At 44.8% G+C, this 42,843-nt stretch carries 41 protein-coding genes, 1 tRNA gene and 2 pseudogenes; 17 read left to right on the forward strand and 27 right to left on the reverse strand.

Annotation, left to right across the window (positions count from 1 at the left end):
• From E2K52_RS03125 to trpA, 4 genes and pseudogenes are all read right to left on the reverse strand, one after another.
• Nucleotides 1-284, reverse strand: a pseudogene (locus E2K52_RS03125) (SPOR domain-containing protein); the annotation flags it as partial.
• Nucleotides 275-1,558: a bifunctional tetrahydrofolate synthase/dihydrofolate synthase gene (gene folC / locus E2K52_RS03130; RefSeq protein WP_151203613.1), complete on the reverse strand. Its 1,284-nt coding sequence runs from the start codon at nt 1,556-1,558 to the stop codon at nt 275-277. The pseudogene E2K52_RS03125 and the gene folC, both read right to left, overlap by 10 nt.
• A complete protein-coding gene (accD, locus tag E2K52_RS03135) occupies nt 1,555-2,451 on the reverse strand; it encodes an acetyl-CoA carboxylase, carboxyltransferase subunit beta (protein ID WP_151203615.1) in 897 nt (298 codons plus the stop codon). The genes folC and accD overlap by 4 nt, the downstream gene beginning before the upstream one ends.
• Entirely contained in the window at nt 2,448-3,251 is an 804-nt protein-coding gene (trpA, locus tag E2K52_RS03140) for a tryptophan synthase subunit alpha (protein WP_151203617.1), read from the reverse strand. The genes accD and trpA overlap by 4 nt, the downstream gene beginning before the upstream one ends.
• 364 nt (nt 3,252-3,615) lie before the next feature.
• Here trpA and E2K52_RS03145 point away from each other — a divergent pair, with 364 nt between their 5' ends.
• Nucleotides 3,616-4,947 carry a Na+/H+ antiporter NhaC family protein gene (locus tag E2K52_RS03145; protein ID WP_151203619.1) on the forward strand — a complete coding sequence of 444 codons (1,332 nt, stop codon included), beginning with the start codon at nt 3,616-3,618 and terminating at the stop codon, nt 4,945-4,947.
• Between the two features lie 39 nt (nt 4,948-4,986).
• Here the strand turns inward: E2K52_RS03145 and E2K52_RS03150 are convergent, their stop codons facing one another.
• Nucleotides 4,987-6,024 (reverse strand): helix-turn-helix transcriptional regulator, encoded by a 1,038-nt coding sequence (locus E2K52_RS03150; protein ID WP_151203621.1) that lies wholly within the window; start codon nt 6,022-6,024, stop codon nt 4,987-4,989.
• Between the two features lie 143 nt (nt 6,025-6,167).
• Here E2K52_RS03150 and E2K52_RS03155 point away from each other — a divergent pair, with 143 nt between their 5' ends.
• A complete protein-coding gene (locus E2K52_RS03155) occupies nt 6,168-7,046 on the forward strand; it encodes a metal-dependent hydrolase (protein WP_151203623.1) in 879 nt (292 codons plus the stop codon).
• A gap of 198 nt (nt 7,047-7,244) precedes the next feature.
• On the opposite strand, the gene E2K52_RS03160 is transcribed toward E2K52_RS03155, so the two are convergent.
• From E2K52_RS03160 to ppx, 7 genes are all read right to left on the reverse strand, one after another.
• Nucleotides 7,245-8,237, reverse strand: a complete 993-nt coding sequence (locus E2K52_RS03160; protein WP_151203625.1) for a DUF2804 domain-containing protein — start codon at nt 8,235-8,237, stop codon at nt 7,245-7,247.
• Between the two features lie 132 nt (nt 8,238-8,369).
• Nucleotides 8,370-8,879 (reverse strand): DUF1543 domain-containing protein, encoded by a 510-nt coding sequence (locus E2K52_RS03165; RefSeq protein ID WP_151203627.1) that lies wholly within the window; start codon nt 8,877-8,879, stop codon nt 8,370-8,372.
• Nucleotides 8,880-9,103: 224 nt separating this feature from the next.
• Nucleotides 9,104-9,673: a YggT family protein gene (locus tag E2K52_RS03170; RefSeq protein ID WP_151203629.1), complete on the reverse strand. Its 570-nt coding sequence runs from the start codon at nt 9,671-9,673 to the stop codon at nt 9,104-9,106.
• A 19-nt stretch (nt 9,674-9,692) separates the two neighbouring features.
• Nucleotides 9,693-10,532, reverse strand: a complete 840-nt coding sequence (gene proC / locus E2K52_RS03175; protein ID WP_151203631.1) for a pyrroline-5-carboxylate reductase — start codon at nt 10,530-10,532, stop codon at nt 9,693-9,695.
• 2 nt (nt 10,533-10,534) lie between these two features.
• Nucleotides 10,535-11,908 carry a tRNA lysidine(34) synthetase TilS gene (gene tilS, locus E2K52_RS03180; RefSeq protein WP_151203633.1) on the reverse strand — a complete coding sequence of 458 codons (1,374 nt, stop codon included), beginning with the start codon at nt 11,906-11,908 and terminating at the stop codon, nt 10,535-10,537.
• Nucleotides 11,845-12,669: an acetyl-CoA carboxylase carboxyltransferase subunit alpha gene (locus tag E2K52_RS03185; protein WP_151203635.1), complete on the reverse strand. Its 825-nt coding sequence runs from the start codon at nt 12,667-12,669 to the stop codon at nt 11,845-11,847. The genes tilS and E2K52_RS03185 overlap by 64 nt, the downstream gene beginning before the upstream one ends.
• A gap of 31 nt (nt 12,670-12,700) precedes the next feature.
• Nucleotides 12,701-14,221 carry an exopolyphosphatase gene (gene ppx / locus E2K52_RS03190; RefSeq protein ID WP_151203637.1) on the reverse strand — a complete coding sequence of 507 codons (1,521 nt, stop codon included), beginning with the start codon at nt 14,219-14,221 and terminating at the stop codon, nt 12,701-12,703.
• A 259-nt stretch (nt 14,222-14,480) separates the two neighbouring features.
• Between ppx and trxA the strand changes: the two genes are divergently transcribed.
• From trxA to E2K52_RS03205, 3 genes are all read left to right on the forward strand, one after another.
• The gene (gene trxA / locus E2K52_RS03195) at nt 14,481-14,807 is read left to right on the forward strand and encodes a thioredoxin (protein WP_151203639.1); all 327 of its coding nucleotides are present in this window, start codon (nt 14,481-14,483) and stop codon (nt 14,805-14,807) included.
• Nucleotides 14,808-15,129: 322 nt separating this feature from the next.
• A complete protein-coding gene (gene rho / locus E2K52_RS03200) occupies nt 15,130-16,398 on the forward strand; it encodes a transcription termination factor Rho (RefSeq protein ID WP_151203641.1) in 1,269 nt (422 codons plus the stop codon).
• Between the two features lie 406 nt (nt 16,399-16,804).
• Nucleotides 16,805-17,092: a hypothetical protein gene (locus E2K52_RS03205; protein ID WP_151203643.1), complete on the forward strand. Its 288-nt coding sequence runs from the start codon at nt 16,805-16,807 to the stop codon at nt 17,090-17,092.
• Nucleotides 17,093-17,196: 104 nt separating this feature from the next.
• Here E2K52_RS03205 and E2K52_RS03210 read toward each other — a convergent pair whose 3' ends face one another.
• The 3 genes from E2K52_RS03210 to pheS all read right to left on the reverse strand — a co-directional run bounded on the left by E2K52_RS03210 (nt 17,197) and on the right by pheS (nt 20,983).
• Nucleotides 17,197-17,493, reverse strand: coding sequence for an integration host factor subunit alpha (locus tag E2K52_RS03210; protein WP_004783565.1), 297 nt, complete (start codon nt 17,491-17,493; stop codon nt 17,197-17,199).
• Nucleotides 17,490-19,871, reverse strand: a complete 2,382-nt coding sequence (gene pheT / locus E2K52_RS03215) for a phenylalanine--tRNA ligase subunit beta (protein WP_151203645.1) — start codon at nt 19,869-19,871, stop codon at nt 17,490-17,492. The genes E2K52_RS03210 and pheT overlap by 4 nt, the downstream gene beginning before the upstream one ends.
• Nucleotides 19,872-20,002: 131 nt before the next feature.
• Complete coding sequence (gene pheS / locus E2K52_RS03220; protein ID WP_151203647.1) at nt 20,003-20,983, reverse strand: phenylalanine--tRNA ligase subunit alpha; 981 nt, start codon at nt 20,981-20,983, stop codon at nt 20,003-20,005.
• Nucleotides 20,984-21,144: 161 nt separating this feature from the next.
• Here pheS and E2K52_RS03225 point away from each other — a divergent pair, with 161 nt between their 5' ends.
• Entirely contained in the window at nt 21,145-22,167 is a 1,023-nt protein-coding gene (locus E2K52_RS03225; protein WP_151203649.1) for a hypothetical protein, read from the forward strand.
• 315 nt (nt 22,168-22,482) lie between these two features.
• On the opposite strand, the gene E2K52_RS15345 is transcribed toward E2K52_RS03225, so the two are convergent.
• The 4 genes from E2K52_RS15345 to rpmI all read right to left on the reverse strand — a co-directional run bounded on the left by E2K52_RS15345 (nt 22,483) and on the right by rpmI (nt 23,907).
• On the reverse strand, nt 22,483-22,719 hold the full coding sequence (locus tag E2K52_RS15345; protein ID WP_227548207.1) for a hypothetical protein: 237 nt from the start codon (nt 22,717-22,719) through the stop codon (nt 22,483-22,485).
• 117 nt (nt 22,720-22,836) lie between these two features.
• Nucleotides 22,837-23,217: a hypothetical protein gene (locus tag E2K52_RS03235; RefSeq protein WP_151203651.1), complete on the reverse strand. Its 381-nt coding sequence runs from the start codon at nt 23,215-23,217 to the stop codon at nt 22,837-22,839.
• Nucleotides 23,218-23,341: 124 nt separating this feature from the next.
• Complete coding sequence (rplT, locus tag E2K52_RS03240; RefSeq protein ID WP_004647525.1) at nt 23,342-23,701, reverse strand: 50S ribosomal protein L20; 360 nt, start codon at nt 23,699-23,701, stop codon at nt 23,342-23,344.
• An 11-nt stretch (nt 23,702-23,712) separates the two neighbouring features.
• Nucleotides 23,713-23,907 (reverse strand): 50S ribosomal protein L35, encoded by a 195-nt coding sequence (gene rpmI, locus E2K52_RS03245; RefSeq protein WP_001096359.1) that lies wholly within the window; start codon nt 23,905-23,907, stop codon nt 23,713-23,715.
• 360 nt (nt 23,908-24,267) lie between these two features.
• On the opposite strand from rpmI, the gene E2K52_RS03250 reads away from it, so the two are divergent.
• The gene (locus tag E2K52_RS03250; RefSeq protein WP_151203653.1) at nt 24,268-25,005 is read left to right on the forward strand and encodes a TonB family protein; all 738 of its coding nucleotides are present in this window, start codon (nt 24,268-24,270) and stop codon (nt 25,003-25,005) included.
• A 23-nt stretch (nt 25,006-25,028) separates the two neighbouring features.
• On the opposite strand, the gene E2K52_RS03255 is transcribed toward E2K52_RS03250, so the two are convergent.
• The 3 genes from E2K52_RS03255 to E2K52_RS03265 form a co-directional block, all read right to left on the reverse strand.
• The gene (locus E2K52_RS03255; RefSeq protein WP_151203655.1) at nt 25,029-25,451 is read right to left on the reverse strand and encodes a YqaA family protein; all 423 of its coding nucleotides are present in this window, start codon (nt 25,449-25,451) and stop codon (nt 25,029-25,031) included.
• Nucleotides 25,452-25,458: 7 nt separating this feature from the next.
• Complete coding sequence (locus E2K52_RS03260; protein WP_151203657.1) at nt 25,459-25,749, reverse strand: hypothetical protein; 291 nt, start codon at nt 25,747-25,749, stop codon at nt 25,459-25,461.
• An 87-nt stretch (nt 25,750-25,836) separates the two neighbouring features.
• Nucleotides 25,837-26,454: a glutathione S-transferase N-terminal domain-containing protein gene (locus E2K52_RS03265; RefSeq protein ID WP_151203659.1), complete on the reverse strand. Its 618-nt coding sequence runs from the start codon at nt 26,452-26,454 to the stop codon at nt 25,837-25,839.
• A gap of 281 nt (nt 26,455-26,735) precedes the next feature.
• On the opposite strand from E2K52_RS03265, the gene E2K52_RS03270 reads away from it, so the two are divergent.
• The gene (locus E2K52_RS03270) at nt 26,736-27,209 is read left to right on the forward strand and encodes an Hsp20 family protein (protein WP_151203661.1); all 474 of its coding nucleotides are present in this window, start codon (nt 26,736-26,738) and stop codon (nt 27,207-27,209) included.
• Nucleotides 27,210-27,628: 419 nt separating this feature from the next.
• Here the strand turns inward: E2K52_RS03270 and infC are convergent, their stop codons facing one another.
• The 4 genes from infC to E2K52_RS03290 form a co-directional block, all read right to left on the reverse strand.
• Nucleotides 27,629-28,126 (reverse strand): translation initiation factor IF-3, encoded by a 498-nt coding sequence (gene infC / locus E2K52_RS03275; protein WP_218955312.1) that lies wholly within the window; start codon nt 28,124-28,126, stop codon nt 27,629-27,631.
• 59 nt (nt 28,127-28,185) lie between these two features.
• Nucleotides 28,186-30,108, reverse strand: coding sequence for a threonine--tRNA ligase (gene thrS / locus E2K52_RS03280; RefSeq protein WP_151203665.1), 1,923 nt, complete (start codon nt 30,106-30,108; stop codon nt 28,186-28,188).
• Nucleotides 30,109-30,336: 228 nt separating this feature from the next.
• A complete protein-coding gene (locus E2K52_RS03285; protein ID WP_151203667.1) occupies nt 30,337-31,509 on the reverse strand; it encodes an alanine racemase in 1,173 nt (390 codons plus the stop codon).
• Between the two features lie 10 nt (nt 31,510-31,519).
• The gene (locus tag E2K52_RS03290; protein ID WP_151203669.1) at nt 31,520-32,803 is read right to left on the reverse strand and encodes a D-arabinono-1,4-lactone oxidase; all 1,284 of its coding nucleotides are present in this window, start codon (nt 32,801-32,803) and stop codon (nt 31,520-31,522) included.
• 225 nt (nt 32,804-33,028) lie between these two features.
• Here E2K52_RS03290 and E2K52_RS03295 point away from each other — a divergent pair, with 225 nt between their 5' ends.
• Nucleotides 33,029-34,672 carry an acyl-CoA synthetase gene (locus E2K52_RS03295; RefSeq protein ID WP_151203671.1) on the forward strand — a complete coding sequence of 548 codons (1,644 nt, stop codon included), beginning with the start codon at nt 33,029-33,031 and terminating at the stop codon, nt 34,670-34,672.
• A 231-nt stretch (nt 34,673-34,903) separates the two neighbouring features.
• Nucleotides 34,904-35,530, forward strand: a complete 627-nt coding sequence (locus E2K52_RS03300) for an SOS response-associated peptidase (protein ID WP_151203673.1) — start codon at nt 34,904-34,906, stop codon at nt 35,528-35,530.
• A gap of 197 nt (nt 35,531-35,727) precedes the next feature.
• Here E2K52_RS03300 and E2K52_RS03305 read toward each other — a convergent pair.
• Nucleotides 35,728-35,814, reverse strand: a tRNA-Leu gene (locus E2K52_RS03305).
• Nucleotides 35,815-35,982: 168 nt separating this feature from the next.
• Here E2K52_RS03305 and queA point away from each other — a divergent pair.
• The 7 genes and pseudogenes from queA to E2K52_RS03340 all read left to right on the forward strand — a co-directional run.
• Nucleotides 35,983-37,017 carry a tRNA preQ1(34) S-adenosylmethionine ribosyltransferase-isomerase QueA gene (gene queA / locus E2K52_RS03310; protein ID WP_151203675.1) on the forward strand — a complete coding sequence of 345 codons (1,035 nt, stop codon included), beginning with the start codon at nt 35,983-35,985 and terminating at the stop codon, nt 37,015-37,017.
• 16 nt (nt 37,018-37,033) lie between these two features.
• Nucleotides 37,034-38,062, forward strand: coding sequence for a hypothetical protein (locus E2K52_RS03315; RefSeq protein ID WP_151203677.1), 1,029 nt, complete (start codon nt 37,034-37,036; stop codon nt 38,060-38,062).
• A 28-nt stretch (nt 38,063-38,090) separates the two neighbouring features.
• Entirely contained in the window at nt 38,091-38,660 is a 570-nt protein-coding gene (locus E2K52_RS03320; protein WP_151203679.1) for a LemA family protein, read from the forward strand.
• A gap of 228 nt (nt 38,661-38,888) precedes the next feature.
• Entirely contained in the window at nt 38,889-40,019 is a 1,131-nt protein-coding gene (gene tgt / locus E2K52_RS03325) for a tRNA guanosine(34) transglycosylase Tgt (protein WP_151203681.1), read from the forward strand.
• Nucleotides 40,020-40,119: 100 nt separating this feature from the next.
• On the forward strand, nt 40,120-40,449 hold the full coding sequence (gene yajC, locus E2K52_RS03330; protein WP_151203683.1) for a preprotein translocase subunit YajC: 330 nt from the start codon (nt 40,120-40,122) through the stop codon (nt 40,447-40,449).
• A 54-nt stretch (nt 40,450-40,503) separates the two neighbouring features.
• A complete protein-coding gene (gene secD, locus E2K52_RS03335) occupies nt 40,504-42,402 on the forward strand; it encodes a protein translocase subunit SecD (RefSeq protein WP_151203685.1) in 1,899 nt (632 codons plus the stop codon).
• 11 nt (nt 42,403-42,413) lie between these two features.
• A pseudogene (locus tag E2K52_RS03340) lies at nt 42,414-42,843 on the forward strand (protein translocase subunit SecF); the annotation flags it as partial.

Raw genomic sequence — 42,843 nt, forward strand, 5'->3', positions numbered from 1 at the left:
ATTGCCAGGAACTCAGCTGCACGCGCCTCTTGCTCAGCAACGGCTTTTTCACGGTCACGGCGCTGCTGCTCCAGTAAACGCTTTTCAGTTTCTACATCCACAGTTAAAGAGCCTAATGAATTATTCACAGCCTCTTTATTTTCTGCTTCCATCGTCTGCACCGGACCTTGTTGACGCTCCTGCTGAATTTCATTCTGACCTTTCAGAAGTAATGCTGCCAATAAAACACCACCACCGAGTAAAACAACACCGCCCATCCAGCGCTGTTTATTATTCATTGACATTCTTCCAAATACTCCCATACCGCTTCTAAGGTATGAAATGATCCACATACCAAGATCAGCTGATGATTATCTGCCTGATCCAGCGCTGACTTAAAAGCGAATTGCACCTTATTAAATTGCTCTACTGCTTCCCCGCTCAAAGCTTCCGTCAAAGCTGTGACCTCTGCCGCACGCGGAACCGCTAATGGTGCAATTTTCCACAATCGGATATGTTCTTTCAATAACTTAACGACAGAATTTATATCTTTATCAGCCAACATGGAAAAAACACAAATCACTTCTTTGTATTTATTATTATATTTTAAATAATTACGCAATTGCTTTAATAAAAACTCGACGCCGTGCGGATTATGCCCTACATCAAAAATCACGGCTTTACCTTGAATTTCACGAATTTCAAACCGTCCAGGCAACTTGGCCAATTGTATGCCTTCGGCAATTGCTTCCTGACGAAGCTTTAATCCACTCAGCAGAAGAGCTGCAATTGCTGTCGAGATATTCTCTAAGGCCAGTGAGCCTGTCGGTAATTTTAAGGTCGTGCCTGAAGACGCAAATGCCCAGGTTTTACCCTCTTCAAAGGCTTCATAAAAATAGTCACGGTTGATCGCATACAAGGGTGCGTTAGACTTAGCCGCCTGATCTAAAATCGCCTGTGGAATCTGTTGCTGTCCGCCAAAAATTACCGGAATATTTGGACGAATAATACCAGCCTTTTCAAAGGCAATTTTCTCGATAGTATCCCCTAACCAGTCGGTATGATCCAGACCAATATTGGTAATGACTGCAACATCTGGATTGACTACATTGACCACATCCAGACGCCCGCCCAGGCCGACTTCCAGCACCCAGACATCACAATCTTGATCTTTAAAAATAACGAAAGCAGCCAGCGTAGTGGCTTCAAAAAAAGACAGGCTTAAATCACATTCACGGCGTGCCTGATCGACCTGTACAAACGCATCGATCAGTAACTGATCTTCGACTTCAATGCCGCGTAATTTGACCCGTTCATTGAAACGATATACATGCGGAGACTGATATAGCCCCACTTTAAAGCCGTGCGCATTTAAAATGGCAGCCAGCGTAGTGGTGGTTGAACCCTTCCCATTAGTTCCAGCCACGGTCAGCACTTTGGCAGCCGGGTCGGTCACGCCTAGCTTTTCAGCTACCGGAATGACCCGCTCCAGCCCTAAATCAATACCTGTAACGTGAACATGGCTCCAATAATCGAGCCATGTATCCAAAGAATCTGTTGCTAATGGTGCTGTATTCAAGGCAAGTTCATCAGTTTAGTCACAATGCGATAAACTGTATCACGTAATGCATGACGGTGAACAATCTGATCGATTACACCATGATCAAGCAAATATTCAGCACGCTGGAATGGTTCATCCAGTTTTTCACGCACGGTTTGTTCAATTACCCGTTTACCTGCAAAGCCGATCATGGCTTTAGGTTCGGCAATATGTACATCCCCCAGCATTGCCAGAGAAGCCGTCACCCCCCCATAAACCGGATGGGTGAGAACCACTACATAAGGCAGGCCAGCTTCTTTTAAACGCTGGATAGCCGCTGAAGTACGCGCCATTTGCATCAGAGAGAGCATGCCTTCCTGCATACGCGCACCACCAGATGCTGCAAAGCAGATTAAAGGCTGACGCGCTTTAATTGCACGCTCTGCTGCCTGCACAAAACGGTCACCCACAACCGTACCCATTGAACCGCCCATAAAGTCGAACTCAAAGGCACATGCAATCATCGGCACGTTTTTCAGCAACCCTTGCATCACAATCAGGGCTTCAGTCTCACCAGTTTTCTTTTGCGCTTCTGACATCCGCTCCGGATAAGCTTTACTGTCGACAAATTTTAGTGGATCTTTCGCAGTGAATTCCTGGCCCATTTCCGCTTCCACCTGATCGAAGAACCAGTTGAGACGGTCACGTGCTTTCATTTTCAGATGTTCATCACATTGCGGACAAACATAGGCATTAAATGACATCGCCGTACGTGTCACCAAAGCATGACATTCTGGGCATTCAATAGTAGGTTCTGTAAATGTGGCTTTGAGGGTGGTTTGCTCATCAGGAACATGAATACCCGGAACAATACGCTCCGTCCATGGGGTCGATGGGCTCAGAATTTTGCCTGATTTCACTTGTTGACTCATACTAACTCATCGAGCGCTGCTCGAAGCTCCTTGACTTTATTCACCGTAGCAATAACGGCCTGTTCTGGCGGGAGAGATGCGAAATGTTTAACAAATGCGCTCCCCACAATGACTGCATCGGCAGCAACACCCATCGCTTTCGCAGATGCAGCATCACTGATACCAAAACCCACACCTACAGGAATATCTGTCTCAGCCTTAATTTTCTGAATACGTGTTGCTGCTTCTGACACATCTAAAGTCGCAGCACCGGTCACACCTTTTAACGACACGTAGTAAATAAAGCCACCGGCCTGTTTAACTACATGCTGAATGCGCTCATCAGTTGAGGTCGGTGCCAGCAAGAAAATCTGGTCCATCTCGTATTTTTCCAAGACCTGACCCAGATCTGCTGCTTCTTCTGGTGGAAGATCGACCAGAAGCACACCATCTACACCGCATTCATAGGCATAAGCGACAAATTTTTCATAGCCAATGACTTCGACCGGATTTAGATAGCCCATCAGCACCACAGGTGTTTCGCGATCTTTCAAGCGAAACTCTTTCACCATATGCAGCGCATCGAGCGTATTGGTTCCACCTGCCAGCGCGCGTTCTGCAGCTAGGGCAATGGTCGGACCATCCGCCATCGGGTCAGAAAAAGGAAGACCCAACTCAATCACATCCACCCCTGCATCCACCATCTGATGAAGAAGAGGTACAGTGACCTCTGGATGCGGATCACCAGCCATTAAATAAGAAACCAAAGCTTTACGCTGTTGAGATTTAAGTTGTTCAAATCGTGTGGCTAAACGTGACATAGGGCTGAGCTTTCCTTAACGTATTTTAAACTTGAGGCATTGACTATGTAGAAATACAAGACATCGCATTGTAACGCTATTTTTTGTCCATTGAACAGTGTGCAGCATCGACCTCTGGTATTTCCTTTCCTGTATGAAGATTTCAGAACAACCCGGAAGGCTCTATTTACGATTATTTTGATTTTTTTCTCAATGATCAAAGATGCCTAATTTTACTATGCCCTAAAATATTGAATACTTAGATAAACTTATTTTTAATATATAAAAATTATAAAAATACAGATGTTAGCGCATTCACTTAAAGTTTTCGGAAATTGCAAAACCTGCTTTATACTAACCGCATTCTTTTAATTTTTTATCTCCTATGCAGACTGATTCCGAAGCTAGCGTGCAGGCCAACGCCATTGCACTGCTGCCGCTTATTGTATTTTTAACCATTTTTTTAGGTAGCGGGATCTATCATTCCCTGATCGGAACGGAGTTTGCGTTTTATCAGGTCAAAGCGCCAGTTGCCGCACTGCCTGCCATCATGCTGGCAGTCTGGCTGTATCGTGGCAAACTGAATCAGGGAATTGAAGCATTTTTAAAAGGAGCCAGCCATCCCAATCTGGTACTGATGTTCATGGTGTTTATGCTGGCCGGGGCCTTTGCCAATGTGAGCAGTACCATTGGCAGTGTCGATGCAACGGTACAGATGGCTTTGTCGATCATTCCCCCTGAATTTGTCCTGCCCATGCTATTTGTGATTTCAGCCTTTCTGGCAACGGCAATGGGGACCTCTATGGGGACTATTGCAGCCTGTGCGCCAATTGCTTTTGGTTTTAGTCAAGCAACGGATATTGCAGTAGTTTATGCAATTGGAGCAGTTGTGGGTGGCGCCATGTTCGGTGATAACCTGTCGATGATTTCCGACACAACGATAGCCGCCACGACCAGTCAGCGTGTACAACTGCGTGACAAGTTCAGAGTCAATGTCTGGATTGCCGTTCCGGCTTCCATAATCACGATTCTGATTTATATTGTAAGTATCGGTCGTTCCAGCCCTGTGGCATATCAGGATTTCAACTGGATCCTGATTCTTCCTTATATCGCCGTCTTTTTATTGGCCTTTAGCCGTTTGCATGTTTTAGCCGTGCTGAGTATGGGCGTATTGTTATCGAGCCTGTTCGGCCTGTTTGCTACGCCCGGTTTTAATCTGCTCAAGCTGAACACTTCAATTTATGATGGCTTTGTTGGCATGTTTGAGGTGGCCTTGCTCTCCATGTTCTTGGGCGGTCTGTCTGCTCTCATGCAACGTGAAGGTGGCTTGCGCTGGCTGATCGAACGCATTTATGCATTGACGCGCCTGTTTAAGGTCGGCCGTGAACGCGCTGGCGAAATTGGCATCAGTTTTCTGGTGGTATTTTCTAATCTGTTTGTGGCAAATAATACCGTGGCCATTATCCTGTCGGGAGATATGGCCCGTGAAGTAGCCAAAGAATACGGCGTAGATCCCAAACGAGCCGCTGCCCTAATGGATATTTTTTCCTGCGTCGTTCAGGGGTTGATTCCTTATGGCGCACAGTTGCTGCTGGCATGTTCAATTGCCAAACTCTCTCCGGTCGAACTGATTGGTGGCGTATATTACTGCTGGATTTTGGCAATTTTTGCCGTAATCGCAATTGCGGTACGTTACCCAAAACTAAAAACCGCTTAAATGTGTCTCTTGAGATGACGGTCATCACAGAGCGCTTTGTTAACGCTGATCTTGTTTGGGCTGCTTACGGTATTGTAATAAAGTGCGGCCCGTTGCTGCCTTATAAGCACGTGCCAAGGCAGACTGGTCAGAATAGTCCAGCTGCTCGGCAATCTCACTCAAGCTGATCTCCTGCTGGAGCAGCAGATCACAACGTTTTATCCGCTCCTGTTCCAGCAGCTTTTTAAAGCTTGTGCCCTGCTCGGCAAGTTTACGCTGCAAAGTACGGACAGACAGCAGCAGATGTTCTGCCAGCTGTTCAATTTTTAAAGCTTGCTGGTGCATACGCAAGTGATCTGTAATCAGCCTTTGGGCATGTTGCAGCGTCGATTCCAGTTGTGGCCGGGCGGCAATTTCCCCTTCAGCCTGACGAATTAACAGTTGCAGCAGCATCGGGTCAGCCTGATCAGATTTCAGGTTCAGGCCTTGCACATCCAGCTCCAGTGCATAATGAGGTTGAGAAAATTTAAGCTCTGTTGCATAAAACTTTTGAAAATGAATCACTGCAATCTCAGGCCGATGTGCAAAGTGGATGCTGCGCAACAACAAAGGCTGCTCCTGCAAAATAAAACGGCCCAGTTGCACCATTGCCGCTATGGTCAGTTCATTCAGAACATTATAACGTTCCTCCAGAAAAGCCCAGTACAACTCGACACTCTGTTCATGCTGTCGCAGTTGAAAAGGAATAAGATCACTGCCATCCACCACCAGCCGTTGAAAGCGTATGATATAACCGATGATTTCTGAAATGCTGCTACTTTTGGAAGCCATATAACCCAGCACACCAAAATGCTCTGGCCTGATTTCCTGGACAATTTCAAAAATTAACTGCGGACAATCAAGATGCTGCCGGGTGCTGAGCAATACATTGTTAAGCAGTTGCAGTGGCACCTGTATATCAAAAGGCTGATCAATCAAGCCTTGCAATTGCTCCTTAAAATCTTTCAGGAAATCAGCATGTAAAGGATCAATCTGCCGGCTTCGTAAATAACTTGCCCACAGCTGGATATAACCATTGGATATTTTGATCTCTTGCATAGCGATTCCCAATCACGGCTGCAACACGATATATTTTTTATTTCTTCTGGCGTAAAATGTATAAAAATTGGCAATATCTGTCAAAACAATTCACCCACTCTCCGACATACTGTCAATATCTCCAGAAAAAAGAATAAAAGTAAATGAACGCTATAGTAAAATCCACCATACAACCTGTGGTCCGTAGCAATCTTGATTTCAAGCTTGATGAAATTCCACGTTACTGGTTTGGCGGTGATCCTTTTCTGACCCGCATGTTTGATGCGCTCAGCCTGACCTTTCCAGATGGCGAGCGCTATTTTATTCTGAGTGTGCGACTGTTTCGCGACCAAATCAAAGACCCCAAGCTACAGCAGCGTGTAGCCGATTTTATTCGTCAGGAAGCGCAGCATGGTATTGCACATGACCAAATGAATGATCTGATGCGTGAGCAAGGGATGCCGGTTGACCAGTTTATTAGCCGCTTGAATAGTATGATGAACAGAGATCTCAAGTACCGTTCACCACATTACAATATTGCCGTCACTGCTGCTGCAGAACACTTAACCGCCTTAATGGCAGAAACGTTTTATGCCCATAAGCAGACACTGGCTGCAGCACATCCTTATGTGCGCGCTCTTTTCGCTTGGCATGCCATTGAGGAAATGGAACACCGTGATGTGGCCTTCGATGTGATGAAAGAGGTCGCCAAAACACCCGAATTAACCCGTAAAGCGGCCCTGCCGTTTATCACGGTGGTGATGTTCGGTTTTACCCTCTACCGCGCAAATATCATGTTGAAATATGATGGTTTTAACCGACTACAGCGCTGGCAAATGAACCTCAAAGGCCTGCCGTGGTTCTTTGGTAGAAAAGGGGTGCTAACACGCATGGGCAAGCAATATCGTGACTGGTTTAAAGCTGACTTCCATCCAAGCCAACACCCAGTCATTGCGCAATACGAAGTCTGGGTCAAAACTCTGGAGGAAACCAATAATCCAATTCTGGCAGGTGAAGCATTCTGGCAGGCCGCACAAGCTTAAGTGCTCAGCAAAGATAGGCCAGCAGATTGTAAAAAGTCTTCACGCTTGAATTATGCCAGTCCCTAAACAATATGGACTGGCATTTTTATCAGGTAACTGGAGGTAAAAAATAAGGTGTCTATTTCTAAACACCGAAACTGACTCATATTCTGAATAGGATAGGAAAGACTCTTTAAGGAGGCAGGTATTAAAAAAAGCTTACCACTTCGCATAGTGCTGCTCTAAAAGCCCATATTCATTTAACAGAATAATTTCCTGATCACCTTGCTGAATGGTGCCACAGATTTTGGCCTGCCACTGACTGAACTGACTACCGACCAAACGCAGATTCAGATTCTCATAACGACGCCAGCCGGTTTTAACTGTCAGATTTAAACGTTGATCCAGCGACTGAATACTCCACTGGTTTTCATTTTCCTGCTGAAACAGCACATCTGCGAGTGGATAAATCTTTCCATTCACCCATAAACAGTTTTCATTGCCAAAACTTTCATTGACACCAGATGCCAGATTAATCCCGATCCGGTTTTGATTGGCATCCCTAAAATTACTGGACAGCCAGAACCATGCCGTTTCAGGGCGCAAAAAGCCGCAAGTATCATCCAGAGAGGCAAAAGTCCGTTCATTAAATTGCAGGGTTTGGCCCTGCTTGTTGACGAAATACCCTTCACATGCCAGCGTGGTCAATTTTTGGGTATAGGTCCAGCCATTAATTCCGGTCGGACTGCACATACTCAGTGGCTCTGTTCCTGCACAGAAGATGCGGGCCGAAAGTTTGATTTCTCCATATTTGGTAACGTTGATATAACGCACCCCGTTGCTATGCTGAATCTCGATCTGAAAAGGTGACTTATTAAAATAACTATGATTAAACAGCGGCTGCTCATCCAGTACCGTATGCCGTGCCAGAAAATTAATCGCCTTCCATTCCTGTACATCATTGGTGAGATGATTATAGATATAGACAAAACTATGCCCAGCCCATGCGATATCGGCAATCGCCAGACCAATCGTATAGTGCTCGTGCTGAATACTACAAAACTTGAATTTTTTATACTTTAAATGTTTACGCCAACCCGAAACCGTATTTCCATAAGGGGTTCTGTAGCGATAGGCATCATAATCAATGCTTTTGGGAATTTCCTTAAAACGTCCGTAACGCGGTTGTCCATTTGCCTGAATTAAATCCATTTAAGACATTCCATCTTATTCAGAAACGATATTTTTAATCGTATTATGCCCATTATTAAGATTTGATAAAGCGTTTTTTGCTACCACTCGTCGAGATCTGCTACATCACCCTCTGTTTATCATTTCATCCATTTAAATCGACAGATAGGTATTTTCCCAGCGATTAGGCTTAAACTCACCCTCGACCAGCTGGATATAACGGCCATAGACATGCTCGATGGCAATGCAGTCATCTATATCTAGCACTCGATCAGTATGCTGTTTTTGCCAGTGCCGTGCAAAATGGGCTTTACCCCGCTGCTTGGCGACCATGGCATTTTGTGCGACCACCAGCACATAACGATGCAGCTCGCCAAATTCATGTGCATCATAGCCTCCCAAATTAATAAGCCAGAGTTTTTCATTCGCCTGATTCGGTGCGGCATCCGTAAATTGAATCTGGTAGGGCTTTCCTGCAAACTCTACGCCATGAATCTGCGCCCAGGCATCTATATGTAAACCTTGCTGTTCGCCAAACCAGGCATTTTTCAGTTGCGGATAGGTTTCTTCCAGACTTCCCCCCACCGCCAGAACCACATCATGGACTTCTGTATTTGCCCGCACATGACGGCCTCCAAGCATGACAATAAATAGACTGGACATCACACGCTCCTTGGTAAATATTTCACCTAGACACTATATTTATCTGTCCCGAGACCAGAGTTGCACTGAAGGGAGCAGGATAAAACCCATCATTTTAATTTGCTTGCTTAATGTGCCATTCAAGGGTTTTCTGGGGGCAAATTAAACCAGAGCTCTTCATTAAAAGAGTTTCCCATTTGTCCCCTATAAAAAAAGATGCCTTAGCATCCTTTTTTAAAATCTTGTTAAAGGCCAGTCAACAAGACAATGGCAACTTGATTCATAATCATTTCAATAATGATCAAGGCCAGAATCGCCATAATTGGAGACAGGTCAATCATGCCCATATTCGGCATAATACGGCGAAATGGTGCCAGAATCGGTTCAGCCAGTTCCTGCACTACCTCAATATAAGGAGAACGCGATTGGGTAAACATGACCACCCAGCTTAAAATAATGGCTGCAAAAATCAGATAACGACAGAAACGGATCAGATCCTGAATCATCGTGACAAAAGTCAAAATCAGCAGATGTACAGGGCCATTCGGCATCCCTCCGGACAAATACATCATGCCAAAAATCTTGAGTAGATATAACACCACCAGCAAGGCCAAAGCTGCCGTATTGACCCGGCCTTTGGCCAGGGTCGGAAAGATACGACCGAATACATCTACAATTTTTGTCGCCTTGACAGTTGAAAGTACTACCGGATTATAGGGACTGATGACAGCCAGTTGCATTAAAAAGCGGAAGAATACGAGCAAAATCGCGACGTTAATGATAATGCCAAAAATTAGCGCAGAATTTGCACCCATACTTGAACGTTCCTAAAAATTAAACTGAAGATTGATTACTTTCACTAAGTTCTTGTGCAAGTTCTTGGCTACGTTTTTGTGCAGCCGCCAAAGCTGCCTGAATATTCTGCGAGATTTGCGCACGGTCAAAAACCTCCAGCGCTGCCTGCGTTGTCCCATTAGGAGAAGTTACATTTTTACGCAGTTCAGCGGGTGTATTAGAGCTGGTAATGGCCATCTGCGCTGCACCTAATGCAGTCTGCAAAGTTAGAGCAGTAGCAGTCTTCTCATCCAGACCTAAATTTTTGCCCGCACGGATCATGCTTTCCATCATATAGAAAAAATAGGCAGGTCCCGAACCGGATACAGCTGTCACTGCATCAATCTGTGCCTCTGAGTTTACCCAAATTGTCAGACCAGTAGAAGCGAGAACTTGACTGGCCAGCTCTCGGTCAGTTGCCTCGACATTGTCATGGGCATATAGTCCATGTGCGCCGGTTTGCACCAGCGCCGGAGTATTTGGCATCACCCGTACAATACGTTCCGCCCCCAATAGTCGCGACAAAGTCGCAATTTCTGCACCTGCGACAATAGAAATAATCAGCTTGTCACTCACCAATCCTTTCAAGGGTAGCAGTACGCTAGCCAGCACCTGAGGTTTAACTGCAAACACGACAATATCCGCATCTTTGATCGCAGCCTGGTTATCATCAGTCACATGTATATCTTTTTCTGCCAGCAGCGTACGGACTTTTTCAACCGGATCAGCCACTGTAATACGTGTTGCTGCCAATCCTCGTGAAATCAGGCCGCCAATTAAAGCCTGCGCCATATTACCGCCACCGATAAAACAGATATTACAATTTAAAGCTGCACTCATGTTCAATGCTCGTCGTTGAGTTCTAATGTCGAAGAAACCAAAATAGGTAGCCACCCCCCTGCTGTACAATATGCAGATTGAGCCAACCAGAATCCCTGAGGTGTAAACACGCCTAGCATAACATTATCTGTGCTTAATATTTGAATCGTATGTCGTGTCCAGGGAAATATTTGCGCTTCCTGAATGGCTTTCTTTAAGGGCCAGTTACCTACACGTCCATGCAAATGGATTTTTTCACCGCCTTGTCTTCGTGTCAGTTTCAGCCGCCGATTCAGTAAATCTCTGGATAAACCCACAGTTGCCTGCTGAATTTTAAAGCTTCCTGAAGGCAGTCGCACATTGGCAGCCAAGTTCAACTGCAGGACTTGCTCAACGGGAATAGCATTTCGATCTGCCTGATAAACAGCAGCTGTTAAGCGATAGAGCTGTTGCTGATAACGCACATAATAATAGCCTTGCCAATGCAGTGCAGCCTGAGCATCCAGTTTTGCAGCAATAACTTCACGCTGCAAACGTTCCACCATATCAAAGGCAGGACGATATTGTGCTGTGCCTTTCATCCAGATCGACAAGAGCTGGCGTTGTCGTGCTTTAGATAATTGATTCAACCGGGTTAAATCAAGCCTTGCTGCAGTGCCGCAAGATTTCAAATCCTGCTGCACAATTTCCTGCAAAATATCCTGTGTATCCTGCATTAGTACGGCACTACGCGCCAAAGCATTCTGCATTTTAGGATAACGTTCTGTCAGCACTGGCCATAACTGCTCACGTGCCCAAGCACGATCATAGTGAATATCCTGATTGGTCGGATCTTCAATATTCTGGATATTTAAATCCATAGCCCACTGACAAATCTGCTCACGGGAGATATCTAGCAATGGCCGCCAGATGGTTAGATTTTCTCGCTGATCTACCGGTTTCATAGCGGCCAGACCATCAATTCCTGCACCAGAGAGCAGGCGCAGCATCAAGGTTTCTGCCTGATCCTGCTGATGATGGGCCAATACCAGAATTTCATTGACTTGCAGATGTTGTGCATAAGCCTGATAACGAGCCTGACGAGCCTGAAGCTCAAGATTTCCACTCAGGACCTGAACCGGCTGGACGATGCAGGGAATATGCCGCTGCTGACATTGCTGCTGGACGAAAGTTCCCCACCCTGCACTCATGTGCTGCAATTGATGATCCACATAAATGGCACGCACTTTTTCGGGACAGAAAAAAAACATCAGATGCAGCAGCAGCATAGAATCTACGCCACCACTGCATCCGATTAGAAATTTTTTTTCTGCAGGAAATTCCTGCAGTTGCTTTAAGAAACCAGACCTAAATTGTCGCTGCCAAACTTCATTAAACGTTGGTAACGTGCTTCGCATCGCTCTTGTGCTTCCATCGGTTGCAATTCATTTAAAGCTTCTTTCAGGACAGCTTTCAGGCTGTTCATGACCTGATCCGGATTTAAATGAGCGCCCTCACCTTCATCCACGACATATTCCACAATCCCCATTTTCTGCAGCTTGTCTGCTGTCAGGGCCAGCGCTTCACTCGCTACCTCTGCTTTCTCTGCAGTTTTCCACAAAATAGATGCACAGCCTTCTGGCGAAATCACAGAATAGATACTATGAGACAGCATAATGACCCGATCCGCGACACCAATACCCAGTGCGCCACCCGAACCACCTTCACCCAGTACCGTAGCAATTACAGGCACTTTCAAATTAGAGAGTTGAGCAAGGCTGGTGGCAATTGCTTCAGCCTGACCACGTTCTTCTGCCCCTACCCCCGGATAAGCGCCCATGGTATCAATAAAGGTAAAGACCGGCAGATTAAAACGTTCCGCCATGTCTAGTAAACGCTGGGCCTTGCGGTAACCTTCCGGGTTACTCATGCCGAAATTATGCTGTAGTTTTTCACGGGTACTGCGACCGCGATGCTGACCGACAATCATCACGGGCTGCCCATCAAAGCGAGCTAGACCGCCAATCATGGCACCATCATCACCATATAAACGGTCACCATGTAAAGCATCAAATTCAGTGAATATTTCACCAACATAATCCAGAAATTGTGGACGTTCCGGATGACGGGCGATCTGCACTGTCTTCCATGCTTTTGATGGGGTAGCTTTATTTCTCATAGGTTAACCGTTTTTCATCCCTATAAAGGTATTAATTAACAAACTGTTCAGACTGAATCGAGAGATCAATGTCCCAATTTTTAAACTGCAGCTGTTCATCATGCAGCTCAGCGATTAGCAATGGCCACTGTTTGGCATCACCGGAAATACTGAGCTGCCATTGTTGCGTATTTTTTGCCTTGAGTTCAATGGCAGGAAGCATCTCATCACTGCGGCTGTGATTGACCAAAACCGCCAGACGAAGCAGCAAACACAAGTATAAAAGTTTAGATCCGCCCACTTTCATCACATCAATCTTGGCATCAGTGCGCAATTTGCGACGATGGTGCGCGACTAAATGTGACAAATAGTTCTGGTCGATTTGGGAAAAACCGGCAATGTCGGAGTGCTGCAACAAATAGGCACCATGACGCTGATAACCACTATGGCTGATTGCCAGACCAATTTCATGCAAATAGGCAGCCCGGCGCAACAGGTCACTGTCATCACTGTTCAGTCCAAGCTGTTCAGCCATATCATCAAACATTTTTTGTGCAGTTTGCACTACACGCTCTGCCTGTTTGCTGTCGGCACTATAACGTCCAATCAGGGCATGTACCGAACGGTCTCGAATATCTTCATGCTTAAAACGGCCCAACAGGTCATACATGACCCCTTCACGTAATGCACCATCAGAATAGGTTAGATAACGAACATTCAGGACATCAAAAACGGCATAAAGAATAGCAATACCTGCCGGCAGAACTGCACGGCGATCCTCTTTAAGTCCTTCAAATTCCATTTCAGAGACATGTTTGTATTTCAGCAGCTTGTCTTTCAGTTTTTCTAGACCTTCGCGGGTAAGCTGTTCCTTATCATTGCTCCAGCCCATGTTCACACAGATCTGGCGACAGGCTTTAATCGTACCGCTTGAGCCAACTACCGCATCCCAACCTGCTGCCTTATAGGTATTGGCAATACCAGAAATTTCTTTACGTGCTGCAGTGACCGCCTTATCAAAAGCCTTGCTACTGATTTGACCTTCAGGGAAATAAGCTTTGGTAAAAGCCACACACCCCATTTGCACCGACTCTGTATGAATCGGCTCAAATTCCTCACCAATAATCAGTTCGGTTGAACCACCACCAATATCCACCACCAGGCGGCGACCTGAATTTTCCATGGTGTGTGACACACCCAGATAAATGAGACGAGCTTCTTCTCGCCCTGCAATAATTTCTATCGGCTTAGGCAGAATTTCAGCCGCTTTTTGAATAAATTCATCCCCGTTTTTAGCCTGGCGTAGCGCATTGGTTGCCACGATTCTTAAACGGTTGGGCTGCACGGCCCCCAAACGTCCCACAAAACGTGCCAGACATGCCAGACCGCGCTGCTGTGCTGCCTCAGTTAAATTCTTATTTTCATCCAGCCCTGCAGCCAGCTGAACCTTTTCTGACATTGATACGACTTTTTTAACTTCGCCATGATCCACACGGGCAATCGCCAAATGAAAGCTGTTTGATCCCATATCGATGGCTGCAAGTAGCTCTTCATCAATCAAAAAATCAGACATTTCAGAAATCAACCTTTTACAAATTGTGCCTAGAGTAATTCACAACCATGCAATTTAAAAGCCATTTAACAGCACAATTTCGCGTAATTATTTTTTCATTTATATGTCAATTGCATGACACGATGATGACTATCGTCATCATCCATTGGACAAAACACGATTTAAGCTTCAAAATTTACAGATTCCCCTACATTGTTAAAGAAGGCTATGTAATACTAAGAAATATAGTCATCTTTAAAAATTATTTCTGGAGCCTTTCATGTCTGGCAACATTGTAAATACTACTGACGCAAACTTCGAAGCAGACGTTCTTCAATCGGATATTCCTGTACTAGTAGACTTCTGGGCAGGCTGGTGTGCACCATGTAAAGCCATTGCCCCTGTACTTGAAGTCCTTGCAGATGAATACCAAGGCAAAGTAAAAATTGTCAAAGTAGATGTGACGGCTTGCGAACAAACTGCAGTAAATTTCAATATCCGCAACATTCCTGCATTGCTGATGTTTAAAGGCGGTAAAGTGATTGCGACTCAAGTAGGTGCAGCACCAAAATCAAAATTGACTGCGTTTATTGATGAAAATATCTAAGCATATCCAATTCAAATTAAAATACGCGACAAATCGCCGCGTATTTTTTTCGACTATAAATTGACAAAAAGCGGTTTCTCTCTTATATTTCTAACTCAAGAGATAAAGGATGCTAAATCCTGCCAATTTCTTAAAAGATACATTACATAAGATGCCGCTCGGCAATAGAAATTGTTTTTCACGTTTCTCTTTCAAACAATCAAACAGATCTCTGAATTGTTCTTCTACAAATTCAATTACTTTCGTTTGAATGCTTGTATGCGGCCAAATCTTACTCCCTTTCTAACCTGTACCTCAGAACTTTGATTCTATCTGACTACCTATGAATTTAACCGAACTCAAGAAAAAACCGATTGGCGAACTCATCAAGATTGCCGAGTTTATGGGCCTTGAAGGTATGGCGCGTAACCGCAAGCAAGACATTATTTTTGCCATCTTAAAACGTCATGCAATGAATGGCGAAGAGATTTTTGGTGATGGCGTTCTAGAAATTTTGTCAGATGGATTTGGCTTCTTACGCTCTGCCGCAGGCTCTTATCTGGCAGGTCCTGACGATATTTATGTCAGCCCTTCACAAATCCGTCGTTTTAACCTGCGTACTGGCGATACTATTACCGGCACAATTCGTCCGCCTAAAGAAGGTGAACGTTATTTTGCTCTGCTCAAAGTCAACCAGATTAACTACGATACGCCAGAAAACTCGCGTAATAAGATCCTATTTGAAAACCTGACCCCACTTTTTCCAACTGAACAGCTGATCATGGAACTAGGCAATGGTACAACTGAAGATTTGACTGCACGTGTAGTCGATCTGGTTGCACCGATTGGTAAAGGTCAACGTTCGATTATTGTAGCGCCGCCAAAAGCGGGTAAAACCATGCTGCTACAAAATATCGCCCAGTCTATTATCCGCAATAACCCGGAAGTTTTCCTGATTGTACTTTTGATTGACGAACGTCCTGAAGAAGTTACTGAAATGGAACGTACTGTTCGCGGTGAAGTGGTGGCTTCAACCTTTGACGAATCACCGGCCCGTCACGTTCAGGTAGCCGAAATGGTCATTGAAAAAGCCAAACGTCTGGTTGAACATAAAAAAGATGTCGTCATTCTGCTTGACTCAATCACACGTCTGGCGCGTGCTTATAACACTGTGATTCCTTCCTCTGGTAAGGTGCTCACAGGTGGTGTTGATGCTCACGCGCTGGAGCGTCCAAAGCGTTTCTTTGGGGCGGCACGTAATATCGAAGAAGGCGGTTCATTGACTATCATCTCGACTGCGCTGATTGAAACCGGTAGCAAGATGGATGAAGTGATTTACGAGGAATTTAAAGGTACAGGCAACCAAGAAATTACCCTGGATCGCCGTATTGCAGAAAAACGTGTATTCCCTGCCATGAATATCAAGAAATCAGGCACGCGTCGTGAAGAGCGCCTGATGTCCGAAGATAATCTGCGTAAAGTCTGGATTCTGCGTAAATTACTCCACACTCAGGATGAACTGGTAGCCATGGAATTCTTACTGGATCGGATGAAAGAAACCAAGACCAATGATGAGTTCTTTGACCAGATGAAACGTAAAGCATCTAATTAATATTAATCATCACATAAAAGGCCACCTATTAGGTGGCCTTTTTTGGTTGACAAGCCTTACACTTTGAAACAATATGCATGAAATCATGTAAACTTATTTTTAAGGTTTTGATTAATAAAATAAATAAAACAAAGTAATCAGAAACTTAAAAAATGTAACCTGCCTTTCTCCAATCCTAATCTTTCAATTAATTGTTATTTTCTGTTAAAAAACTCTTCATTTTTATCATTTTTCTACATTTTTAACGGTTTAGCCAGTAGCAATTCAAAATCCACGGTGATAGCATATTTACAGACCAGTTAGACTGCTCCTGCGTTGTTAGTCCCTGACAAAATTAGGAATAATAAAAGCATATTACAGCCTAACTCCGGTTTTTTTTAATCTCATTTTTTTAGAGAGTGATGCCATGTTATTCAAAAAAATCGCTATTGCTGCTGCAGTTGCTACTACTTTAGCTTTCGTTGGTTGTGCTAAAAAAGCTGACGACGCTGCTACTGACGCTAACCAAGCTGCTTCTGAAGCTGTAGAAGCTGCTTCTGAAGCTGAAGCTGCTGCTGATGCTGCTGCTGTAGAAGCTACTTCTGAAGTTGCTACTACTGAAGCTGCTGCTGCTTCTGAAGCTGACGCTGCTGCTGCTGTTGCTGTTGACGCTGCTGCTGACGCAACTGCTGCTTCTGAAGCTGCGGCTCAATAATCATTACGATTATTCAGTACAAAAAAAGAGAGCCATTGGCTCTCTTTTTTTGTGGCTATAAAAATCTAAATTTTTATAGCTTGTTACTCAAAGAAAAAAGCAGATCAATTGATCTGCTCATTCCCTACGCGTTGACGGAATTTCTGTCCGGCGCGGAAGGTAACGACACGGCGTGCAGAAATTGGAATTTCTTCCCCGGTTTTAGGATTACGACCTGGACGTTGACGTTTGTCACGTAACTCAAAGTTCCCAAAACCTGATAATTTGACCTGCTCGCCTGAGATTAGTGCTTGGCTAATCTCATCAAAAAACAACTCGACCATTTGTTTAGCTTCACGACGGTTTAAACTCGTGAGCTCACTTAAATGATCAGCCATTTCTGCTTTTGTTAATGCTGTCATGAAGCCCTCAATGTCGCTTGATAAGTGTTTTCCAACACTTGAAGGATATTATCCATACCTGATTTAATTTCAGCATCTTCCAGTGTACGGCTTGGATGCTGCCAGAGAAGTGCAAATGCCAGTGAGCGTTTCCCTTCCTCTACTCCTTGTCCAGTATACACATCGAATAGCCATGTCGAGTCTAAAAGCTCTCCACCTGTTTTTTCGATAAGTCCCTGAATTTCGCTAACATTAATCTTATCACTAATTAAAAGCGCAATATCACGTCGAACCGACGGAAAACGTGATAATTCTGTAAAATTAGATACATAAGTTTGCAAAACAGCATTTTGATCCAGTTCTGCGACCCAAGTCGTTGTTAAATCCAGTTCATCTTCAAGTGAAGGGTGTAAACGCCCCAAATAACCTATTGATTCATTATTCACGAGAATTTCCGCGGATTGACCAGGATGCAACCAGGCACGTTCAGAACGTACATATTCCACTTTCAAGCGTGCAGCAGCCAGAATTTCTTCTACATCGCCTTTAAAATCGAAGAAATCCATCGCTTGCGGTTTTGCATGCCAGCTTTCCGCAGTGCGTGAACCTGTGGCAATCAGGGCAAAGGTTGGAATCTGCTTAAGATCATGAATTGAGGCAGCATGTTGATAGTCAAAGCGTAAACCCAATTCAAAGAAACGGACACGGCTCTGCTGACGGTTGGTATTGTACTGCACACAAGGAATCAGGCTGGAAAGCAGGGTCGAACGCATCACCGCCAAATCACTAGAGATTGGGTTGGCTAATGCCAATGGATTAACCGCAGGATTTAACTGCTTTTCAAGCTTCAAATCAGCAAAGCTAAAACTGATCGCTTCTTGATAACCCAAAGTCACCGCTGTCTGACGCAATTGTGCGGTTTCAAACTGATCCTGATATTTTGCAAGTTTGGCTTCAAGTACTGGCAAGCTGATCTGAATATTGTCATAGCCGTGAATACGCGCCACTTCTTCAATCAGGTCTTGATAAATCGCCATATCATAACGGTGTGATGGCGGAACAACGGACCATTGCCCTTCTGCCTTGACTGTCACCTCACAGCCCAGACGCATTAATGCATCGCGAATAAAGCCAGACTCAATACTATAACCCAGCAATTGGTCTACTTGTGCCTGTTCAAGTTCAATCGCTTCGCGCGTTGGCAATGCTGCTGGATTTTCAGCCACAACAATTGGTCCAAATTCACCGCCAGCCAGTTCAGCAATCAATTGTGAAGCACGGTGCATAGCCAGCATTGGCAGTTCAAAATCGACCCCACGCTCATAACGCTGCGAGGCATCTGTATGCAGACCAAAACGGCGCGCACGCCCAGCAATATACAGCGGAGCAAAGAAGGCTGATTCCAGGAAAATTTCTGTTGTTTCATCGGTAACTGATGAAGACAAGCCTCCCATAATACCAGCAATGGCCAATGCTTTTTCATCATCTGCAATCACCATGACATCATCTTGCAGCTCGACGTCCTGTTCATTTAGCAACACAAGTTTTTCACCTGCTGTTGCCTGACGAACCTGGACAGAACCCTGAACTTTACCGCCATCAAAAGCATGAAGAGGTTGACCCAACTCCATCAGGACATAGTTGGTAATATCCACCAGAATGCTGTGCTGACGAATGCCTGAACGCACCAGAGCACGCTCCATCCATTCTGGTGTCGGCGCTTTGGTATTTACATTCTTGATCACACGACCCAAGTAACGTGGGCAACCTTCAGTTGAGACAACGACTTTCTTCTCATCATTAATCGTTGCAGCAACCTCCTTGATTTCCGGTACAGTTACTGGCAGCTGGTTGATGACCCCGATTTCACGCGCAATACCACGAATGCTAAAACAGTCGCCCCGGTTTGGCGTGATACTGATGTCAATCACATGGTCATCCAGATCCAGATATTCACGGATATTGACACCGACAGGAGCATCATCCGGTAATTCTAAAAGACCGTCAATTTTATCTTCCAGATCAATTTCAGAAGCACCACATAGCATACCTTGTGATTCAACACCGCGCAGTTTGCCTTTTTTAATCTTGAAATCGCCTGGTAAAACCGCACCGATGGTTGCCACCGGCGCTTTCATGCCTGCGCGGACGTTGGGCGCACCGCATACGATTTGTAACGGTTCCCCCGAACCAATATTTACTGTTGTTACTCGCAGGCGATCGGCATCAGGATGCTGTTCTACTGTTAAAACCTCACCCACCACTACGCCTGTAAATGGTTTTGCTGCTGGAGCCAGCTCATCGACTTCCAGACCGAGCATTGTCAGTTGGTCAGATAATTTTTCGCTGTCGATGGCTGGGTTAACCCATGTGCGCAGCCAATTTTCGCTAATTTTCATTGATATAAAACCTGTAATTCAAATCTCTAGAATCCCCCTCTACCCCCCATTTTCCAAAGGGGGAGAACTCCATCTATTTCGCGGATTCCCTCTTTTAAAAGGAGAGGTTAGGAGAGGATTATTAAAAAGTTTTAAGCAAACTGGCGTAAAAAACGCACATCATTTTGATAGAACATACGCAAGTCATTAATGCCATAACGTAGCATGGCAAAACGCTCTACCCCCAAACCAAATGCAAAACCTTTGTATTGTTCCGGATCAATGCCTGCTGCACGCAGTACATTTGGATGCACCATTCCGCAGCCTAGTACTTCCAGCCATTTGCCGCGCTCATCCATAATGTCCACTTCAGCACTTGGCTCAGTGAATGGGAAATAAGACGGACGGAAACGTACTGTTAAATCTTTTTCAAAGAATTCATTCAGTAGATTGACTAGCAAACCTTTCAGTTCAGCAAAGCTGGTATTTTCCGCAACGTATAACCCTTCGATCTGATGGAACATCGGTGAATGCGTCTGGTCCGAGTCACAGCGATATACCCGCCCTGGACAGACAATACGGATCGGCGGTTGCTGGGTTTCCATGGTACGGATCTGCACGCCAGACGTATGGGTACGCAGCAGGTGGTTGACATCAAAATAGAAGGTATCGTGCATGGCACGTGCAGGGTGATGTCCCGGGATATTCAGGGCTTCAAAGTTATGATAGTCATCTTCAACTTCAGGACCTGTTGCCACGGTAAAACCGGCTTTGGTAAAGAACTGGCAAATACGTTCCTGAACCTGGGTCACCGGATGGATACTGCCCACCTGCTGACCGCGGCCTGGCAACGTAATATCAATTGTTTCACTCGCCAGCTTTTGTTCTAATGCGGCTTGATGCAGTTCAGCCTGACGTGCGGTCAAAGCACTGGTAATTGCTTCACGGACTGCATGAATTTGTGCGCCGAACGCTTTACGCTGTTCAGGATCCATTTTACCCAGCGACTTAGATTGTTCCGCGAGCTGGCTTTTTTTCCCTGTAAATTGCACTCGGGCTTGATCAAGTGCAGCAAGGTCTTGAGCTGCTGCAATCGCAGCGAGCGCTTCAGTGGTCAGGGCTTCCAGTGACATAGTAACTCTCAAAGCAACAGGTTAAAAAATTATTTTAAAAAACCCCATATTCTAACAGTTTTTAAAGACTTTGATGAAGAGACCTGTACAGGAAAATTAGATTGGCAGGATCAAATATAAAAAGTATAAGATATAAACAATATCAAAGAGATCAAATCACTATGGCACTCGATCAAATTTGGAAACAGCAACTGACCCTTGTGACTTATGGTAACGAGTTTCTGACTCAGGATCTTGGCTTTAGCCAGTGGCTGAATCACTCCATTTTTAATCAGCACCATTTGACTTTTCGTGACCTGCTTTCACAGCATCTCTTGGCCCAACACTTTCAGATCTGGCTGGAAGGCTTAAAAAAACAGGGGGTTCACCGCTTGAGCCTGCACTCCTCACATTTACTGGAAGATGAAAAGAACCCCAATGCCAATGTCGAACTGGTGCCTTTCGCGCATGTGATTATCAGCCATGGAAAGCAGGAGAAAATGGCCTGGATGATTGGGAAGGAACTGGCAGAATGGTATAGCGCAGATAATGACTATGAAGCCCCTCCTGCTCAGCAGTCTCCTTTACGGCATGAAACTTTCTGGGGTTATCAGTTAAATTCTAAATTGGCCAAACGTATTAATGCCGATCTGGAGGCGCCAAACTGGGATGATATTCAGACTTATACCGAACAGGAGCTGTTTCAAAATAGATGGGCCCAAGGTTTTACAGAGCCGACTTATAGCTCTTTGCCTTATTATGGCAGCATCCCGGCGTTGCAAGCTGATTCAAACACCCATCTAGCTTTAATCCCGACCAATTACTCAGCAGATTATGTCCATCAGACCCTTTATCGTCTAGAAGCCTTAAGTGATTTTATTGATAGCCAGATTCAGCATCCTTATCATGCGGAGGGAGAGATTTTAAGCCCTGAACAGCAACTGGATTTACGCCATTTCTCGCAAAAGATTGATGATTTAACTGCAAAATTTATTGTTAAAGTGGCGAATCACTACAAGACGGCTCAACTGAGCAGCAAAGCGACTCCTGATCCATTCGCTGGCATGACGACGGACAAACATGTATCGGCAAGTTCTAAGGCACACAAACCGCAAGACCCAGGCAAGTCCAGTGCGACCAATGTATTAACTTTAATTATTATCACCGTGATTATCTGTCTGATTGGCTACTATTTTGGCCTGTAGTTTTGTTGATAGGGCTGCTATTCAACTCTGTTTTGTGCATTAAATTGTATCTTCAACTGTCGTGTTCCTTTAATGCAGAGCGGCCTAACATCTGTGAATTAAAACAGATTTATAGAACGAGATGACAATTTAAAGGATGTTGGTGTCACATCTGCGATAACACAGAAGTACCCAGCTGAGCTAAAAAATCATCAATCTCTTTTGACTTTTTACAGGTATCCACCGGCTATGCCGAGATTCGGGTAGATTCTTCATCTGCACATATTTTTCCCGGTTTTTGCGGTGTGTACCAAGCATCCAGCAGACCATCGAATGCTATCCAAACAACTGCGGCAGACTTTCCTGATTACTCGAATTAGACCATAACTCCTGTTGATGCCATGCCCGATGAAATACATGCTTAACAGAACAGTATAAATTTACTGAAAAGGGCAAATCCAGCCAAAATAGGTTATTCAGCTCAATATAATACAAACCGAGTTTATATACCAAAGCCCTGAAAAAAATGATTTTCCCTGTAGCAGAGGTAGCAACAGCATTAATTTTATTCATTTCAGCCATCATTTACAGTATGGCTCTCAAGTCATCTGATCAATGCATATCAGTTAAAGCCGCTGCACGTGCTTAGTCACTAATACATGAAATGGCTGTCTCTACTCTGATTAATCTTTAGTCCTCGTCATAATCCAGCTCATCTTCAGCAAGGTTAATAAAGTCGGGTACTGGGGTTATATTAAATTGGACCGCCTGAATGGTTTCCTGCTGCAATAATTGGGCTTTTGCCACTCGATGCATTCCATCCATCACCCTCCCTGCTGCGCATAAAATAATGGGATAACTTAAATCAGCTTCTTGAATCAACTGAATATGTTCAATAATTTGCTGCGTGGTAGGATGAGTTTCAGGAAACCAATAGGCCTCATTCAGCTCTTGAATAGCTGCCACTGGAATCTGTTTAATCTGTAAGCTTTGGCTCAGCTTGACCAAACGATGCACATCCCAAATATGAGTATCATCGCCCACTTGTCTAAAATGATATTGTTGACGCATTCCAACCCTCCCGAATGAAGGTAAAATCAGATTTTGAACTTTTAATAATTTTATGATTCAACCATATACATAAAGGCACAAAAAAAGACCGCTAAAAGCGGTCTTTTCTTTAAGTCCTAAAGACTTATGCAGCTAATGCATCTTTAGCTTTAGAAGCCAAAGCAGCAAATGCAACTGCGTCATGCATAGCGATGTCAGCAAGTACGCGACGGTCGATAATCACTTGAGCTTTTTTCAAGCCAGCGATCATACGGCTGTATGACAAACCATTTTGACGAGCACCAGCGTTGATACGCGCAATCCATAGAGCACGGAATTGACGTTTCTTCTGACGACGGTCACGGTAAGCGTATTGACCTGCTTTGATTACCGCTTGGAACGCTACGCGATATACGCGTGAACGAGCGCCGTAGTAACCTTTAGCACGAGCAAGAATTTTTTTATGACGGCGATGAGCCTGTACACCACGTTTTACACGAGCCATTTATAATCTCCTTAGATGTATGGGCACATACGACGAACTGAAGCAACGTCACTTACGTGAACCATTACACAGCCGCGCAATTGACGGATACGTTTAGCAGATTTTTTGGTCAAAATGTGGCGTTTGAACGCTTGTTTACGCTTGAAACCGTTTGCAGTCGCTTTGAAACGTTTAGCTGCACCACGGCGAGTTTTTAACTTAGCCATAACAACCTCTTTAAACACCTGTTCGGCACGTCTGCACCATTGCAACAACGACCTGCAGGTAAGGGAGCGCACATTCTAATGCATCTTTGCTTAAAACAAAAGCACTAGTCCTTTTTTCTGAAGGAAATTGCAAAACTAACATTTTGCAGCAAGGGATTAAATTACGAAATTGACAAACCTGGCCATACTAATCATTGTATTCAACTGAACCCAACTCCAAGAGCCGTTTGCAGTCGACCTCATCAAAGCTAAAGAAAAATAAGATTTTTATGTTTAATGCTTGCTCGTGTTGCCATTTCAGGAAATACTGCGCTGCAAGACTCATCGCCTTGTACTTTGCCTGATTTAAGACTCAAACTTATGAAACCTATCCTGTGTGTAATGCTATTCACTGCCCCTTTTGCCACGGCTTATAGCGCAACAATAAAAAACGTCAATCAATTACCCACACAATCCATTGATGTACAGCCTGCTCACCTGACCACACGTATTGAATGGAGCAAGTTTCCTCAACCTATTTATAATAATGATGAACTCAAAGGCCAGGATCGCTCTGCCATCGTCCGCATCTATGTCAATGAGCAGGGACAAATAGAACAAGCCTCGATCCAGGAAAGCACCGGTTTTACCCAGCTTGATCAACGCCTGCTTCAGGCTGTAAAAGTAGCCAAAGCCAACCCACATATTGAAAATAAAACCACCCTGCCGCTGATTGGCTATCAGGTATTTAGCCTCAAACTAAAAGATGAGACTCAGACTGACTGTGAATATAGCTTTAACTCTAGTCATTGGCAGGCACAACAGCAAGGGCAGAAAACCCCTTTTCAATATCTGAGGCAGCCTCAGCTTGATCTTCATCCCGAGCAGCTGCATGGGCATGACCGCAAAGTTAAATTTAAAATGAAGCTCAATCGCGACGGTCAGGTCAAAAGCATTAAGATCAGACAAGGTTCGGGACGTTATGAAGTCGACCAGCAAGTGATCGCTGCCCTAAAAGGCACTGAAATCCGTAGTAAACGCCTTGCCAGCACCTTATGGCTGTATAAACCGTCCAGCCTTAAAGATGAAATTGAATTTAAACTCGATGAATGTCATTAAAAAAGAGGCGAACGCCTCTTTTTTTACCACATACTAAAAGCCCAATAGAGAAATAGATAACGTCCGGTCTTGGCCAGGCTGACCATCCATAAAAAACGGCCAAAATTTTCCTTAAGCAAACCTGCGATCAGGGTAATCGGATCACCAATAATGGGCACCCAGCTAAAAAGTAGCGACCAATAACCATATTTCTGGTAAGTGCGTTGCGCTTTCAGCATCTGCTGCTCTGAAACAGGAAACCACTTTTTATGTTTATACTGTTCTACCCGCATACCTAAATACCAGTTCACACAAGAACCCAGAATATTTCCAAGGCTCGCCACCAGTATCAATAAGGCTGCATGATGATGTTCCTGCCAGAGCAAGCTCAATAAGACCGCTTCAGATTGCAACGGTAATAGAGTTGCCGCCCCGAATGCGGAAAGAAAGAGTAAAAGGAGCGACATGCCAAACTTAAGGTTTTAAGCCCAGTTTCTTTTTCGCCTTTAAAAACTCCCAGTTTGCCCACAATACAGCGGCCACAATGATCGCCATACGCGCCCAGCCATATCTGTCCGTGATCGGATCAATCGTTGCAGCCAAAATCTGCTGATCTTTGGTATTTAAGAGCGTAATAATATGATCAACATGGAAAATTTCAGCAATATATAGCAACAGACAAGCCGCCACCCCAAAAATAATACTCCAATAAATTCGCGTATTACTTTCAATAATCTTGGTTAAATTCAGAAAAAAATCTTGCATACATCTATCCAATAAAAACCACCGGAAAGGTGGTTTTATGTTTAAGAACTCTAGTTTAGCATAAACCTGCTTCATGCATGGCATCGCCTAAACCTGGATTGCCAAGGCCTTTGCTACCGCAGGACGGGCTTTGATACGTGCAATATATTTTTCGACTTCAGGATAATCGGCCAGATCAATCTGCTGCCACTCATGCCGCAATAACCACGGAAAAATCGCTATATCGGCAATCGAATATTCACCTGCAACATAGTCCTGTCCCAGCAACTGTGTATTCAATACCCCATATAAACGTTTGGATTCATTCACATAACGCTCAGTTGCATAGGCAATTCGCTCAGGTGCAAAACGGCTAAAATGATGATTCTGGCCCAGCATTGGCCCCAGCCCACCCATTTGCCACATCAGCCATTGCTCGACCTGTACCCGTTTTAGCTCATCGTGTGGATAAAATAGCCCGGTTTTACGTCCTAAATACTGTAAAATTGCCCCCGATTCAAAAATTGAAATTGCCTGATGACGGGGACCATCCTGATCCACAATCGCGGGGATTTTATTATTAGGAGAAATCGCCAGAAAATCGGATTGAAACTGGTCATTTTCTAAAATATTAACCGGAATAAGCTGATATTTCAGGCCCATCTCTTCCAGGGCAATAGTAATTTTATGACCATTCGGGGTTGGCCAATAATATAGATCGATCATTCGATTTTATACTCCGTCTACCTGAAGAGCGACTTGTTTGAACAACGCAATAGAGCCATGAAAAAATAGCAAGCCATCACGCTATAAATTATTTTCACTTTAACTTCAGTGTTTTATTATAAATTTATAAAAAAATAAGTGAAAAAATCTTGAAATTTTCCCGCTAAATCACATATTGAATATGCGTAAGGATAAAAGTTTTCTTTCGCTCTGTCGATGATAATCATGACAGATTTGAATTCTTGTTATTAAAACTTTGCTGACCTCAGGAGGTTCTAATTATGAGTAACTTAAATCTTCATCCATTGTTCCGTCGTAGCATTGGCTTTGATCGTTTAAACGATTTTATTGACTACGCGATGCAAAGCGACGCACCCAACTATCCACCTTACAACATTGAAAAACATGGTGAAAATCATTACCGCATTGTAGTGGCGACTGCTGGCTTCAATCAGAACGAACTGGATATTTCAATTGAAAATCGTTTATTAACCATCTCCGGCAAGCCCGAAGCAGTACAAACAGAAAGTACTGAATACCTGCATAAAGGTATTGCCCGTCGCGCCTTTAGGCTGTCATTGCGTTTAGATGAGCATATTGAAGTACAACAAGCCGATTATGAAAATGGTCTGTTGGTGATTGATCTGCAACGTATCATTCCAGAAGAAAAGTTGCCACGACAAATCCCGATCGGCAAAAAGTTACTGCTAGAAAATTCAGAAGATGGGACCGAAAAAACAGTGAATGCGGAATAATGTTTTTATGCAAAGAAAGACTCCAACTGGAGTCTTTCTTTTTTATACATAACAGTCTAGTGGATTCAAAATATGCATAATAAAAAATAGATGAAACCTCAATCTTTCATAAAACAATATCCGGTTGATATTTTGAAATATATGGGCTTATTTTTTTATTCTCTTTCCTGTCTTGGCCACTTTATTTATTTTCTAGATCGGGCGGAGCAACAATAGGACTTGTGCGGAAATCTGACAGCTATTCATTGCGCTTGAGAGACATAAATTCCGCCTCATGTATTTACTCAGCTTTTCTAAACAGTACCGGCATTCGATTGTTCAAATGTTTCAAGACCAGTGGAACTTAAAACCCATCAAGACTCATAAAACCAACATAAAAAAGCCCTGCAATTGCAGGGCTTTTTAGACTCAATGAGTGCTTACTTTTTCTTTTTAGGACCAAGCAGCATACCCATTTGACGGCCTTCCATTTTTGGTGCTTGTTCGACTGTACCGTATTCAGCTACATCTGTTTCAATTTTTTGCAATTGAGCCAGACCTAACTGCTGGTGAGCCATTTCACGACCACGGAAACGCAAGGTAATTTTCACTTTGTTACCATCTTCAAGGAACTTGATGATTGCGCGTAATTTTACGTTGTAATCACCAACATCAGTACCCGGGCGCAGTTTGATTTCTTTCACCTGGACTTGATGCTGTTTTTTCTTCGCTTCTTTCTGCTTTTGCTTTAAATCAAACAAATGCTTGTTGAAGTCCATGATTTTACAAACAGGTGGCTCGGCATTCGCTACGATCTCCACAAGATCAAGCTCAACGCTTTCTGCTGCGCGCAGGGCTTCAGCTAAGCTTACAATCCCTTTTTGCTCACCATTTTCGTCTACAAGACGGACTTCTTTTGCACGAATTTCATCATTCAAGGCAGGACGGTTTGATTTGTTACCACCCTGTTGATTACGGTCAGGCTGTTTAATCGCTGTTACTCCACAATGTACCGGCCGCGTTCGGCTACGGCTGCTTTTACTAGGTCAACGAAAGTATCGATTGACATAGTACCCAAATTTTTCCCTGAGCGGGTACGAACATTTACTGTACCTTCCTCAACTTCACGGTCCCCAAGTACCAGTAAGTATGGAATACGCTCTAAAGTACGTTCACGAATCTTAAAGCCGATTTTCTCATTTCTCAAGTCAGAAATTGCTCGAATTCCGTTTTCTTTAAGTTTCGCGACGACTGACTCACAAGCTTCAGCTTGAGAATCGGTAATATTCATTACACATGCTTGCACAGGTGACAACCAAGGTGGCATCAAACCTGCATAGTGTTCAATGAGTATACCAATAAAACGCTCAAAACTGCCAAGTATTGCACGATGTAACATTACTGGCTGATCTCGGTCGTTATCTTCAGTGACATAAGAGGCGTCAAGGCGCTCTGGCAAGTTAAAGTCACACTGGATCGTACCACATTGCCATACACGACCTAAGCAGTCTTTCAAGGAGAATTCGATCTTCGGACCATAGAATGCCCCTTCACCTGGCTGAAGCTCCCATTCCAGTCCAGCAGCATCTAACGCATCTGCCAGAGATTTTTCGGCCAGATCCCAAAGTGCATCCTCACCCACACGTTTTTCAGGACGCGTGGACAGCTTCATCTGTACGTCTTCAAAACCAAAGTCTTTGTATACATCCAGTGTCAATTTAATAAAGTCTGCAACTTCAGTACCGATTTGCTCTTTGGTACAGAAAATGTGTGCATCATCCTGGGTAAAACCACGAACACGCATAATGCCGTGTAAAGAACCTGATGGCTCGTTACGATGACATGAACCAAACTCTGCCAGACGGATTGGAAGATCACGGTAAGATTTCAGCCCCTGGTTGAATACCTGTACGTGACAAGGACAGTTCATCGGCTTTACAGCATAGTTACGGTTTTCAGAATGCGTGGTAAACATGTTTTCCGCATAGTTGGCCGCATGCCCCGATTTTTCCCACAACGTAAAGTCGACCACTTGCGGAGTACGGATTTCTTCATAACCGTTGTCTTGCTGCACTTTACGCATATACTGTTCAAGCACTTGGTAAATGGTCCAGCCATTTGGATGCCAGAATACCATGCCCGGTGCTTCTTCCTGCATATGGAACAGGTTCAGTGCCTTACCGATTTTACGATGATCACGCTTTTCAGCTTCTTCAATACGCTTGATATAGGCAGCCAGCTGTTTCTTGTCAGCCCATGCGGTACCATAAATCCGTTGCAACTGTTCGTTTTTGGCATCACCGCGCCAGTAAGCGCCTGAAATTTTGGTCAGCTTGAACGATTTTAAGAATTTGGTATTGGGAACGTGCGGACCGCGACACATGTCTAGATAATCTTGATGATAATACAAGCCCATCTGGGTTTCTTCTGGCATGTCTGCAATCAGGCGCAGTTTATACTCTTCGCCACGTGCAGTGAATTCTGCAATCACCTCATCACGCGGTGTCATTTTTTTCACGACATCATAGTCCTGATCGATGAGCTTTTTCATACGCTCTTCAATCGCGGCCATATCATCCAGTGTAAACGGACGTGGCATCCAGATGTCATAGTAGAAACCTTCTTCAATGACCGGCCCAATTACCATCTTCGCTTCCGGGAACAATTGCTTCACTGCATGTCCCACCAAGTGCGCACAAGAGTGGCGGATAATCTCGACACCCTCTTCATCTTTAGGTGTAATGATTTGCAGGGTGGCATCTTCAGTGATCAAATCACACGCATCGACCAGACGGTCATTCACACGACCTGCAACCGTGTTTTTCGCAAGCCCAGGACCGATGCTTTGAGCAACGTCCATCACGGATACGGCTTGATCAAACTGTTTTTGATCGCCATTGGGCAAAGTGATAATTGGCATAGAAAATCCTTAAGGAGTGATGCCCCGTACCATGGAGCATGTCACCGCGAGATTATGATCGAGGCAAAGCCTCAAAAGATAAAAACGGTGGATAAATAAAAAATCATTTGGAATTTTACACGGCTTGGCCACATGATTAAACCTTTTCCCCAATAAAAATAAGATTTAGGGCGAAAATCGCTCCAGCATAGTAAAGACTCCGGCTGATTTTTTTGCTTCAGGATTTTCTTATTCCCGAAAGGTTTCCCATGCAGTCAATCGTCCTTCATGATAGGCATACAGCCAGGCAAACTGCGGAATCACCGCTTCACTTTGCAGGGGCCTTAAAAACACATAATCATCAACGCTTACTGCACAGTGTTTAGGAATCTGGACCATTTCCTGATTGCTGCTACGTCCATACAGGGCATGTGGCTGGCTTTTTTCCGGATAAATATAATCTGCCTGCCAGTAGCCGCCATAAATAAAGGCGGCTTTATATCTATGTGGCAGACGATTCAGCACTTCCAAACCTGGAATCTGACTATAAGGCAATATCTTTAAAATGGGCGCTGCAATCCATAAGGCACAGTGAAAAGCAGACAGCGGGTCCAGCTCGAAATCACGCGGCTTGAGCAGCACCGAACCAAAGGCCAGATCATTACAGACGCTCTGCTGGCAATGCTGCATAAAGGTCGGACTGCCGCCACCGTTAAAGCACAGATCTGCCTGCCACAGCTCAGGAAACTGCTGTTGAAGAATAGTTTTATAGCGTTGATAAGTCTGCTGTGATTGTTGATAACTTTTTTCCGAGCTTTTCAGCACTTTTGGCAGCTTTGCAACATGGGCATCATAGCCCATCAGGCCGGAAAGCTGGAGAAAGTTGGGATGTTGCCGAATCAGCTCAAGTAAGGCGCTAAACTGCTCCGGATGACTGACACCACCCCGATGCAGGCCGACATCAATTTCAAGGTTGATGTTAAGACACAGCTTTAACTGCTGTGCCAGTTGCAGATATTGTTGCAGCCGTTCCAGATCATCCACCAGCCATTGAATATTTGTCTGTGGATATGACACATTTAGATCTGAACGGTTTTGATAAAACTGCTGGACTGCCTGAACAGGCATCGGTTTACCCAGCAAAATGTCGGCCTGCTTGAATCTGCTCAGTAGGTCTGACAGATGCGGTAGATGAAAAACCATAAAACGCTGAGTCTTTAGCTTTTCACTGGCCACTTGCAGTAACTGCATACAGGCCAAAGATTTCACCACCAGACGTGGCTTGAGCTGAGCAGTAGCCAATTTGGACTGCACCATCTCCAGATTGGCGTGATAACGGGCCAAATCCAGAATCAGTTGTGGTGTACCCGTGCCCTGTTGCTTCAGGTCCTGAGTCAACTGCTGAAAATAAACAGCTTGCATCCTGCCTCTCCTACTCCGTCAAAAACAATTGTTTTAAATAAGGGTTTAGCCACTTTTGCTGTGGGTCGAGTTGCTGGCGCAAGGTCATAAACTCATCCCACTTCGGATAAAGTTCACGCAGGCCAGTCGCAGTCATGGAGTGCAATTTGCCCCAATGAGGACGTCCCTGATATTTCTGTAAAATCGGCTCAACCAGAGCAAACACAGCCTGATAATCCTGTTTATAAAACTGGTGAATCGAGATAGAAACTGAATCACGCTGATAAAACGGACTTAACCAGATGTCATCGCCTTTGACATAACGGAACTCGATCGGAAAAAATATCGGGGCGCGCTGCTGTTTTAAGGTCTGTAAAACTTCTTCCAGACATTGCAGGCCTAAATCAGCCGGCAGTTGGTACTCCATCTCATTAAATTTGGTATTGCGCGCTGTGGGGAAAATCCGGCTGGACCAGTCCACATAACAACTGGGTTTGACAAAAACACCGAGTAATTTTTGTAGATAAGGATTAGAGGCAGGAATAATTCGGGTCAACTCCGAACATACAGTCAGTAAATTATCTTCAGAAGGCCAGCCGTCCTCTCTGGGTTGAATGGCGTCATCGGTTTCATCCAATGTTTTCAGCATCACCACGTCGGAATGGATAAAAGCCCAGAACTCAATATGCCGATGCTGATTTTTCCAGTGTTCAAGCTGGGTAAAGACTTCTTTTAATCTACATAGCCGGATCTGTTCTTTTAACTTATAACAGGAACGGTTTTGCAGGGTAATTTTGGTTAGTACACCCAAACTGCCCAGTGCTACCCGTCCTGCCTGAAAAATATCATTATTTTGCTGTTGATTACATTGTAGCAACTCACCGTCCGCGGTCAGTAGTTCAAAACCCTGAACAAAAGCGGCAAGGCAAGGTAAATCGACTCCTGTGCCATGGGTCGCGGTAGAGATCGCACCTGCCAGACTTTGCTGGTCTATATCGCCCTGATTGATCAAGGCCTGATTGAAGGGCGTTAAATCCTTGCCCAATTCATAGAGTCGTGTACCGGCCTGCACGGTGGCCCGGGTGTTTGCTTTATCCCAGGCCACAACGCCTCTTAAATGATCCAGATTCACTAAAATATTATCTGTGGTGGCGAGCGCACTAAAGGAATGTCCTGCACCGACAGCACGAATCTGCGCCGAAGATTTCACAATATCCTGTAAATGCTGGAGATGCTGAACCTGAATAATTTCCGGTCGCGCCTGCTGGCTACCTGACCAGTTCTGCCACCTTCCCTCCGCCTGTCTTATTTTCATTATTCTTCCTTGACCATGAGGATTTATTTTCAATTAGAACAAAATACCCCAAAAAGCAAACATAGGAACCCGATAGTTCAAAAAAAATTAAACCAAAAAATAATTATGATTAAATTCAGTAGCTTAAAAACAATAAACAAAAACTCGACTAAAGCATAACTGTCAGAGATACTGAAAAATGACTATTGTTAAAGGATGTAATAATAAAATTCATGGAGTAGAACAATGGTCAGCGCTTATGACGAATTACCACGCACACCGGCCAATTTTGTTGCGTTGTCTCCTTTGCGTTATCTGGAGCGTGCCGCCTATATTTATCCGACTCAAAATGCCATCATTCATGGCAAGCGTGAAATTAGCTGGCGTGAAACTTATCAGCGCTGCCGCCAGTTTGCCCATCAATTACACAAGCTCGGCATTGGCAAAAATGATACCGTTTCGGTCCTGTTACCGAATATTCCAGCCATGATTGAAGCACACTTTGCTGTGCCGATGGCGGGTGCGGTACTGAATACGCTCAATACACGCCTCGACGCAAAAACCCTGGCCTTTATGCTGGAACATGCAGAAACCAAGGTGCTGCTGGTCGATCCGGAGTTTTCTGCTGTGGCCAAAGAAGCCCTGGACATGGTACCTCAAGAAATTTTCGTCATTGATGTAGAAGATGAAAATTATGAAGAGTGCTTTACTACGCCGATTGGACAGATTGAGTACGAAGACTGGCTGGCTGAAGGAGATGCCAGTTTTGAGTGGCATTTACCGCAGGATGAATGGGATGCCATCAGTCTGAACTATACATCCGGCACTACCGGTAATCCTAAAGGTGTGGTCTATCACCATCGTGGTGCGTATATCAATGCGGCCAGCAATATCATTGCCTGTGGCATGACGCCACGCGCCACCTACTTATGGACTTTGCCTTTATTTCACTGTAATGGCTGGTGCTTTGCGTGGACCATGGCAGCAAATGGCGGAACCAATATCTGTCTGCGTAAAGTCGATCCGGAACTGATCTTTAAACTGATCGAGCAACACAAAGTGGACTACTTCTGTGCTGCGCCAATTGTCCTGTCTATGCTGATCAATACGCCTGAAGATAAAAAGGTAAACATTGAGCATCGTGTTGAAGTAATGGTGGCAGGTGCTGCACCACCTGCGGCAATTATTGAAGGTATGCGTAATATTGGGATTAATGTGACGCATGTGTATGGCCTGACTGAAACCTACGGTCCATCGGCGCTATGTGCTTCGCAAGCGGGCTGGTCAGAACTGTCCCTTCAGGAACAGGCGCAGCTGCACTCCCGTCAAGGGGTGCCTTATCCGCTACAAGATGGCATGAAAGTGCTGGACCCGGAAACCATGCAACCCGTGCCGAATGATGGCCAGACCATGGGTGAAATTATGTTCCGTGGCAATATTGTGATGAAAGGCTATTTAAAAAATCCGGAAGCAACCGCAGAAGCTTTTGCGGGTGGCTGGTTCCATACCGGTGACTTGGCTGTGTGCCAGCCGGACGGCTATGCCAAAATCACGGACCGTTCAAAAGACGTAATTATTTCCGGTGGTGAGAATATATCTTCCCTAGAAGTGGAGGAAGTTTTATATCAACATCCGGCGGTACTAACCGCAGCAGTCGTTGCCAAACCTGACCCTCGCTGGCAGGAAGTCCCATGTGCCTTTATTGAACTAAAACAGGGCAGTCAGGTTACGGAAGAAGAAATTATCAATTTCTGTCGTGAGCATTTGGCACGTTTTAAAGTGCCAAAAGATGTGGTCATTACCGAGATTCCAAAAACCTCCACTGGTAAATTACAGAAGTTTGTCCTGCGTGAATGGGCCAAAGAACGTTCACAAGGTGAATTCTCTTAATTCATTGCGATAGTCCAAAACTGCCTCAAGCCTGAATTTTTCTGTTGCAATATAAAAAGGAGAATTTCAGGCGTGGGGCTTTTTTATGCTTAAAATAAAGTCATCAGATTACCTAGCTCAGCTCTGAAGTATTGATCCGGTAATCGTCGGCTTATTCAACACAGCAGCCCGATAAAGTCGGGTCTGTTCAGCCCCCTTGGATTGTGTTTTGTCGCATTCAGGAGATAAATAATGTGCGCCAATTTTCGTCCCATTAGCAGAGAGCAGGCTCAACTCCTGAAGCTGCCCGATCCGCCTGAGTTTGACTTTAAGCCAGATATTTATCCGCTGAATGACTGTCCGCTGGTCCTTGCTGGCCCCCAAGGGCTTGAATGGCGTTCGGTCAAATTTGGCATGATTCCGAAATGGGCCAGAACGTTCAAAATTGGCAGAATGACCTACAACGCCCGAACTGAAACTATCGATGAAAAACCAAGTTTCAAAAACGCGTGGTATCACAACCAGTTTGCCCTGATTCCGGTGCAGATTATTTATGAACCCAAATATGTAGATGGCAAGGCCCAGCGCTGGGGCATCTATCGCAAAGATGGCCTCCCCTTTACCGTCGCTGCCCTCTATGAAAATACCACTTTAGAAGGGGAGCAGGTTCGTTCCATGTCTATGCTGACTATCAATGCTGATCAGCATCCACTTATGAAAAACTTCCACAAACCCGGAGCTGAAAAGCGCTCGATTATTGTGATTCCGGAGCAACTACGCGAGGACTGGTTATATGGTAATTTTGAAGATGCAGCGCAATTTTTTATCCATATGAATCCTGCGGAGTTTACTGCTTCTTTTATGCCGCGCAAGACTTAAGCATTAGCAGCTAGAAGATTTATTCGCTACTGGCATAATGATTCTGCTTGGTGCCTTTTCTTAAAGAAGGTTGTTTACTCGTTTTAAGCGGTTAAGGTACAGAAAAATATTGCAAATATTTAATAACTTACACTCAAAATCAAAATTTTCAGGCAATAAAAAACCCAAGACTGAATATGCTTGGGTTTTTTGAATTTTGGTCCCGAGGGTCGGACTCGAACCGACACGTCATCTCTGACAGCGGATTTTGAGTCCGCCGCGTCTACCAATTTCACCACCTCGGGAGTGGATGTCGGCTATATTACTCCGATTCGAAAACTTGTCAACGCAGAAAAAAACACATTTGCTTAATTTTAAAACAATTGGCATTTTTTTGTTTTATAATCCGGCAATTCCCGCCACAAAAAAGAAAAAAGTTTATACTAGCCGTAGTTTTTTTATCGTAAATTGTCATGCAACTTTCTGATTTTAGTTTCGATCTCCCCGATGAGCTGATTGCCCGTTACCCGCTGGAACAACGCAGTGCCTCTCGCCTCCTGCATCTGGATGCACAAGGCCAATATCACGATCACCAGTTCACCGATATTCTGGATTTGCTGAATGAAGGAGATCTGCTGGTTCTGAATGACACCAAGGTTATGAAAGCGCGCCTGAAAGGGAAACGCGCATCAGGTGGCGCTGTTGAAGTGCTGGTCGAACGGATGATAGACCAGTTGGTTGCCCACTGTCATATCAAGGCCAGTAATACGCCTAAAGCGGGTGCTGAACTGTTTATTGGGCCAGATGCTATTAAAGTCACAGTTCAGGGACGTCATGAGAACCTGTTTATTGTCGAATTCTCTCAGCCGATTCTAGAAGTACTAGATCAATACGGCGCCCTGCCGATTCCGCCTTATTTCAATCGTGAAGCAGAAGAGATTGATAGCGAGCGGTATCAGACTGTATTTAATGATCCGACCAAACTGGCCAGTGTTGCCGCACCCACTGCTTCTTTGCACTTCGATGTCAACTTATTGAAAAAGCTGGAAGAAAAAGGCATTCAAAAGACTTTTGTAACTTTGCATGTCGGTGCAGGTACCTTCCTGCCCGTACGCACTGATAATATTGAAAATCACATCATGCACAGTGAATGGTGTCAGGTTTCAGATGAATCTATGGCGTTAATTAAAGCCACCAAAGCGCGTGGTAATAAAGTGATTGCCGTGGGAACCACTGCCACCCGGGCCACTGAAAGTGCGGCTCAGGCCAATGGTGGTGAATTGAAAGGCTGGACTGGCGATACCCAGATTTTTATCTATCCCGGTTATGAGTTCAAAGTGGTCGACCGCCTGATTAGCAACTTCCATTTACCGGAATCTACCCTGCTGATGCTGGTATCGGCATTATCCAGCCGTGATCATATTCTCAAGGCTTATCAGCATGCGGTGGCCAGTCAATATCGCTTCTTCAGTTATGGCGATGCCATGCTGATTGATCAAGCCGAGTAAAGCAGGAAGCTTCCCGATGCCAATCGACTCTGTGCAGCATTCCATTCATATTCGACGCAAGAAGAATAAAGTGGTGCTTCACAATATTGCGCGGCTCTGGCACTTGGGCCATCAGGCTAAAAGCTATCAGGAACTACTAGATGGCTTGCATCCCTGGAATGGCCCAATCACCTTAAAATTTGAAAATAACCTGCCTCTCGCCTTGGGTGGAATCAGTATTTTTTTAATCGTGGGTGTGTTTATCGCACCTGAAAATATCTGGGTTCAAAGCTGTGTATTTTTAGGTTGCCTGCTGCTGTTCGGTGCCTATATCAGTTATGAACACCGTAAGCCGCTGGATGACGTCATCCGCTATCTGGAAGAGGTGGCGATTGCAAAAAAATATCAGCTGGCTTTTCAACAACAACCGCAGCATATTTCTATTGCGCTAAATCCCCTGCATTTCATCAGTCATTTAAAGCGCCAGTTTCCGGTCTTTAACCAGGGCTCCCTGAGGAATGATATACAGCGTTATGCCAGCACCGTCTGGGAAGATGAAGATGGTCAGCAGCATCAGGTGCTGCTCTTTCAATATCATTATGTGCATGAAGTCCAGGTACGGGACAAAGAAGGCCAGCCGATCAAACTGACCGAAGTACATAAAGATCTGTGGGGAGTATTTGTGTTTGACATTCAAACTCAGGGACTGGCAGTCACCACAGCCCGAAAGAAATTTTATTATCCTTTTACTTACCCTTGGCACAGTAGTGATATTCGCACCAACCAGAAATTGAGCTTTTATGGTAGTGACCCGCTGCAGATGGCCAAACTCTACACTCCAGGTTTTGTACTCAGACTGGCTGACTTTTTTGAACGGCGTCAGGGAGACTTAATGTTTCACCCGGAAAGTCGGCTGCTCTGCTACCTAGGACCCCATAATCTGTTTCAGGCATCAAGCAAACACGATAAAATTAACGATATTCCAGCATTGCGTGGGCATCTGAGAACGTTTAAATTAACCGAACTAGAAAAGTTACAACACGACTTACTACAGTTTTTAAAATAATTATTTCAACTTTAAGGGGGAGCTACGCATGGGCTTTTTGATTTTTTGTCTGATCATGGTCGCTGCGATTGTCGCGATCATCATGATCCGTAACAATATTGTCCGTCATCACAACTCGACCATTCGTGCCTGGGCCGATGTGGCCAGTTATGAACGCCAGAAAATTAAAATCCTGGATGGCCTGCACCCTCTGGTCGAACAGTATTCCAGCTTTGAAAAAGGTACTCTGGAAAAAGTGACCGAACTGCGCCAGAACATCATGAACCTGAACATGAAAGATGCCGATATTGCCCAGCTACAACGCATTGAAAGCCTGAATAAAGAACTGATGCGCAGCCTGAATGTGGTGATTGAAAATTATCCGGAACTCAAAGCCAATGAAATTTATTTGAAAATGATGAATGAAATTGAAGAACAGAATGAAAATGTCGGTGCTGCGATCACCATTTATAACCGCAATGTCGAACTGTTTAATAATCAGATCCAGATTTTTCCGCACAATATGATCAATGACATGCTGCTGAGAAAAAAAGCGGTACGTCCTTTTCGCGACCAGAACGTCAGTCAAAATTTTGACTATCGTCCGAATTTTCATTAATTGTACCCTTCACTCAAGCATGTTTTCTCTGGCTGACGGCAAGCAGAAAAAGCCAGGAATTAAGGATATTTTATTTTTATTTGAAACTTCACTTTAATCATTTACAAATAAAATTACAGAGTTGAAACTCTGGAATGCTGGCGTTTCAGGCCGGAATCAAGGAAAATAGCGCCTTTTATTTATATTAACAATCAGCGAACTGTTTTTTCGCCTCGATGTGGAACTCCTATGAAGTTTGAAAAATTAGGTCAGTCGGGCCGTGCCCGTCGTGGTCGCTTAACGCTTGAACACGGTGTGGTGGAAACTCCCGTATTTATGCCAGTCGGTACTTATGGTACGGTCAAAGGTATGTTGCCACGTGATGTGGAAGGCATTAAAGCCCAGATTATCCTCGGCAATACCTTCCATCTGTATCTGCGTCCTGGCCTGGATGTCATTAAAGCGCATGGCGGCCTGCACGGTTTCATGAAATGGGACAAGCCGATTTTGACCGATTCTGGCGGTTTCCAGGTCTTTAGTCTAGGTGCAATGCGCAAGATTGAAGAAAAAGGCGTTACTTTCCGTTCTCCCATTGATGGTTCAAAAGTCTTTATTTCTCCTGAAATTTCAATGGAAATTCAACAGGTGCTGAATTCTGACATTGTGATGATTTTTGATGAATGTACCCCTTATCCTGCAACGCATGAAGAGGCACAAAAATCCTTGCAACTGTCTTTACGCTGGGCCAAGCGCTGTAAAGAACATCATCACAATCACCTGAACAATACCAATGCCCTATTCGGCATTATTCAGGGCGGCATGTATGAAGACCTGCGCGATGAATCCCTACAAGGCCTGTTAGAAATTGGTTTTGACGGTTATGCGATTGGCGGCCTGTCAGTCGGTGAACCGAAAGAAGAAATGATCAAGGTCCTGGATTATCTTCCGGTCAAAATGCCGGAAGACAAACCGCGTTACCTGATGGGTGTCGGCAAGCCGGAGGATATTGTTGAAGGCATTCGCCGTGGTGTCGACATGTTTGACTGTGTCATGCCAACCCGTAATGCACGTAATGGCCATTATTTTGTGACAGACGGTCTGGTACGAATTCGCAACAGTAAATATCGTCATGATCAAAGCCCGCTGGATCCACATTGTGACTGCTATACCTGTCAAAACTTTACCCGTTCTTATCTGTTCCATCTGGAAAAATGCGGAGAAATGCTGGGCTCTATGCTGGGCACCATCCATAACCTGCGTTATTACCAGCGTTTTACTGAAGATATCCGTAATGCGCTCGACCATGGAACTTTTGATGAATTTGTACAGGACTTTTATGCCCGTCGCGGCCTGGAAGTTCCACCTTGTCCACAAGATTAATCTTTCAGCATTTGCGCTGAAGAAAAAGACAAGGTAAATTGCAAGAATATGTCAATTTATTACCGAGTTGATCACCAGTTTTTTATTTTAGGAAAATGAAATGAGCCTTTTTATTTCGACTGCGCACGCTGCAGGTGGAGCCGCACAACAACCAAGTATGATGGCTAACATCCTGATGATTGCGGTTTTTATTGCAATCTTCTACTTTCTGATCTGGCGTCCACAATCCAAACGTGCCAAAGAGCACCGCGCCCTAGTTGACAGCCTTGGAGTAGGCAGCGAAGTGGTATTCGCTGGCGGTTTAATGGGCAAGATCACCAAAATTGAAGGTGAATTTGCAGTAGTTGAATTAAGCCGTGGCGTAGAAGTTAAAGTTCAGCGTGCGAGTGTGATCTCAGTGCTGCCTGAAGGTACTTTAAATAACATTTAATCAAAAAACAGTCGTGCCACCCGCACGACTTTTTTCATTTTAAGAAGAAAACGAATGCGTTACCCAGCATGGAAATATGTACTGATCCTGGTTGTCCTGGTGATCAGTACCTTATATGCCCTGCCAAGTTTGTATCCAGATGAACCTGCTGTACAGATTTCGGGTGCCAAAGCCGGTACTCAAATTGACGCAGGCATCATACAAAAAGCAGAGCAGATTTTAAGCACTGAAAATATTGCAACTCATGACAATAGCTTTAGTAACAATGCCGCCCTCTTACGCGTAGATTCAAGTGAAACCCAGCTCAAAGCCAAAGAAGCATTGCGCCGTGGTTTAGGTGATGAATATGTGGTGGCCTTGAACCTGGCCCCGACCACCCCAGAATGGCTACAAAAAATTGGTGCCAAGCCAATGAAGCTCGGCCTGGACTTGCGTGGTGGTGTACACTTCCTGCTTGAAGTGGATATGGACAAAGCCATTGCCCAGCGGATGGAAACTTCAGCCGCCGACCTGCGTCGTCAACTGCGTGACAATAACCTGAAATTCAACAGCCTTTCTTTAAGCAACAATACCATTGTGGTGCAGTTTGCCAACAATGATGACCGTTCTGCGGTCATGGATTTCTTGCGTCGCAATGGAAATGAGTTTAACCCGCAAGCTGTAGCCACCGACTCAGGTTCAACTTTACGTTTGAACTATACAGACACGCGTAAGCAGGAAATTGAGTCGTATGCTGTTAACCAGAACTTAACCACCTTACGTAACCGTATTAATGAACTCGGTGTAGCAGAAGCATTGGTACAAACCCAAGGCAGCAACCGTATTGTGGTCGAGCTTCCAGGTGTACAAGATACGGCTGAGGCCAAACGTGTTCTGGGTCGTACTGCGAATCTGGAATTCCGTCTGGTGTCTGATCTGAATGATCAGTCAATCGACCCATATACCGGCCAATTAAATGGTACTCCGCCGCCGGGAACCGAAGCTTTTGCTTATGAATCGCTGGACAGTGGGCGTCAGTTATTGCTGAATCGTAACCGTATTTTGACCGGTGAGCGTGTGCAGAATGCCTCAAGCGGTTTTAGCCAGGACACTGGTGGTGCTGAGGTCAATATTACCTTGGACAGCGCGGGTGGCAAGCTGATGGCCGATGCAACCCGTAATGCAGTCGGCAAGCGCATGGCGGTACTGTTCATTGAAAATAAACAGCGCATCAGTTATGTCGAAGACCCTGCAACTGGTACCCAGACTGAAGTACGTACGCCATATACCGAATCGGTGGTAATTAATGCCGCCACCATTCAGGCCGTACTGGGTTCACAGTTCCGTATTACCGGTCTGGATTCACCACAAGAAGCAGCTGAACTGGCCTTGATGTTACGTGCTGGTGCTTTGGCTGCGCCCATGTATTTTGTTGAAGAACGTGTGATTGGTCCAAGTCTTGGTCAGGAAAACATCGACAAAGGCGTATTATCTACGCAGATCGGTTTCATTCTGGTCGCAATCTGGATGGTGGTGTTCTTCCGTCTGTTTGGTGTGATTGCCAACTTTGCCCTGATCTTTAACCTGGCTATGATCCTTACGGTCATGTCCTGGATTGGTGCGTCTCTTACCCTGCCGGGTATTGCAGGTATCGTGATTACCATTGGTATGGCGGTCGATGCCAACGTCCTGATCTGTGAACGGATACGGGAAGAACTTAAATGGGGGGCCTCGCCCAAACAGGCGATTGTGGCTGGTTATGACCGGGCCTATAACACCATTTTCGACTCGAACCTCACCACCTTCCTGGTGGCATTTATCCTGTTCGCGATTGGTACTGGTCCGATCAAAGGCTTTGCCGTGACTCTGATGATCGGTATTGTCTGCTCGATGTTTACCGCCATTACGGTAACCCGTGCCATTGTTCAGCTGATCTATGGCAAAAAACGTAACTTGAAAAAGTTGAGCATTTAAGGAGATCACTGATGACTGAAAATACTCAACTGAATCAAAAACAGTACGGTCGCCCGGAAGACGAACGCATTATCCCGTTTATGAAGATTGCACTGCCTGCGGCAGTATTTTCAATCATTCTGACGGTAGCCAGTATCTTCTTTATTGTGACCAAAGGTTTAAATCTGGGTCTGGACTTTACCGGCGGTATAGCAGCTGAACTGAACTATACCAATCCTGTAAAACCGACCGAGGTATCCAAAGCACTGGCTCAGGCTGGCTTTAATGATGCAGTGGTGCAGACCCTAGGGTCTGAACGTGACCTGATGGTACGTATGCCGGTGCAGGAAGATATTGAAGCGGAAGACCTGACCAAAGCCATCACCTCTGCCGTGCAATTGCCAAATAATGCAGCAGAAGTGCCGAAGGTCGATGTGGTCGGCGGACAGGTCGGTAACGAGC

It is taken from the genome of Acinetobacter sp. RF14B, assembly GCF_006864105.1.
GTDB classification, from domain to species: domain Bacteria; phylum Pseudomonadota; class Gammaproteobacteria; order Pseudomonadales; family Moraxellaceae; genus Acinetobacter; species Acinetobacter lwoffii_C.

Bases quoted from the DNA above. Each gene is read 5' to 3' on its own strand.
- E2K52_RS03320 (WP_151203679.1), top strand. From the start codon at position 38,091: ATGGGCTTTTTGATTTTTTGTCTGATCATGGTCGCTGCGATTGTCGCG.
- E2K52_RS03185 (WP_151203635.1), bottom strand. From the start codon at position 12,669: ATGAGAAATAAAGCTACCCCATCAAAAGCATGGAAGACAGTGCAGATC.
- E2K52_RS03270 (WP_151203661.1), top strand. From the start codon at position 26,736: ATGAGTAACTTAAATCTTCATCCATTGTTCCGTCGTAGCATTGGCTTT.
- E2K52_RS03255 (WP_151203655.1), bottom strand. From the start codon at position 25,451: ATGTCGCTCCTTTTACTCTTTCTTTCCGCATTCGGGGCGGCAACTCTA.
- E2K52_RS03265 (WP_151203659.1), bottom strand. From the start codon at position 26,454: ATGATCGATCTATATTATTGGCCAACCCCGAATGGTCATAAAATTACT.
- E2K52_RS03170 (WP_151203629.1), bottom strand. From the start codon at position 9,673: ATGGGTGCAAATTCTGCGCTAATTTTTGGCATTATCATTAACGTCGCG.
- E2K52_RS03165 (WP_151203627.1), bottom strand. From the start codon at position 8,879: ATGTCCAGTCTATTTATTGTCATGCTTGGAGGCCGTCATGTGCGGGCA.
- rho (WP_151203641.1), top strand. From the start codon at position 15,130: ATGAATTTAACCGAACTCAAGAAAAAACCGATTGGCGAACTCATCAAG.
- E2K52_RS03285 (WP_151203667.1), bottom strand. From the start codon at position 31,509: ATGCAAGCTGTTTATTTTCAGCAGTTGACTCAGGACCTGAAGCAACAG.
- E2K52_RS03205 (WP_151203643.1), top strand. From the start codon at position 16,805: ATGTTATTCAAAAAAATCGCTATTGCTGCTGCAGTTGCTACTACTTTA.
- E2K52_RS03300 (WP_151203673.1), top strand. From the start codon at position 34,904: ATGTGCGCCAATTTTCGTCCCATTAGCAGAGAGCAGGCTCAACTCCTG.
- trpA (WP_151203617.1), bottom strand. From the start codon at position 3,251: ATGTCACGTTTAGCCACACGATTTGAACAACTTAAATCTCAACAGCGT.
- rpmI (WP_001096359.1), bottom strand. From the start codon at position 23,907: ATGGCTAAGTTAAAAACTCGCCGTGGTGCAGCTAAACGTTTCAAAGCG.
- E2K52_RS03295 (WP_151203671.1), top strand. From the start codon at position 33,029: ATGGTCAGCGCTTATGACGAATTACCACGCACACCGGCCAATTTTGTT.
- E2K52_RS03250 (WP_151203653.1), top strand. From the start codon at position 24,268: ATGAAACCTATCCTGTGTGTAATGCTATTCACTGCCCCTTTTGCCACG.
- E2K52_RS03155 (WP_151203623.1), top strand. From the start codon at position 6,168: ATGAACGCTATAGTAAAATCCACCATACAACCTGTGGTCCGTAGCAAT.
- thrS (WP_151203665.1), bottom strand. From the start codon at position 30,108: ATGCCAATTATCACTTTGCCCAATGGCGATCAAAAACAGTTTGATCAA.
- yajC (WP_151203683.1), top strand. From the start codon at position 40,120: ATGAGCCTTTTTATTTCGACTGCGCACGCTGCAGGTGGAGCCGCACAA.
- tilS (WP_151203633.1), bottom strand. From the start codon at position 11,908: ATGCGAAGCACGTTACCAACGTTTAATGAAGTTTGGCAGCGACAATTT.
- E2K52_RS15345 (WP_227548207.1), bottom strand. From the start codon at position 22,719: ATGAATAAAATTAATGCTGTTGCTACCTCTGCTACAGGGAAAATCATT.
- E2K52_RS03290 (WP_151203669.1), bottom strand. From the start codon at position 32,803: ATGAAAATAAGACAGGCGGAGGGAAGGTGGCAGAACTGGTCAGGTAGC.
- proC (WP_151203631.1), bottom strand. From the start codon at position 10,532: ATGAGTGCAGCTTTAAATTGTAATATCTGTTTTATCGGTGGCGGTAAT.
- queA (WP_151203675.1), top strand. From the start codon at position 35,983: ATGCAACTTTCTGATTTTAGTTTCGATCTCCCCGATGAGCTGATTGCC.
- E2K52_RS03210 (WP_004783565.1), bottom strand. From the start codon at position 17,493: ATGACAGCATTAACAAAAGCAGAAATGGCTGATCATTTAAGTGAGCTC.
- accD (WP_151203615.1), bottom strand. From the start codon at position 2,451: ATGAGTCAACAAGTGAAATCAGGCAAAATTCTGAGCCCATCGACCCCA.
- pheT (WP_151203645.1), bottom strand. From the start codon at position 19,871: ATGAAAATTAGCGAAAATTGGCTGCGCACATGGGTTAACCCAGCCATC.
- E2K52_RS03160 (WP_151203625.1), bottom strand. From the start codon at position 8,237: ATGGATTTAATTCAGGCAAATGGACAACCGCGTTACGGACGTTTTAAG.
- tgt (WP_151203681.1), top strand. From the start codon at position 38,889: ATGAAGTTTGAAAAATTAGGTCAGTCGGGCCGTGCCCGTCGTGGTCGC.
- ppx (WP_151203637.1), bottom strand. From the start codon at position 14,221: ATGTCTGATTTTTTGATTGATGAAGAGCTACTTGCAGCCATCGATATG.
- pheS (WP_151203647.1), bottom strand. From the start codon at position 20,983: ATGTCACTGGAAGCCCTGACCACTGAAGCGCTCGCTGCGATTGCAGCA.
- E2K52_RS03315 (WP_151203677.1), top strand. From the start codon at position 37,034: ATGCCAATCGACTCTGTGCAGCATTCCATTCATATTCGACGCAAGAAG.
- E2K52_RS03145 (WP_151203619.1), top strand. From the start codon at position 3,616: ATGCAGACTGATTCCGAAGCTAGCGTGCAGGCCAACGCCATTGCACTG.
- trxA (WP_151203639.1), top strand. From the start codon at position 14,481: ATGTCTGGCAACATTGTAAATACTACTGACGCAAACTTCGAAGCAGAC.
- E2K52_RS03150 (WP_151203621.1), bottom strand. From the start codon at position 6,024: ATGCAAGAGATCAAAATATCCAATGGTTATATCCAGCTGTGGGCAAGT.
- rplT (WP_004647525.1), bottom strand. From the start codon at position 23,701: ATGGCTCGTGTAAAACGTGGTGTACAGGCTCATCGCCGTCATAAAAAA.
- E2K52_RS03235 (WP_151203651.1), bottom strand. From the start codon at position 23,217: ATGCGTCAACAATATCATTTTAGACAAGTGGGCGATGATACTCATATT.
- E2K52_RS03225 (WP_151203649.1), top strand. From the start codon at position 21,145: ATGGCACTCGATCAAATTTGGAAACAGCAACTGACCCTTGTGACTTAT.
- E2K52_RS03260 (WP_151203657.1), bottom strand. From the start codon at position 25,749: ATGCAAGATTTTTTTCTGAATTTAACCAAGATTATTGAAAGTAATACG.
- secD (WP_151203685.1), top strand. From the start codon at position 40,504: ATGCGTTACCCAGCATGGAAATATGTACTGATCCTGGTTGTCCTGGTG.